The sequence below is a fragment of the Spiroplasma endosymbiont of Anurida maritima genome, from assembly GCF_042465095.1.
Lineage (GTDB): Bacteria > Bacillota_I > Bacilli_A > Mycoplasmatales > Mycoplasmataceae.
Map to the genome: position 1 here is coordinate 408,700 of NZ_CP102059.1, position 57,671 is coordinate 466,370.

Genomic DNA, 57,671 nt, shown 5'->3' on the forward strand with positions numbered 1-57,671 from the left:
AGACAAAAGAAAGACTCCTTTAGAAGAAAAGATTAGTCGTTTTACAAAACAACTTTCAGTTATTGCCTTAGCAATTGCTGCATTTGTTTTTGCTTATTTTTTAATTGTGGATTTAACTGGTTGAACTGAGTATATTTTAACTTCAGCAACAATCGCAATTGCATTTATTCCAGAATGTTTAATGGTTATAATTTCAGTAATTTTGTCTGTTTCTTCAAAACGTATGGCAAAACAAAATGCTATTGTTAAAAATTTAGATGCTATCGAAACTCTTGGAGCTGTAAATGTTATTTGTTCTGATAAAACAGGAACATTGACACAAAACAAAATGACAGTAGTAGATGCTATTGTTAATGGACAAAAAGTTGATCCAAGTAAAATAAATTTTGAGGATAATAAACATTTTATTAATGCGAATGTATTGTGCAATGATTCAGTAAACTTTAATGATGAAAAAATTGGGGACCCAACAGAAATTGCTTTAATAAATTTCACAAAACAATATATTGGAAGTGAACTTGAGTATCGTAATACTTTTAAAAGAATATCTGAAAAACCTTTTGATTCAGATCGTAAGTTAATGTCAACTTTGAATAATGTGGGTGATAAAAAAGTTGTTTATGCTAAAGGTGCTTTTGATAATTTAATCAAGTTATCTAACAAAATTTTAATTAATGGTAAAGTAGAAGATTTAACACAAAAACACATTGATTTATATCATAAACATAGTGAAAGTTTTTCTAATAATGCATTAAGAGTAATTGGGTTTGGATATAAAGTAGTTGAAGAAAATGAATATACAGAAGATAACTTCATCTTTCTTGGAATTATTGGTATGATTGATCCTCCACGTGAAGATATTGAAGAAACTGTAAAAATAGCTAAAGATGCAGGAATTAATATTATCATGATCACAGGGGACCACTTATTAACAGCAAAAGCTATTGCAAAAAACATCGGTATTTATAACGATGATAATTTAGCTTTTTCAGGAACCGACTTAGATAACATGAGTGATGAAGAATTATTAGATAAATTAGATAATATAAAAGTTTTAGCAAGAGTAAATCCAAATCACAAAACAAGAATTGTTAAGTTGTTACAATCACAAAATAAAGTTGTTTCGATGACAGGGGATGGAGTTAATGATGCTCCAAGTCTAGCTCAAGCTGATTTAGGAATTGCTATGGGTATTACCGGGACTGATGTATCAAAAGATGCAGCAAACATGGTGCTTCAAGATGATAATTTTGCCACAATTGTTAAAGGAATTGATGAAGGAAGAAATGTTTTTCAAACAATAAAAAGATGTTTAATGTTTGTGCTAGCTGCAAACATACCATCTGTATTAATATTTGCTATGGTCACATTTATAACTGGCACAAGTCCATTTGAGGCTGTTAATATTTTATGATTTAACTTAATTATCGAAACGATTTTAGCGGTAGCGTTAGCTTTTGCTAATAAAGATAAAACTTTAATGAAAAATAAACCGCGAGATAGAAAAGAATCTTTGTTTAAAGGTACTTATTTAGAATTAATATTTTTGGTTATTATTGTATCTATATCTGGTCTTTCTGTATACTTTATTGGAAGTGAAGTTTTTGGAAATGTTGTTTTAGCAAGAAACTCAACCATTTTAATTACAGCATCATCGCCAGCATTTTATGTATTATTAATTAGATTACCTAATTATCAAGATAAAAAATCATCAATTAAAATTAACAAAGTTTTAATTGGGGGTTCTGTTTTAGCTTTAATATTAAACTGTTTTGTAATATTTACACCATTCGTTAATAAAATATTTTTAGCGTCAGCAACTTATGAAAGTATTAGCGGATATACAAGTCCTGTAACATGACAAATGGCATTAATTGTAATGGGATTCATTATTTTAACTTCTTTATCATATTTTGTTTTACAACAAATAAGATGAAAAATAAAAAGATAACACCTCAAAGGTGTTTTTTTATTGCAAACAATGGAAAATTAATAGTTTATTTATTATTTTTATAAAAAATTATTCCATATATAAACGAATGATAGTATAATATGTATGATAATTGCATAGGGAAAGAGCAGATATTTATAAGTATCTGTGGGGGGCTTATAAATGGATTCAACAACAATAATTAGTATTGCTACTCTTTCTTTTAGTATTGTTATGATATGTATATTATCTTCTTTACATTTTTTTTGATGAAAAAAAAGAAATGACTCAGTTGAGAAACGCACTTTTAAAGTAGAAAGAGAAACTTCCATTATTACTGAAATTAAGAAAAATATATTTTTGATTATTTGTTCTATTTTTGTTATTTCAGCTGGTGTTTCATTATTTGCTTTATTTTAAAACATGAAATTACATTATAAACAATTTTTTTTATTTTAAAAAAATTAGAAAGGAAACATAAAATGTTACAGTTTTTACAAAAATTGGGAAAATCTTTACAATTCCCAATCGTAGTATTACCTATTGCAGCCATTCTTCTTAGAATTGGTAGTCTTATGGCAGATCCAACTATTAACGCGGAACTGGCTCAAGGTGGAAATTTAGAAGCTTTTTGATATATAGGTAATATTTTAGCGTCTGTTGGTAAAGCTGCTCTAGATAACCTTGCACCTTTATTTGCTGTTGGTTTAGGGTTTGGTCTTGCAAAAGACCACCGTGGAGAAGCTGCGTTAGTAGCACTTTTTGGATGATTCGCATTAACAAACTTAATGAACGTCGTACCAAAATGATTCTATGAAAAAGCTTTACTAAGTGATAGACCAATCGGAGGATGACCTGAAGAATACTTCTTTGGAAATGCCGATGGAACACAAAAATATTCATTACTTTTATATATTTTTGACTTCGGACAAAAAGCAGAAGTAGGAGATACAACATATTTTGGAGCAAGTTATTCAATTAATATGGGTGTATTTGGAGGGATACTTGCGGGGGTAAGTGTTGCTTGAATTTACAACAAATATCAAAACGTTCAATTACCAGCTGCGTTAGGATTTTTCTCAGGACGTAGATTTGTACCAATGGTAACAGCATTATACTTTTTATTAGGTTCATTTGTTGTTGCAGCTATTTGACCATGATTCCAAATAGCATTACTTTACTTAGGAATGGGATTGGGAGCAATTCCACCACTTGGAGCTTTCTTCTACGGAATTTTTAACCGTTTATTAATTCCAACAGGATTACACCAAGTATTAAATACTTACTTATGATTCCAACAACCAGTTATTGGCCACATTATGAATGACCCAGTAACAGGTGAAGCTTTATGACAAATTATTGATGGAGCTGTTGTTTGATCAAATGAAGAAACAATTATTCAAGGAGATATCAATGCTTTCTTAGACAAAATGTATGCTAATGCAGAATTTGGTTTAGCTGGAGGAAGTGGTATTTTCCAAGCTGGATTCTTTACATCAATGATGTTTGGATTACCAGGGGCTGCTTTAGCCATGATATTATGTGTTAAAGATAAACAAAAAAGAGCAGAAGTTTCAGGGATTCTTGGATCAGCTGCCGGAGTATCATTCTTAACAGGTGTTACAGAACCATTAGAATTTGCATTTATGTTCTTAGCACCAGTATTGTTAGCGTTACACGCCGTTCTGACAGGGGTATTTGCCGCTATTATCGTTGGAATGGGAATTAGATTAGGATTCGGATTTAGTGCTGGATTTATCGATTACGCTCTTTCAATTAAAACTGGATGAGATATGTCATTAATTAGTGCTGCTCAAAATGGTAGTGCATATAAATTCTTTGCTAACCCATTAATGTTATTACCGGTTGGAGTAGTGCAGTTTGCTATTTACTTCTTCTTATTCAAAATCGTTATTATGAAATTGAACTTACCTACACCAGGTAGAGAAGAAGAAGCTGCAGAAATTGCTAAAAAATTAGGTAAAACATTAGTTGGTTCTAAAAAATCTGTTAAAAAAGAAGATAAAAAATTAGCAACAATGGGAGCAGCGGTTGGTTCAACAGAAACAACAACTAGTGCACCCGCTGGTATTACTGGGGGAAGAGTTAATTTAGACAAACACCCAGAAGATGCTTTACCACTATCTAAAATTATTTTAGAAGCTGTAGGTATTGATAATTTAATTGAAACTGATAACTGTATTACTCGTTTGAGATTAGCAGTTAAAGATAATTCAAAAGTTGATATTGATGCTATTAAAGCAACAGGGGTTCCTGGGGTTTTACAAACAGGTAAAGGAAAACAATTACATGTTATTATCGGGCCAAAAGTTGAAATGGTCGCAAAAATCTTTAAAGAACTTGCAGGAAAATAACTAATATTTTAAAAAACAAACTTATTAAAGTTTGTTTTTTTTATGAAAAAAATATAATAAGTATAATAATTACAAAGAACGTGAGAAATATATGACAGAAATAATTAATTTAAAAAATATAGATAAAAACTATGGTGATAAAACAATTTTTGAAAACTTAAACTTATCGATTCAAAAAGGAGAACGTATTGGGATTGTTGGACCAAATGGAGCTGGTAAAACAACTTTATGTGAAATAATTGCCGGTGTTAGGGATATCAACAAAGGGAAAGTAACTGTTCAAGAAAGTGAAAAAATAGGATTTCAATTTCAAGAAACATTTACACCAGCTGGAATTAAACCTTGAGATTTTATAAACTATTATTTAACTGCATTTAACATAAATATTTCTCCAGAAAAATTACAAAAAATGTTTGAAAGCTTTGGTGTTTCTAATTTTATTAATAAATCTTTTCATAAATTATCTGGGGGACAAAAACAAAGAGTAAACATCGTTTTATCAATGATTTACGATCCAGACTTATTAATTTTAGACGAGCTAGGATCAGGGTTAGACCTTGAATCAGTTCAAAAAATATATGATGAAATTAAGGTGTTTTTACAACCTTCTGACAAAACATTATTAATGATAAGTCACGACATGGATGAATTAGAAATGTTTTGTAATAAAATATTGTTTATAAACGACGGAAAAATTGTATCAGAAAAAAATGTAAAAAATATCACTAATGAATTTGGATCTGTTAAAAAATATGTTCAAGAACAATTTAAAGAGTATAAAATTGGAGCTTATGAAGCCGAAAATTTAAGTGATAAAGATTTAGCAAAAAATACTAAATGAATGAAAAACCTTAATAAATTAAACAAGAAAAGAGTAAAAGATGACAAATAATGTAAATTTTAAAAAATCAGCAAATAAAGCTCTTTGAAGTATGTCTTTAAGAATTTCAAGATTTAACTGATGGTGATTTATAATTATGTTTTTATATTCAGCACCTTTATTGCCATGAGATTTATATTTTTATAATTTAAGCGAATCACCATACAATGCTCAAGCAGTTATGCAAGGTTACACAATTGGGGCCCACTTTTTAATTGGTGTTATGGTTGGGGGAAGATTTATTTCTGACCCAATCGTTAAACTAAGTGGCTCACAGCTATTTAAAAGAATGGGACTTGTAAATGCTTCGGCAAAAAAATTTACATTGCAACTAGGAATTATAGCCACTTTTTATGCAGGTTTTTACATCATTGTAAATTTATTATTTGGAACAGTCTTAATGTTAATTATTAATCCAGATGGAATGAAATATTTTTTAAATCCTTGATGAGGGTTAACGATACCTTTTGCACTATTAAGTGCATTTGTTGTTGCTGTTTTTTCTACAATTTTAATTAAAAATATTAAAACAATAAAAGGTAGATCATTCTTTTCTTCTTTAACAACATTTATATTTATTGCTCCCGCAGTTCTTATATTGGTGCTAAATATGTTTGCTGGAAGCTCGAATAACTTTCTTGCAACACCTCTTGGGGGTAGTTTATTTGCGTTAATGGCAGTTTTAATAATAGTTGCATTAATATGGTCGATAATTAAAATTTCAAAAAAATATACTTGAGACTTCTAGTCTCTCTTTTTTTTGTGAGCTATATAATAAGTGATAATTTATGATATTATATTAGAAGTAATATAAACGTAGTATTTTATATTTAAGGAAGTTATTTTAAATGAGACACATTATTAAAAGTTATTTAAAAAGTTATTTTAAAAACTGAGTTGAAGCAATAGGGTTAATAATTTTTATTACCATTGCAGTTACAATTCTTGTAGGTTCTATTTCATCTTCAGTTCAATATTTAGGGATTTATTCAAGTACACAGAAAAACTCTGGTGTTTTTGATGGATATTTAAATTTTGAATATGATTCAAGAAATGAGAAAACAAACATTAAAGAAGGGGTATTTGAAGATTATTATGTAAACAATATTGATTGAAATAATGAAGTTGTTTTAGATGAAGAATATTCAATTATAGATAAAACTTGATTTGATAATAATATTAAGAACGTTGGTAGTTCTGATGATGAATCAACAGATGCTGCTAGAATTACATCTGATATAGCGGAAAAAAGTTTATATCCTTTATTTGTTTTACAACCAACTACATGATCAGAGGCTGCAATTCAAAGTAAATATGGAATTACAGAACAAGGATTTGCATTATTACAAGCTAATAAGTTTGATTTTAAGTTTGAATTAGCAAGTCGTTTATTTAAAGATAAAAATGTTGATGTTGGTTATAATCAAGCATTTTATTCTCAAGTTATTAGTGAAGAGGGAGACGAACAAGGTTTAAAACAGTTTTATGTTACAACTGTTGATAACATTAATGTTAACGAACCAACAGAAAGTGTTAATTATAATAAACTTGTTACATATGATGGAGAACACCAAAAAGATGACCAAACAGTTGTTTTAGGTTCAAAAGGTAGCGAATACTTTGGATTAGATATTGGTAGTCAATTTAAATTTAATAATAATAAAGATTATCCAGAATACAAAGTAACTGGAATTGGTTCAACAGTTAATACAATAGTTAAAAGAAGTAAACGTGAAACACCACCTTCACAAGAATCTGGGAGCTTTTTTCAAAGCCAATCATCAAACAAAGAAAATTATTTACAAGTATATGTAAATGGTACACAGTTTGAAACAATTAAAAGTGAATTAAAAAATGTTGGTGGTTATGCTATTGCTGATCTTAACGAAATCATATTGAAAACAAGCATAAGCGATCAAGAGTTATTTGATATATTAGGAAATTTGTTTGTTCAAGATGGAACAACAGGAGTTAAATTTTGAGAAAACTCACAAGTTTATTCATTAACAAATACAACAAACATTACTTTATATATTAATATTGGGATTGGGGCAATCTTATTAATTTTAGGGTTTGTATTCATTAACTTTTCAATGAAAAAAGAAATTAATAAAACAAAAAAACAAATTGGGATTTTTAAATCTTTTGGTTATACAACAAGAGAATTATCATGAATATTTGCTACAAAATTCTTATTAACAATGTTAGTGGGAATTATCGCAGGTTTCATTTTAAGTATTCCTTTACAGTTTATTTCGGCAGATACTTTTGTTAACAGCTTAGAAATTCCGTTCCAAGTTATTTATAGTGGAGCTGGATACTTGTTAATATTATTTGTAGTAGTTCCGGGAGTATTTACATTAATCTCATATGCGTTAACATTACAAAACATTAAAATGCCTGTTCTTGAATTATTAGCAGGTTCAATTAAATCAAAAGTTACTTGATTATCAAGAACAGCTACATGAGCATTCCAAAAAACACACTTTATTTTAAGAGTGCAAGTAGCGTTTACATTTAAAGCTTTTGGTAAATGAGTGGCTGTTATGGTTATCTTCTTTATCTCATCATTATTGTTATTAATGACATTAGATATTTCAACAGTTTTAAATTCAACAACAGATAACATGTTTAAGTCATATTCTGAAAATGTTACTTATTACACAGATCCAGCACAGGCTTTAGAAACAAAACCTGATTTAACAAGTAACAATCAGTTAATGTTTAAAAATGATTTAGAAACAGATTATGAAGAATTTTCAGTTAACCCAGAAGAATTTGGGGAAATTGATTTTATTAAAGCAGAAACTTCAATCTTTGCAGCAATTGCTTTAGAAGTGAAAACTGAATATGAAGCACAAAAAAAAGCTAACAGTTATAATGTTCAAACATTATTAGATATTTTAGATCAAGAAGATGCAGCAATTTATGGTAAAACAGCAAACGCTGAAGATGTAAGACAAGTTTTAGATAGTATATTTAGAGCCAATCTATTATCTGGTGAAAACAGTGTTCAATTACCGATGTGAGCAATTATGAATATCTCAGCTTTAAAAGCTTTAGGTGATTTGGATACAGCACATGTATCATTTAATAAATATTATTATAATAATGAGTACACAATTCCAACTTTAAGTGTTAAATTATCAGTTCCAACTGGTCCACTTTCAAGAGTATCAGATTTAAAACTATCATCAATTGACAAAGAAACTTATAAAGATTTCTATAATTTAACAACAAGCGATGAAGGAATGGATGAGGTGTTTACAACTGTTGATTATAAAACAGATGCAGTTCCTGTAATAATTCCGCAAGTTGTAGCAGTAGCTGAAAACTTAGCGATTGGGGATGAATATAAGTTCCAAATTGATGGAATAAACCAAACATACAAACCAACATTCAAAGTTTCTGGAATTATTAAAGATGATGTTGGTGGAAGTTCTATTTTCATTAACTATGATAATTTAAAACAATTTTATGTTGATAAAAACGGTGATGATATTTTAGAAAACCTTTACACAGGAATTATTTCAAAAGAAAGTATTATTGACGGACAATTAAACCTACAAAACATTATGGATATAAAATTCTTAATGCCAAGAAGTACAATTGCTTTCTCAAACTTAGACACATTAGGTAACATAAGTGATAAAACTAGTTTAACAATGAGTCAATTATTAGGTCAAAGACCTATTAATGTAGATGGCGAAGATAAAGTATACGATTCTAATAAATATTCACATTCAATTTATGCGCCAAATACAGCAACGCCACTTGAGATTATTCGTCAAGCAGCAGCGCAAGGTACAGAATTATCAAACACTATCTTTACAGTGATGCAAGTATTAATAGCCTTTATAATTTTCATTATATTGGTTGTTATTGTTTCAACAATTATTGATGAAGCTTTACAAGTATTATTAACTATGAGAGCTTTAGGATATAAACCGGGACAAATAAACTTTATTGTAATTGGAAACTATATTTTAGGAATAATATTATTCTTTATTGTAGCTTACATTGTATCAATATTTGCTTGAAGTGTGATAATAGATCTAATCTTTAACACCTTTGGATTCTTATTAGCAGCACCATCAAATGCGGTAACACCATTAACTGCAGCAGCAATCGTTGTTGTAGTATTATCAGCTGCTTGATGAATATCAATGCAATTTGTAAAAAGAAGACGATTAACTGAATTAATGGAAGGTTAATATATAAAACAAAACACATATTTATATATGTGTTTTTTATTTTGCTTTATTTTAAAAATTTGCTTTATTAATATATAAAAACAATTAAACTATAATTGTAAGGATTATTTATGAAAAAAAATTGCAAAAAGTTACTTAAAAAGCTATTTTAAAAATTGAGTAGAAGCTTATNNTGGTTTAATTTTATATACAATCATTGTGGTTGCAGTTATTGTAGGTGTTATTTCTCCGTCGGTTCAATTTTTAACAAAAAGCAACCGCTTAGAAAATAACTCCGGAACTTTTGACGGAATTTTTAACATTGAATCTTCAGCTAGTAATAATAATACAAATTTCCAAGACAATGTAGTTAAAAAATATTATGTTGATAATGTTGATTGAGATAATAAAAAAATATTAAAAGATAATACTATAGTTGATAAAACATGATTTTACGAAAATATTATTGGGGATAAAATTCGTTCTGATACTTATATTACAACCAACATTATTGCAAAATCTCTATACCCATTATTTTTGTTACAACCTAAAGAATACAATAATGTTGTAAAAGGATTGGGGATTACAGAAGAAGGATTTAATTATTTTAAAGATAATAATTTTAATTTTGATTACCGTATAGAAATGTTACATAGAATTTTTAAGGATGTTAAAGGAATAGAAATAGTACAAAACAAAGCCTTCTTTTTAGAACCTCTAAGAGGAGTTAGTGATTTATATTACTACATTAATTCCACAGAAAATATAAATATAAATAATCTATCGTATAAAAACTCTTTTAATAAAATGCATTTATTTTCAGGGCAAAAAAGCAATCAAAATGAAATAATTATAAATGGTAAATGAGCTATCAATAACAACATAAAAGTTAACGAAGCATTAGATATAAATAACTACAAATATAAAGTTTCTGGATTGGGGTCAACATTAGATGCTATGATAAAAACCACAAAAAAAAGCTTCAAGTGAAAATGGAGGAAGATATTTTTCTAACAATCAAATATTTATAGAGAANNTTACCTACAAGTATTTGCGCAAGATGATTTATTTAATAAAATACTAAAAAGTTTCAGTGGTGATTATTTTTTAAATGATTTTTCAGAATTTTTTATTAAATTTGATAAGCCATCACGCATACAGGACTTTAATGAGTTATTAGAACCAATATTTACACAAAATGGAACATCTGCTTTTATAAATTACAATGATTCTGATGTTGCTAAAAGTACTTATAATTTTTTCATAAACTTTATTATTGTGTTATCAATAAGTTTAATTGTTTTGTTTTTAACTTTTATATTTATTAACTTTGCAATGAAAAAAGAAATTAATAACACANNAAAAAAACAAATAGGTATATTTAAAGCCTTTGGTTATGATAAAAAAGAATTATCATGAGTGTTTGCTTTAAAGTTTTTTGTAACCATAACACTTGGGATCATTATTGGTTATGTTGCTAGTTTGCCATTACAAGCTTATTCTTCAAGGCTATATCTACTTGTTCTAGAAATTCCATTTGAAAAAGTTTATACAGGTCCTTTATTTTTAAGTTTAGTTTTTTTAGCCTTACCAGCAATTTTTACAATTACAGCATATTTTTTAACTTTATTTTATATTAAAACAAATGTTACAACTTTATTAAAAGGCGCTACAAAAGGGAAGGCCACTATTTTATCTAGTTTTTTTGGTAAAATTTTTAGAAAAACTAATTTTGTTTTTCGTGTTCAAGTATCATTTACATTTCAAAATATTGGTAAATGATTGGCTGTAACCTCAATATTTTTTATTGCTTCTTTATTAATGGTTTTAACATATGGAGTTAATGAAACAATTGGGTCACAATCAAAAAATATTTTTAATGCTTATGATAAAGATGTTAAATACTATTTAAATAATTCAAAAGAAATAAGTGTAAGAAATTCTTTGTATGAAGATAAATTACAATTAGGTAACAAAACAAATACAATTTATGAAGAATTTAATGGTGATTTAAAAGATAACCCTCAAGTTTTAAGAGAAAAAGAAAGTTGAAATAACTTAGGGTTAGCGATGTTTTTAACAATATCTAACCATTACGATATTGATTTAGAAAAGTTAAAAATTTCTGTAAAAAAAGAATATGAAGGTAATCAAGAAGAATTAACAAAAGTTGCTACAAATTTAATTGAAGTATTAAATGGCAACGGGACAATAAATCCAAATGATGCAAATATAATTTATAAAACAGTTAGTGCAGAAAATTTAGTTTTATTTTCTTATGTAATAAACATTGTTTTACAAAATGGTTTATATGATGTACCAACATGGATTAATCAACTTTTAGCTATATCACTTTTAGAAGATTTAGAAAATACACATGTTTCATTTAATAAGTTGTACTATGACACAAATATAACAAGTCCAACTTTAAGAATTAAAACAAAGTTTATTCCCAATACAACAAAATTTTCATTTAATCATTCTTTAGTTTCTTTTGAACAACAACAAGTAGATTCGTTTTATAACTTTAAAGGAATAACTCAAACTAAACTAAATGAAATTTTTACAAAAGCAGAAAAAGATGAACCAATTCCAGCTGTTATTTCTTATAGAATAGCTAGAATGTTAAATTTAAAAGAGGGCGATATTTTTTCTATACAAGAAAGAACTGTGGAAGATATTTATAAACTTAACATAAAAGCTGTTCACATTAATAATCACGATACAACTGGTAACAGAATGTTTGCTATGTACGAAAATATATCAAGCAAGTATGTAGATAGAAGTGGAAATAATATTAAAGATAAAGAATTATATAGCGGATTAATTTCCAAGGAAAAAATTCTACAAAGTAAAGTTAATATTGAAAATTTTCAAAACATAAAATTTAAAATGAATCGTTTAATGTTTAGTTTTAGCAATCTATTTCCAAAAGATGTAGAACAAAATCTGTCGAGTGTTACATTATCCCAAGTATTAGGTTTAAAACCTCTTTATAATAAAGATGGAAAAGAATTTTACTATAACTCTAATCGAAATAGCGAGTTTGTAATAAATCCATTAAACTCAGATCCAATTGAATTGTATAAAGCAGCCATCGAACAAGGGTTAAATATAACGCTAGGGATAATGTTTGCAATGCAAATCTTAATTTCAATTGTGATTTTAATTATTTTGGTTGTAATTACAACATCGATAATTGATGAAGCAATTCAAGTTTTATTAACTATGAGAGCGATAGGATACAAGTCGGGTCAGATAAACTTTATCGTAATTGGGAATTATATTATTGGAATACTTTTATCATTTATTTTTGCTTACTTCATTTCTTTTGGGGTTTGAACAATAATTAATTCGATAATATTTAATTTATCAGGGATAGTTTTACCCTTGCCAATAAGTTGGTTAATTCCAGTTATAACTGGTGGAACAATCGCTGGAATTGTTGCAATAAGTTGAGCGATAACATTAAACATGGTTTCCCACAAAAAGCTAAGCAATTTAACGGATTTATAAACTATTAACTTTATTTTTATATATTTTTAGAGTAAAATAAGTATGTTGTAAAAGGAGATAAACAAATGAAAAAAATTGCTATTAATGGATTCGGTCGTATTGGTCGTTTAACATTTAGAACATTATTTGCTAACAAAAAATTAGATATCGTTGCTATTAACGATTTAGCTGATGCAAAAACATTAGCTACATTATTAGAATATGATAGTGCACAAGGTAAATGAATGCATGGTAAAATTTCTGTTTCAGCTGATAAAAAATCAATCACAGTAGATGGAAAAGTTATTAAAATCTTTAGTGAAAGAGAAATTAAAGATTTACCTTGAGGTAAATTAGGAATTGATGTTGTTGTTGAATCAACAGGATTATTTACTCAAAAAGAAAAAGCAGAAGAGCATGTTAAATCTGGAGCTAAAAAAGTTGTAATTTCAGCACCAGGAAAAGGTGATTTAAAAACTGTTGTTTTCAACGTAAACCACAAAGATATTACAAAAAATGATACAGTTATTTCAGCTGCTTCATGTACTACAAACTGTTTAGCACCAATGGTTAAAGTATTAGATGAAAAATTCGGGATTGTTAAAGGAAACATGACAACAATTCACGCTGTTACAAATGATCAAAGATTATTAGATTTATCACATAACGATTTACGCCGTTCACGTTCAGCGTTTCAAAATATTATTCCAACAACTACTGGAGCTGCAACAGCTGTTTCATTAGTGTTGCCACAATTAAAAAACAAATTAGATGGAATTTCATTAAGAGTTCCTACAATTACAGGTTCAATTGTTGACTTAGCAGTTGAATTGNNAAAAAAAAATACAAGTGTTGACGAAATTAACAAAGTTATGAAAGCTGCAAGTTCAGAAACATTAGCTTATAATACTGATCCAATCGTTTCAACAGATGTTATTGGTTCAACATATGGTTCAATTTTCGATGCTACTTTAACAAAAGTAATGGAAGTTGAAGGAAAACAATTAGTTAAAGTGTTTTCTTGATATGATAATGAAGCATCATATGTTAACCAATTATGTAGAGTTATTGACTACGTTGCTGGTTTATAATATAAAACTTAATTTTAAATAAAAAAAACGCATTCCACGAGCGTTTTTTTTCTTTTATCTAATAAACATGATTGGTTTTGTTATAATAAAATTAATTAGAAAAGTTACAGGTAAAAATGAAAAACATAATTAAAAGTTATTTAAAACTTTATATAAAAAACTTTATTGAGGCAATTGGTTCAATATTTTTTATTATAATTATTGTTACAACTTTTGCTGGGTCTTTAAGTGGTCCAATTCAATTTACCTATCAAAAAGAAGTTTTAAAAGCCACTTCAAAACAATGAAATAATTATTTACGTCCTGAAAATAGTGAGAAAAATTTTTTAACAAGTTTTAAAGATGGAATTTTAACGGATTATCTATTTGAGAATATAACAGCTGATGGAACACAATTTGTAGATGAACCAATTTTAACAAAAGCTTTTATGGATAAAATGAATGAGGAAATTGAATCTGAAAATGATGAAGAAAAAGCTATTCTTACTAACATTTATTTGGAAAACCATTTAGAAAATATAATTGAAGATAGAAGTTACATATTTTTGCCAGAAAATATTGAAGAATATGGGCTAACTGATTATGGGATGGATTATGTTAAAAATGTAAATTACGATGTTATGACTGAAATTTATGAAACTGTTTTTTTATCTGAAAAAAATACTATAATAGCCAACCAAAGTATTAAATTATCAAATAAAAATAGTATGACTTATGTTTCTCATTTTGAAAATACAGACTTTTTAGGAAGAAATACTGATTATAATAAAATAAAATTGTATGAAGGTGCCTTACCCGTTGAAAATAATGAAGTATTAATAACGCCAGCTCATCAATCATCTAAAAATATTAAAATTGGTGATTATATTGAATATGAGTTTGAGTCCACAGAAGATGTGCCAGCAAAATATAAAGTAACAGGAGTTGGTTTAACATTAGATAACTTAATTTATAAAGAAACCCGTGAGTGAAAAAGAGAAGACACAAATTTAAATGTATTTTTTAGTGAAGACTTTACAAGATACAGCGGTGTATATATGTCTAAAAAAGCCTTAAATAATTTTATGAATTATGTAATTTCAAAAGACAGCAAAAGTATTTATAGAACAGATGTAATATCAGATCATATATTACAAATAAACAGTCAAGAAGATTTTAAGGCAAATGCTAACAAATTATTTATAAATGATTATGACATGCTTATACCATATGAATATTCATTGGCTCCAAATGTTACAAGAACAATTTCAATGTTAATAACAATTTTTATGGGAATCACTATTGTTTTAGTATTGGTGGGATTTATATTTTTAAATTTTGTTACTAAAAAAGAAATTAACAACTCTAGAAATGAACTAGGAATTTTTAAGGCTTTTGGATATTCAAACAAACAACTTTCTTGAATATTTACAATTAAATTATTATTAACAACAATTGTGGGAAGTTTACTTGGATATTTGTTATCTTTTCCAATTCAAATGTATACAAATGTCTTGTATATTAATTCTGTTCAATTGCCAATAAGCATGTTATATACAGGACCTATATTTTTAACAATATTATTTGTAGTTCTGCCTCTTTTATTTGCTTTACTATCTTATATTTTAACAATTACACTTTTAAGAAAGAAAACAACAGAAATGTTGGCCCCTAAACATGCATTTAAAATAAATTATATGTCACGCTTTATTAGTTGAACATTTCAAAAAACACCATTCTATATAAGAATGCAAGTGGCTTTTACTTTAAAAGCCTTTTGAAAATGACTGTCTGTTATGGCTATTTTATTTATATCTACTTCTTTATTAATTTTTAGCTTTGGTATTCAAGAAGTATATAAAGGAGAATCTGAAGGAGCTGTAGCAGAATATAATTCAAATGTTAAGTATTATAGTGATTTTTCTAATGAAACGTACGAAACTGCTAAAGTAAATAATCGCGACACGAATAAGAGGGTTAATTTAAAAAATGAAAATTCCACACAATACATTGAATACACTGGTAGTTTATTAGATTATCCAGATATTTTAAAATATAATAAACAATTTGAAAAAGAAATATTACAACCATTAAAAGTTGTATCATCCAAATATACGTTTGGTTTAATAACAGTAGAACAAGCAAAAAATCAACAGGTAGAAATTTTATCTGATTCAGAAATAATGGCAAACTTTTTTGCTAACAAATCATTTACATTAGAAAACATGGCTGTACTAATATTAGTGTTGGATACGGTTTGAGAAAATAAAGATGATGAATTTTTATCATTATCATGAGCGCCTGGTTGAGCGGACAAAATTGTAAAAATGTATTTTGCAAATCTTCAAGGCAATAATGAAACTAAAATAGTTTCATTTAATAAAGAATATTATAAAAAAGATGTCAATGAATTATTCATTTCAGATTCATTTGAAGATATTTTAGAAGAACAAAATTCTAAATCAACGAGAACCTATGTAAATTTTATTAAAAAAGAACAAGCTGGTACATTTTTTAATTTAGGAGCAAGCACTAAACAGTTAGAAAAAATGTTTGCTGATATACCGAGTGATTGAGATGAATCAGAGGGAATACCTGCAGTTATTTCTCGAAAAATGTCTATGTATAAAGGTTTAGGAATAGGAGATACTTTTTCTCTTCAAAATAGAGATCGTAATAATAAGGACTATTTATTTAAAACTGTTGGAATATCAAAAAAAGCTACATTATTTCAAAAAATGTATATTAACTATGAGTATATTCCAAAGATATATAATGATTACCAAGGTAAAGAAATTAAAGTTGAGGATATTAAGTTTAATAACATAATTTCAAAAGAAGAATTAGAAGAAAAAGAAAATATTTTAATTGATTTATATAATTATGGACACATAGATAATGTGTCTAAAAAGAAATCAATAACAGACTATACATTTTCAGATATTTTAAAACTTGAAAACAAAGAAACTTCGGCTCAATTATATGAAAATGTTGCTCCAAATATATATGATATATATTATGTAGCTTCATTAAAAGGTCTTATTGAAAACGAAATGGAATTATTAAATGGAATTATCTCAATAACACAGGCATTAGTTGCAACATTAATTGTAATTGTCTTTGTTGTAATTGTTTCTGGAATTGTAGATGAAAACTCTAAAACAATTCTAGCTTTAAGAGCTCTTGGTTATCGTAAACGTGACATTAATTTCTTAGTAATTGGTAATTATATCATCGGGATTGTAATTGTCTTTGTGCTAGCGCTTTTAGCAAGCTATGCTATTTGAGGGATAATGGTAAACATTTTATTCACAAACTTAGGAATAATTATTAACATCCCAACCAACTGAACGGTTCCAGTAATTTCATTTATAACAATAATGATAACTGTGATTTTATCATGAATAGCTGCTATATCTATTATTAACAGAAAACACATTTCTGAAATTATGGAATAATATTTTGTTATTTTTAATTAACATGAATTAGTTATATAATATGTTTATTAAAAAGGTAGTAACATATAATGAAAAAAGTTTTAAAAAATCAAATTAAAAATTCATTTAAAAACTTATTTGAATTTACATTCGTTATATTATTTATAATGTTATCTTCGATAACATTTTTTGGTGTTTTAGGTAGTGCAATACAATATGAAACTAAAAAAAAATGAAATACAAAATAAATCAGGAGAATGAGATTATTATTTCAACAATGAAGTTGATGCAGTTTTTAAAGAAACTTTTTTAGAACCAGAACCATTTATGAATTACTATATTAATAATAATTATATTGTTGATGATTTCTTGTTAAAGAGTGATGATGTAAATATAAATAGTGAAAGATACTTAGACGACCAAGTGGTGGAAGTTTTATCTTTGCTAGAAAAACTAAGGTTAGACCAGCCAGAAGATTACACAGAAGACGTTAGAAATGATTATAAGATATCAGAAGTTTTTTTCAATATATTGAAAAATGAAAATTTTGAATATTGAGAAAATTATTTAAAAACATATAACAATACCAATAAGTTTAAACTATCTTTTAGTACAGCTCTTAATTATTGAAATAAGAATAAAAACACAAATTACTTTATGACTTACGAAAATGATCAAAATTATTCAAACAAAATTCTTTTGCAACATGGTTCTTTACCAACCACAAATAATGAAGTTGTCATAAATTATAAATATGCCACAAGTAATAATTTAAATATAGGGGATATGATTTTTATTGATCATATTAATGAATACTTTAAAATTTCTGGTATTGGTAACCCCTTGAACAATATAGCTCCCAAGTTATCTTTACAAACTAATTTTTCTTTGAATCTTGCAAATGTAGCAGATTATTTTTTTGCTAACAATTTATACATGTCTTTTTCTCATGATAAGTATAATGAACTTTATTTACAACATTTTAATAATGATTCATTATTACAAAATACTAAAAACATGGATGAAATTTTTATTACAAATTTAACAAACGTTGATAGTTATGAATTTGCTAAAGAAGAAGAATATTGGTCAATAATTCCTTATTCAAAATCATTTTTTGTTAACACTTTGAATACCTTTAATCTTTTAACTGTAATATATGCTGCCTTATTTTTTATATTAATCTTTCTTATAATATTTTTTATGCACTTTATTATCAAAAAAGAGCTAAATAATACTAAAAAACAAATTGCTGTGTTCAAAGCATTTGGTTACAATGAAATACTTCTTGCTTTAGCTTTTTCTATAAAGTATTTCATAATTGTCACAATAGGAACCCTTTTGGGTATGGGTTTAGGTTTGCCATTTCAAATTTTTGCAAACAATTTATATTTTAAGTTTTTAGAATTACCTATTATCCCCTTATATTTTGATTTAAGGATGATTTTAATAATATTTGTTGTTGTCCCAACCCTAGTTTTTACAGCTGGATTTTTGTATAATATTTTTTATTTTAAAAAGTCACATCATTCATTAATTATGAGCACTCAAGAAAATTTCAAACCAAAAAAGAACAATTTATACAAAAATTATAAGAAAAAAAAATTAAAACATTTTCTGTTTAAACTTAATTTTAAAAACTTTACCTTAAATAAAGGAAAATTTTTTGGCGTTTTTGCTGTGTTTTTCTTTGCTTCATTCATTTTATTGTTTACTCTATCAGCAACAAATGTAATTGATTCTATGAGTAAAACCATTAATTCTGATTACAAAAGTGATGTTAATTGATTGCAACACCACGGAGAAAAATCAGATGAAATTTTAAATGAAAAAAATGAAAACAAATTAGTGTTAAAAAATTTACAAAATACAGTTTTTTTAGAAAAAAATGCTGATTATTTAAAAGACCAAGAAAATGAAATTCAGGAATTTAAAAATATTGTAATGGAAATAAATGCAGAGTATTTAAAATGAAAAAAGGTGAAATAACAGACAATGATGTTAAATCATTTATAAATAAAAAAATTGCCGATAAAAATATTGAAAGTCAAATTATTTATAAATCTTTTAGTTTAGAAGATATAATTCTTTTATCAAACATATTATTAGAAGTTAAAACAGATTATAAAATTCCGGAATGAATTAAGCAAGCGGTTTTTTATTATAATAGTGAAATTTTATTTAATGATAATCATATTGATTATTTAGTTGATTTTAATAAACTATCTTACAACCCAAATAATGAGATATTAACTTCTGGATATAAAGCAGCATTTTCTGCAGAGTCTTTAATTAATCACAAAGTCATTGGGTTGCCCTTAAATATGCAAGTTTTTGAAAAATTTTATAACTTTAAAGGTGTTAGTAATAATGTTGTTTCTAATGTAATGGAAAGTGTAAATGAAAATAAAGTTGAAGCAATAATTACAGAAAAAATGCATGAAACTAAAAAATTAAATATTGGTTCTACATTTAAATTGCAAGATAAAATAAATTTTGCTTTTGAAAAAGAATTTATCGTTAAAGGAATAATTAAAAATGAATTGGGACATGAAAACATCTATATTTCACAACAAAATATAAATAGTTTCTTTATAGATTATAAAAAAGACCCATTAAAAGGCAATTTTTACAATGAAACACTAAGTAAAAATAATGATTTAATAACAAAACTTCCAAAAACAACAAATAAAAATTATAAAAGTTTGTCGTTAAACTTTTATAATTTAAATCGCTACGATACATCTCCAGATATTGAAAATTATACAATTGGCAATATGTTTGGATGATATAGACAAGATGTAACATTTGATATAAATGATTATGAATTTTTAAATAAAATAGAAAATAATCAATATCTCAGAGCTAACCAAAAAAGAATAGAGGACATTAATTCTTATTTAATTAGTGTTTTATTGATTTTAGAAGTAATAGTAATCTTACTAATTATCTTTGTTTTACTGATTGTTGTTGTGATTATTATAGATGATAAAAAACATATGCTATCGATCATGAAAATAAATGGGTATAAAAACAGCGAAATTGTTTTAGCAATTTCCTTTAATTATATTATTTCTATTTTTGCGGCATTTATTTTATCGTTAATATTAAATATATTTTTATGACTTTTTATAAAAAAAGTAGCTTTAAATCTTTTTTCACTATTTTTAATAAATCCAGTCACCCCAATAAATATTTTTATAGTTTTAGCTATTATTTTTGTTGTATTGTTAATAGCTTATATTGCAAATTTCAGTTTTGTAAAACAACAAAGTTATAATAAAATTTTCCAAGATTAAATATTTAAATGTTAATTTTTTCTATTGTTATCTTCTTATGATATACTATAAATGTAGAAATAGTACGTAAGGAGAAACAACTATGGGAGATACAAAGTGATTAATTAAAGATGAATTAATTAAAGAACATTATTTGAGAATTCAAAAACAACTTGCTTTAATAATTCATCAAGAAAAAATAATTTTAACGACAGATCCAATTTTAATTTTGTATAATCAATTAATTAATTTAAAACATAATAATAGAATTATTGATGTTAATGAGTTTTTAAAGGAATTAAATCTAATAATAGGGGATCTTTATAAAACTATTAACTTAAAAATAGACAGTTTGTTATATGAGATTCGTTTAGATAACCACAGATTTAGAAAAATTAATACAGTTATTCAAGATTTAAAAGCTGAACTTCATGAACAAGCGATTGCAATAGCGCGCGAAAGGTATGGCGACCAAATTGCTGACATAGACTTCTTTTATGAAGTTTACTTGTTGGGGATACTAACACAAAATTACTTAGCAGATATTCGCAAGAACGCTGTTTATTTTGCATAAAACCGAAAGGTTTTTTTTATTTTTCTAAGTTTTTAAATTATATTATATAATAAAATTAATTGAAATAAATAACTGAGGTATTAAATGAGTAATAAAAAATTTTTGGTGACAACGCCAATTTATTATCCTAGTGATAACTTGCATATTGGGCATGCATACACAACAACTTTAGCTGACATTTTTAATCGTTATAAAAAGTTTTTAGGTTACGAAACTCTTTTTGTGACCGGAAGTGATGAGCATGGAGAAAAAATTCAAAAAAAAGCTAAAGAAAAAAATATGGCACCAATTGATTTTACGAATGAAATTGTAAATAATTTTAAGTCACTGTGAAAAGAATTAGATATAAAATATGATATTTTTATTAGAACAACAGATGAAAAACATAAAGCAATGGTGAAAAAAGTGTTTAGTAAATTATTATCACAAGGTGATATATATAAAGGTCAATACCAAGGCCAATATTGTGTTAGCTGTGAAGAATTTTTAACATCTTCACAAATTGATAAAGAGGGAATTTGTTTGGTATGTTTAAATAAACCAAAAACTTTACAAGAAGAAACATATTTTTTCAAAGTTTCTAAATATACAGATTTTTTAAAAAAATACTTATCAAACCATCAAGACTTTTTGTTGCCAGTAAGTCGTCAAAATGAAATGTTAAATAATTTTATAAATCCCGGCTTAGAAGATTTATCTGTTACAAGAACATCATTTGATTGAGGTATAAAAATAAATGAAGATCCTAAACATGTTGTTTACGTTTGAATTGATGCTTTATCAAACTACATTAGTTCTTTAGGTTATCTTTCAAATGATGATGCCTTATTTCAAAAATTTTGAAATGATGATGATGTGGAAATTGTGCAATTATTAGGAAAAGAAATAACAAGGTTTCATGCAATTTATTGACCTTCTTATTTAAAGGCCTTAAATTTAAGGATGCCAAATAAATTATTATCACATGGTTGAATTTTATTTAAAGATAGCAAAATGAGTAAGTCATTAGGTAACGTTGTGAATCCTTTAAATTTAATTCAAAAATATGGTAGTGATGCTTTAAGGTTTTATTTAGCATATGAAGTTCCGTTAAACAGTGATGGAAAATTTTCGTATGAATTATTTTTAGAGTCTTACAACATTAATCTTGCAAACAACATTGGAAATTTATTTTCAAGAACAACAAATATGATTGTTAAGTATTTTGATGGTAAATTAAATAGTGGCTTTAAAAGTAAACAAGAATTTAAAACAATTATCAATGAAACTATTACAAAATATCAACAACACATGGATAGCTATAATATTAATGAGGCTTTAAAAGAGGTTATTAAACTTTCTACATTTGCGAATAAAACAATTGAGGATGCCAAACCTTGAGAGTTATTTAAAGCTAATAACATTGAAGAATTAAATAGTTTATTAGCTAATTTAAACCATGCGCTTGTGGTTATTGCCTTTTTACTATCGCCAATTTTAACTAAAAGTATTGTTCAAATAAGTGAAGCCTTGTCTATTGATATTTTAAAAATAAATATTAAAGAATTAGAAAACATANNAAAATTATTGAAAACAAAAGTGTTAACAAACCTAAAAATATTTTTGAAAGAAAAAATATTGCAGAAGAATTAAAATAAAACCAATGGAGGTCATATGGAATATGATGTAATTGTAATTGGTGCTGGTCACTCTGGAGTGGAAGCAACATTAGTGGCATCTCGTATGTCTCAAAAAACTTTATTAATAACTTTAGACAAAAATAAAATAGCTTTAATGCCTTGCAACCCATCAATTGGAGGACCTGCAAAAGGAATAGTTGTAAGAGAACTTGATGCTTTAGGTGGTGAAATGGCAAAAGCGGCTGATAAAACAGCTTTACAAATGAAACTTTTGAACAGTTCAAAAGGTCCAGCGGTGTGAGCATTACGTGCTCAGTCTGACAAAATTGAATATTCAAAGTATATGCAAGAAGTTATAAAGCAGCAAAACAATTTAGATATTAAAGAAGCTATTGTTGAAGACCTTATAATTGAAAATAAAATCTGTAAAGGTGTTATTTTGAATACTGGCGAGAAAATTTATGCTNNAAAAAAAACAATTTTGACAACCGGTACATATATGCAATCATTGGTGTTAAGAGGGAAAGACAAATTATCTGAAGGTCCTGACGGAGAAAAAACTACAAAAGGAATATCTGATCAATTATCAAAATATGGGATTGATTTATTTAGGTTAAAAACCGGAACTCCAGCTAGATTATTAAATAGTTCAATTGATTATTCTTCATATATAGTAGAGCCAGGTTCAAAAGGTAATTTTGCATTTTCTTATTCTACAAAGGATTTTACACCAGTAGAAGAACAAGATGTTTGTTGATTGCTTCATTCGACACCAGAAACACATAAAATTGTTCAACAGAATTTAAAAAAATCTCCAATGTATCAGGAAATGAAAATGGGGGCAGGTCCTAGATATTGTCCAAGTTTTGAAGATAAAATTGTTAAGTTTGCTGACAAACCACGTCATCAAATATTTTTAGAACCAGAATCAAAACATATGGACACAATTTATGTTCAAGGTTTTTCAACATCAATGCCAATTGATGTTCAAGAAAAAATGTTAAAAAGTTTACCGGGAATGGAAAATGTTAAAGTTTTAAAATGAGCTTATGCAATTGAATATGATGCTATTGTGCCAACACAACTTAAACATACATTAGAATTAAAAACAATTAAAAATTTATATACTGCAGGTCAAATAAATGGAACTAGTGGTTATGAAGAAGCTGCTTGTCAGGGATATATGGCTGGTATAAATGCAGCTTTGGCAAATAATAATAAACCAGAGTTTATTTTAAGGCGAGATGAAGCTTACATTGGTGTTTTAATTGATGACCTTGTTACAAAAGGTACTGTTGAACCATATCGTCTATTAACATCAAGAGCTGAATTTCGTTTACATTTAAGAAATGACAATGCAGAAGTTCGTTTAAAACATTACAGTAAAAAATATGGATTAATTTCAGAACAAGAATGAAATGAATTTGATGCAGATTATAAACAAGCTCTTAAAGTTGGTGAAGATTTAAAAAAAACCTTCTTTACAATGGATGCAGAAATAATTACATTACTGCAAAAACAAGGGTTTACTTTCTCTCATAATAGAATATCAGCTTATGATTTATTTAAAAGACCAGATATTGATGTAGAGTTTTTATATAAACATTTTTCAGATTATGAAAGCATGAAAATGTTTTGAAAGCAATTTTTATTAATAAACATTAGATTTGAAGGTTATATAAATCAAGAAATTAAAAAAATAGAAAAAGCCAAAAAAATGGAAGAAAAAATTATTCCCCTTAACATTAACTATGGTGAAGTTGATAATATTGCGATCGAAGCAAAAGAAAAATTTATTAAAATTAAACCAATTACCATTGGCCAAGCTTCAAGAATTTCAGGAATAAATCCTAGTGATATTCAAATGTTATTATTTCATATTAAAAAAATGGAAATGAGTAGTTAAATAATGAAAATAATCAATTCTTTAACAAAATCAAAAGAATTAATTTCAAAAAAAGAAATTAATATATATGCATGTGGGCCAACAGTTTATGACTATATCCACATTGGGAACGCAAGAGCAATATTGTTTGCAGATTTTTTAGTTCGCTATTTAGAGTTTAAAGGAGCAAAAGTAAATTTTTTACAAAATTTTACAGATATTGATGACAAAATAATTAACCGAGCAATAAAAGAAAACACTTCAGAAAAAGAAATTGCTGATAAATACATAAAAGCTTACTTTCATGACACAAAACAATTGAATTTACGCACTCCAAATGCTATCATTAGAATAAGTGAACATATAGAAGACATTATGCTTTTTATAAAAAAGCTAGTTGATAAAAACTATGCTTATATTTCTAATGGTAATGTATATTTTGCATTAAATAAATGACAACAACAATATGGTAAATTAGCTAACAAGAAGATAGATGAGCTAATTAGTGGTCAAAGAGTTGAAGTTGATTTTAATAAACAAAACTCTTTGGATTTTTCTTTATGAAAGAAAACCGATAAAGGTATTACATTTAATTCTCCTTGAGGATTAGGTAGGCCTTCATGACACACAGAGTGTGCTGTTTTAATTGATTTATATTTTAAAAGTAAGACGATAGATATTCACTTAGGAGGAATGGATTTAAAATTTCCTCACCATGAGAACGAAAGAATTCAATTTTTAGCTAAAAATAATTTAGAAATAGCTAATATTTGGGCTCACAACGGTCATTTATTAATGGATGAAATTAAAATGAGCAAGTCGCTAGGGAATATTATTTCTTTAAAAGACTTTGTAGAAAAATATGGTGTAAACACACTTAAATTTATTTTTTATAATACATCATATTCTCAACCATTAAACATAACATTAGAAACAATTAACTATGCTAATAAATATATTGCAAAAATAAATAATTTACTTAAAAAGGTAAATCTTTATTATGCTGAGAATGAAATTGTTTTTAACAAACAAAAGTCATATGGACAACATGTAAAGCAAGTTATTGAGTATTTAGACAACAATTTAAATTCTGCTAACACAATAACTGTTTTAACAACTATTTTAAAAGAAATTAATCAAGGAATCGCGAACAATAATCTATCAACAGATTTAGTTGATGATTTATTTGTAATTATTTTTGATATTTTAAATTTTAATTTTAGTTTACCGACTATTGATAAAAAAATATTACAAGATATACATTTTTGAAAAAAATGTTTAGAAGAAAAAAATTATGCAAAAGCTGATCAAGTTAGAAAGCAGCTGGAAGAAAAAGGAATACTGTAATGAGTAACGATAGAGATTACAATAACAACAAAGATAGAAATCATAGTAAAGATACATTTGAATCAAGACCTTACAAGGAAAGAGACAATAAAAGATCATCTGATAGAGGAAACGACAGACGTTCTGATAGAAAAGACGGCGACAGAAGAGATTCAAACCGTGGTGGTGGCTTCGGAAGAGGAAACGACAGAAGAGACTCAAACCGTGGTGGCTTTGGTGGCGACAGAAGAGATTCAAACCGGTGGTGGCTTTGGAAGAGACAACAACCGTTCATTCGATAGAAAAGACGGCGACAGAAGAGATTCAAACCGTGGTGGCTTTGGTGGCGACAGAAGAGACTCAAACCGTGGTGGCTTTGGAAGAGACAACAACCGTTCATTCGATAGAAAAGACGGCGACAGAAGAGATTCAAACCGTGGTGGCTTTGGTGGCGACAGAAGAGATTCAAACCGTGGTGGTGGATTCGGAAGAGGAAACGACAGAAGAGATTCAAACCGTGGTGGCTTCGGTGGCGACAGAAGAGATTCAAACCGTGGTGGCTTTGGTGGCGACAGAAGAGATTCAAACCGTGGTGGCTTTGGTGGCGACAGAAGAGATTCAAACCGTGGTGGTGGATTCGGAAGAGGAAACGACAGAAGAGATTCAAACCGTGGTGGTGGATTTAGAAGAGATAAAAATGATAAATCAAATAGAACATCAACAGATAACTTAATATTATATGGTGTTAACACAGTAAATGAAATATTAACTGTTAGACCAGAAATAGTAAAAGAATTATTTTTACAAAAAGAAAGTAAAATTTCAGAAGAAATATTTAAAGATCATGAATATACTGGGGAAATTTCTTATTGAACTAAATTTGATTTAGATAGATTTTTAAGAACTGAATCACATCAAGGAATCGCTGTTAAAATTTCACATGAAATTTTCTCAGACCTAGATACTGTAATTAAAAAATCATTAGAAAAACCACAACCATTATTATTAATAATTGACCAGATGCATGATCCACATAATTTTGGAGCTATCATCAGAAGTTGTGATAATTTTAATGTAGACGGAATTATTGTTTTAAAAGACCGTCAAGTCGATTTAAATGCAACTGTTGCAAAAACATCGGCGGGGGGATTCTTGCACGTGCCTGTTTGTGAAGTTACAAACTTAACACAAGCAATTGACGCCCTTAAGGATAATGGCTTTTGAATATATGCATCAAACTTAAACAAAGATGCTCAAGATATCTCAACATTAACTTTTGATAAACCAACTTGCTTGATAGTTGGAAACGAAAGTAAAGGTGTTAGTGAAAAAGTGACGAATAATTCAGATTTTAACGTAAGTATTCCAACAACTGGAAATATCTCTTCTTTAAATGTTTCTGTTGCTAGTGCACTTATGATTTATCAAATTCGTCAAAATGCAAAAAAAATAGTTGAATAATCAATATGAATTAATTTACCTTGCTAAAAACTTATCTAAACCTTCATTTAACAATGTTATTAAGGTTTTCATGAACAAGTATTTATTAAAAGCAAATTATATTAAAATATTTATTTTTAAAAAATATCGGATTTTACCAATAGAATTAAATGATTTAACATCTGTTTTTTACTGGTCCTTATTTTATTCCATTATATTTTATAAATATAACTCAAGAAAAAACTTTGAAAACTTTATGTGACAAAGATTTGTTTGAGATTTACATGGATATATAAGAAAATTTTTCAAAGTAGGGAACTATATCCTTAATGGGTATGCTAGATTTGAAGATTTTGAGTATGAAAAATGCGAAAAAAATTATGAAATAGATTTTAATTTATTCTATAAACAAGATTTATTGAAACAAGCTGTTCATAAACAGTGACATAATTTTACAGATATTGAAAGAATAGTTTTTAAATTATGAATAAAAGAGCATAGTATTAAACAAATTATGCTGCTTACTGATTTAAACTATAAACAAATTGATAACGCTATTCAAAGGTTCCTTAAAAAAGTTAAAAATTATGAATAAAAATTCATATTATCTCAAAATTAAATAACTTAAATTTAACCATATTAAAATATAAAAATAACTTAAAATATTTAATAACTAAAATACTTGATAAATAAAAAAGGCTTTGCAAAAAGCCTTTTTTTATTATTTAATCTACGTAGATCGAATATAAATTTTTGATTTAGACAAATAAAAATTTAGTAGTTATTTTTCTATATACTTTACATTACGTTTATAAAGTATATAATATTAAAGATGTGTGTATATGATACACCCGGATATGTGAAAGGAGAGAATATGCCAACAATTAATCAATTAGTGCGTAAACCTCGTAAAAATAAAGAGTGAAAAACTAAAGCGCCTGCTTTAAACCGTGGTTGAAACTCATTGCAAAAAGCTGCAACACTTACAACTGCACCTCAAAAAAGAGGGGTTTGTACTCGTGTTGCTACAATGACACCTAAGAAACCCAACTCAGCTTTACGTAAATACGCTCGTGTACGTTTAACTAACGGAATGGAAGTTACAGCGTATATTCCAGGAGAAGGACACAACTTACAAGAACATAGTGTTGTTTTAATCCGTGGAGGACGTGTAAAAGACTTACCAGGGGTAAGATATCACGTTATTCGTGGAACATTAGATACAGCTGGAGTTAACAAGCGTGCTCAAAGTCGTTCATTATATGGAACTAAAAAACCTAAAGCAAAAGCTAACTAATATTAAAAATATTAAATAAATTAACATTTAAAAAAGAAAGGAGTCTTAAATATGCGTAAAAGACGTGCAGAAAAACGTGATGTTTTACCAGATCCAGTCTATAATTCAAAATTAGTAACTAAAGTTGTTAATCAAATTATGGTTGATGGAAAAAAAGGATTAGCACAAACAATCCTTTATGGAGCATTCGACATTATTAAAGAAAAGACTAAAAAAGAACCGTTAGAAGTTTTTAATCAAGCATTAGAAAACATAACACCATTATTAGAATTAAAAGTTCGCCGTATTGGTGGAGCTAACTATCAAGTACCAATAGAGGTAAGTGAAACTCGTAAAGTAACATTATCATTAAGATGATTAATTAATTACTCTCGCTTACGTAATGAAAAAAATATGGTTGACAGATTGGCAAACGAAATTATCGATGCTTCTAAGTTAACTGGTGGGGCTTACAAGAAAAAAGAAGACACACACAAAATGGCAGAAGCTAATAAAGCGTTTGCTCATTATCGTTGATAATACAGAAGGGGACAAAGAGAAAATATGGCTAGAAAATTTTCTTTAGAAAAAATTAGAAATATTGGTATCATGGCTCACATCGATGCTGGTAAAACTACAACTACAGAACGTGTTTTGTTCCACACTGGTAAAATTCATAAAATTGGAGAAACTCATGATGGAGATTCTCAAATGGATTGAATGGCACAAGAGCAAGAACGTGGAATTACAATTACTTCAGCTGCTACAACAGCATTCTGAAAAGATATTTGTGTTAACATCATCGATACTCCAGGTCACGTTGACTTTACAGTAGAAGTTGAACGTTCACTTAGAGTTCTTGATGGAGCTGTTGCAGTTCTTGATGCTCAATCAGGTGTAGAACCTCAAACTGAAACAGTTTGAAGACAAGCAACAACATATAACGTACCAAGAATCGTGTTTGTAAATAAAATGGATAAAATTGGAGCAGACTTTTTATACTCTGTAAAAACTATTCATGATCGTTTACAAGCTAACGCTTATCCAATCCAATTACCAATTGGAGCAGAAGACCAATTTTCAGGAATTATTGATTTAATTGAAAGAAAAGCATACCACTTTGATGGAAAAGCTGATGAAGTAGCAAAAGAAATTGATATTCCAGCTGATATGGTTGATTTAGTTGAAGAACAACGTGGAAACTTAGTTGAAGCTGTTGTTAACTTTGATGAAGAATTAATGATGAAGTATCTTGATGGAAACGAATTATCAATTGAAGAAATTAAAAGTGTAATTAGAAAAGCAACAATTTCAGGAGATTTCTTCCCTGTAATTTGTGGTTCAGCTTTCAAAAACAAAGGTGTTAAATTAATGTTAGACGCTGTTGTTGAATACTTACCATCACCATTAGATATTCCTGCTATTAAAGGAGTATTAACAACTGGTGAGGAAGCTGAACGCCACCCTGATGATTCAGAGCCATTTTCAGCTCTATCATTTAAAATTATGACTGACCCATTTGTTGGGAAATTAACATTCTTCCGTGTATATTCAGGAGTTCTTAAAAAAGGAACAACTGTTATGAACGCTACTAAGGGTAAAACTGAGAGAATTGGACGTATTCTAAAAATGCATGCCAACACTCGTGAAGAAGTAGATGAAGTATATGCTGGAGATATTGCAGCAGCTGTTGGGTTAAAATTAACTACAACTGGTGATACAATTTGTGATACTAAAAACGAAATTGTTTTAGAATCAATGGTATTCCCAGAGCCAGTTATTAACTTAGCTCTAGAACCAAAAACAAAAGCAGATCAAGAAAAAATGAGTATTGCTTTACAAAAATTAGCAGAAGAAGATCCAACTTTCAGAACATTTACAGATGATGAAACAGGACAAACAATTATTGCTGGTATGGGTGAACTACACTTAGAAATTATTGTTGACCGTATGCGTCGTGAATTTAAAGTTGATACTAGTGTAGGAGCACCTCAAGTTTCATACCGTGAAACATTCCGTGGAACAGTTGAAAAAATTGAAGGTAAATACATTAAACAATCTGGGGGACGTGGACAATATGGACACGTTGTTATGAAATTCGAACCAAATCCAAATGAAGGATTTGAGTTTGTTGATAAAATTACTCAAGGGAGAATTCCAAAAGAATATATCGGTTCAGTAAAAGCTGGATTAGAAGATTCATTAAAAAATGGAAAACTTGCTGGGTACCCAATGATCGATATTAAAGCAACATTGTTAGATGGGTCATACCATGATGTTGACTCAAACCAAAATGCATACGAAATTGCAGCTTCATTAGCATTGAGAGATGCAGCTAAAACTGCAGCTTCAAAATGTGCAATCTTAGAACCAATTATGTCAGTTGAAGTAATTGTGCCAGAAGAATATTACGGAGATGTAATGGGTAACCTTTCATCTCGTCGTGGACAAATTGAAGGAAATGAACAACGTGGAAACGCACAAGTTGTTAAATCAAAAGTACCATTATCTGAAATGTTTGGATATGCTACAGATTTACGAAGCTTTACACAAGGTCGTGGAACTTATTCAATGACATTCTCACATTACCAAGATGCACCAAAATCAGTAACTGATGAAATTATCAAAAAATCAGGTAAAGCACCTGCATAATATTAAATAATAAAAAATAATTTATACAAAAATATTAATATTGAAAATATTAAAAAAATGATTTAAAATAATCTAGAAGTTTATCTATTAGGAGGAAAATTTAAAATGGCAAAAGCAAAATTTGACCGTAGTAAAACGCATATGAACATTGGAACAATTGGTCACGTTGACCATGGTAAAACAACTTTAACAGCGGCTATTACTACTGTATTATCAAAATCTGGAGGAGCAGAAGCAAAAGGATATGATTCTATTGATGCAGCACCAGAAGAAAAAGAGCGTGGGATTACAATTAATACAGCTCACGTAGAATATGAAACAGGAAAAAGACACTACGCACACGTTGACTGTCCAGGTCATGCCGATTATGTTAAAAACATGATTACAGGAGCTGCACAAATGGATGGAGCTATCTTAGTTGTTGCTGCAACTGATGGACCAATGCCACAAACTCGTGAGCATATCTTACTTGCTCGTCAGGTTGGAGTACCTAGAATGGTTGTTTTCTTAAACAAGTGTGATATGGTTGATGACGAAGAATTAATCGAATTAGTAGAAATGGAAGTTAGAGACTTACTATCTACTTATGAATTTGAAGGAGATGACACACCAATCGTTCGTGGATCAGCTCTTAAAGCTTTACAAGGTGAAGCAAAATGAGAAGAAAAAATTAAAGAATTAATGGAAGCTGTTGATAACTGATTTGTTGACCCAGCTCGTGAAACTGACAAACCATTTATGATGCCAGTTGAAGACGTATTCACAATTACAGGACGTGGAACTGTTGCTACAGGACGTGTTGAACGTGGAATCGTTAAAGTTAACGAAGAAGTTGAAATTTTAGGAATCAAAACAGAATCTAAAAAAGTTGTTGTTACTGGATTAGAAATGTTCCGTAAATTATTAGACCAAGCAGAAGCTGGAGATAACGTTGGAGCATTACTACGTGGTGTTGCACGTGAAGACATTGAAAGAGGACAAGTTCTTGCAAAACCTGGAACAATTAAACCTCATACTGAGTTTAAAGCTCAAACATATGTTTTATCAAAAGAAGAAGGTGGACGTCATACTCCATTCTTCCAAAACTACCGTCCACAATTCTACTTTAGAACTACAGACGTTACTGGATCAGTTAAATTACCAGAAGGTGTTGAAATGATGATGCCTGGAGATAACCAAGAGTTAACTGTGGAATTAATTGCACCAGTTGCTATCGAAGAAGGAACAAAATTCTCAATTCGTGAAGGTGGAAGAACTGTTGGAGCTGGAACTGTTGTTTCAATCGTAAAATAGTTTTTACAAATAATTAAATTATCAAACCAAAAAATAATCAGACGTGGTTATTTTTTTTATTGTAATTTTAATAAAAAATATATATTTTTACCTAAAAAAATAGTAATTTATTTCTAAAACCTATAATATCTATATGAGATAAAATCTCTAGAAAGGTTCAATGAAAAATGAACAGTGTACTAGATAACTCGCAAATAATATTTGATTCACAAGCAAAAACAAAAGATGATGCTTTGAATGAAATTGCGAAAATTGGTAGCAAGCTATTCAAAGAAGTTGATGAAAAAAGCATTTTTAAAGCTTTAAAAGAAAGAGAAAATGTATCATCGACTGGATTTGAAGATGGTTTTGCAATACCACATGCTCGTTTGTCTGGAATATCAGAACCAAAAATTATTTTTGTAAGATATAAAGATGAAGTTGAGTGAAAATCAATTGATAAAAAAGGAACTAAAATTGCAATCGCAATATTAGTGCCATTTGAAGAAAACAATTTACATTTACAAATTTTAAGTAAAATTGCCGTTTCTTTAAACAACAAAGATTTTAGAGATAAATTAAAATCTATTAATGATAAAAAAGAAGTTGTAGATTTCTTGATGTCAATTAGTAATAATGAACAAAAAGTAGAAAATGTAAAAAAAGAAGGTAAAAAATTAATTTTAGGAATGACAGCTTGTCCAACAGGAGTAGCTCACACATTTTTAGCAGCTGATAAATTAACTCAAACAGCAAAAGAGTTAGATTATAATGTTAAAGTGGAAACTCATGGTCAAGAAGGAGTTCGTAATACTTTCACAGATGAAGAATTAGAACAAGCTGAAGTTGTTATTGTAGCTTCAGATATTGGTCTGGATTTATCAAAACTAAATGGTAAAAAAGTTTATCAAACAAGAGTTGCAACTGCAATTAAAGAACCAAAAGAATTGATTGCAAGAGCAATTAAAGATGGTAAGATCTTGAACATGAAATCAGAAAAAGGTGAATTTGCTACTAAAACTGATAAAAATTCAGGACAAAAAACTGGAATTATGAAACACTTAATGTCTGGAGTTTCATACATGGTACCATTGGTTATTTTTGGTGGGATATTTATTGCCCTATCATTAGGACTTTCAAAAGCTGTTTATGGATATGATTACAATCCAGGTGATCACCCAGAAAACTTTTTCTATTATTTATTAAAATTAGGGGAAGCAGCATTCACATTGATGATTCCTATACTAGGAGCCTTTATTGCTCATTCAATCGCTGGTAGAGCTGCATTAGCACCAGCAATTATCGTATCGTTAATTGGTAATACGCCTGCAATGTTTTACCCATTACCAGGTATTGAAGCTGTTAACACACCAACAGGATTTATTGGAGCTATTTTAGTCGGAGTAGCTGTTGGGTTTACTGTTAAATGAATTAACACATGAAATGTACCAAAAAACTTACGTCCAATTATGCCTATATTCGTAATTCCTCTATTAGTAGGATTCGTATATGGAATGATTATGATGTTTGTAATCGGATCTGTTGTAGGATTCGTAATGGAAAAATTTGGAGGATGAATTCAATCAACATGAGGAGCTTCAAATAGCTTAACAAATGTTGGTATCGGATTAGGATTCGGATTATTAATCGGAGCTATGGCTGGTTTTGATATGGGTGGACCTATAAATAAAATCGCTTTCTTAGCTTCAACTGGTTTAATTGCTAGTGAAATCTACACACCAATGGGAGCTATGGCTGTTGCTATTCCTGTTGCACCATTAGGAATGGGGATTGCTACAATGTTATTTAGACCATTATTTGATAAAGACGATAGAACATTAGGAATTACTGCTTTATTAATGGGAGTAATCGGTATTTCTGAAGGAGCAATTCCATTCGCTGTTAAAGATCCTAAGCGTGTTATCCCTGCAAACCTTATAGGTTCAACAATTGCTGGTGGATTAGCTGGAGCTGTTGGAATCGCAAACTTAGCTGGACATGGTGGGCCAATTGTTGGGTTACTATCAGCTTTAGGAAGAGGTAATGGAGCAACTGGTTCATATGGTTGAGGACAAGCAGCTGGATGAACAATGTTAGCATTTGCCTTTATGTTAATCGGAGCAATAATTACTGCTTTAATTTACGGAACATTAAAAATTATAGAAAAAAGAAAAACTAACAAAGATGTTTCATTTAAAAACATTGTTTTTGCTAAAAAAGAAGCTAAAGCTACAAAGAAAGCAAAATAAAATATGAATAAAAATATAAAAACACTTTATGTGGGAGCGGGTTGCTTTTGAGGCGTTGAAAAATATTTGGGTTTATTTAAAGGCGTTATTAATACAGAAGTTGGCTATGCCAATGGAAATACTAAAAATACAAATTATGATACAGTTTGTTCTGGTGAAGATAATTTTGTGGAAGTTGTTAAAGTAACTTTTGACAACACAATAACTTCACTTTCAAATATATTAGAATATGTATTTAAAGTAATTGATCCGACATCTCTCAATAAACAAGGAAATGACACTGGTGTTCAATACAGGACAGGGTTCTATTATTCAAAAGAAGATGAAAAAGATTTTTATGAAGAAATAAATCTGTTTTTAAAAGAACAACAAACACACTTCTCAAAAAGAATAGTTGTGGAAAATTTAACTGTAAGTAATTATGTTAAAGCAGAAGAATTCCATCAAAAATATTTAAACAAAAACCCTGGTGGTTATTGTCACATAAAATTTGATTAAAATAGCAAAGCAATTTGCTATTTTTTTGTTATATAATTTGTTTAGATTTAAAAAAGGAGAATATATGAAAATATTTAAAGTAGAACCATTTTTTTCAGAAAGACTTTGAGGGGGCTCAAAATTACAAGAATGAAATTTTAATGTACCAAAAGATAAAAAAATTGGAGAAGCATGATTAATTAGTGCTTTGGAAAATGGTATGTCACACATAACACAAAATAATAAAAAAATTACCTTTAAAGAATTTTATGAAAATAATAAATCACTTTTTGGGATAAAAAATGATGTTTTTCCTCTGCTTTCTAAAATAATTACAGCAGAAGATAATTTATCAATTCAAGTACATCCAGATGATGAATACTCTCTAAAACATGAAAATATGTTAGGGAAACCGGAATGTTGATACATTCTAGATTGTCCAGAAAATGCAGAATTAATTTTAGGTCACAGCGCTAAAAACAAACAAGAATTAGAACAAATGGTACATGATGCTCAATGAGATAAATTATTTACAAAAGTTAAAATNAAAAAAGGTGATTTTGTATATGTACCACCAGGTAAAATTCATGCGATTACAAAAGGGGTAAGTGTTTTTGAACTTCAAAGATCATCTGATATTACTTATCGTTTTTATGACTATGATAGAAAAGATAAAGATGGAAATTTAAGAGAATTACATATTAAAAAATCTATCGATACAACATTAGTCCCAGATACAGACCTTAATGTTATTAATAAAGATAATGGAGAGTTAATAAGTAATGACTTTTTTAAATTATTTGTTTTTTCTCAAAATACAAAATTAGATTTAAAAGACAACAAATTCTGTCAAATAACAGTAGTTGAAGGAACTTTAGAAATAGATAATCAAACATTCAACAGTGGAGAGTCATTACTTATATGTGATATAAATAAGAAACTAATGTTAAATGTTAATGGTAAAATATTATTAAGTCACTATTAAATTACAATATTTATTAGTGAAACAAGGAAAACAAAGAAAAAGGAACAAAAAAACACAATGAAGGTTATGGTCCCAAAATATATCAATTTAAAAATTAATACAAAAAGTAAAAATAGGTTCTATAAAAAAATTACTAAATTAGCAAAAAGAAATGCCGTTATTAAAAGTAAAATTGAAATGCTAAATAACCTATGAAGCAAAGATGAAGATTCAGACTTAAAATTTATTGGGGATATGTGTATTATTGATTATGTAAATAATAATGTTAAGGATTTAGCAATTTTATATTTTAGAAATAAAAAAACAATTAATTGGGCACAAAATTCTGATTGTGAACTAAATGTTAAACATGTATTAGTTGTAATGTCTCCTCTTAAAAAGAAAATGCCAGAAATGGTTGAAAAAATAAAAAGTACATATATTGAAAAATTTAGCAATAATGAGCTATTGGAAGAAGTGTGCACTTGTGTTGATAAAAATGAGCTTGTTAAACTTTTCAAGTCTGCTGGGCATGGGAATGAATAAATAAAAAATCAGCTTTAAGTAAGCTGATTTTTTTTATTCTTTAAATACGATTGATTGGAAGGGTTGCAGGTGAGACGTAATAGTTTGATAATTATTATAAATTATTTTTTCTTTTTTAATATTATTAAAATTTTCTGATAATGAAATATTCTTATCAGAAAGATTAATTAATACAAATGTTTTAATATCTTTGTGTGCTCGATAAAAACTTAACACACAAGGGTCAAACTGAATAAAGTCAATTTTTCCCTCAATGAATTCCAAATTATTTTTTCTAATACTAATTAAATTTTGATAATTTTTAAAGATTGATCCATATTTTTTTGTAGCATCTTGTTTAAAATTAATATTTTGATAATTTTTATTTACTTTTATTCAAGGTTCAGTAGTAGAAAAGCCAGCATATTTTTTATTGCTTCATTGCATTGGTGTTCTTGCGTTATCTCTTGATCGTTGATTTAAAATCTTCAGTATTTCTTTTTTGTTTAAACCCTTTTTTATAGCTTCATGATAATAATTAATACTTTCCACATCTCTAAAATCTTTAATTGAGTTTAAAGAATTGTTTTCCATGCCAAATTCTTCTCCTTGGTAGATAAAAGGAGTTGATCTTAAAAGCAATGTTATTGAAGCTAATGCTGTGGCTGACTCGAAACGATAATTTTTTACATCACCAAACCTTGATAAAGCTCGTGGTTGGTCGTGATTATTTAAAAAATTTGCAATTCAACCACCTTTATTTTGTATTTCTGCTTGTCATTTTATTATAATGTTAACCAAATTTTTAGGATCATATTTTTCTATTTCTCATTTATTATTATTTTTATAATCAATTTTCAAGTGTAAAAAACTAAAAGCCATATCTAGTTCATTTGAATCTTTATGTGTATATTTCACCAAATTTGCTATATTTGTTGAAGATAATTCTCCAACAGTTATTAAATCATTTTTTTTACTAAAAACATTTTTATTTAAACTTTTAATTATGTTATGAACATCATTAGCATCTGTGTAAAACTTTCTGCCGTCTCCATTTAAATCATCAATAAAAATTTTGGGTTTCGATATTAAATTTATAACATCCATTCTAAAACCTTTAACCCCAAGTTTTATTCAAAAATTAAGAATTTTATGCATATCTTTTTGAAGATGCTTATCACTTCAATTTAAATCAGCTTGAGTTTTATCAAATAAATGTAAATAAAATCTATTTAATTCTGGACTGAATTCTCAAGCGCTACCCCCAAACTTACTTTTTCAGTTAGTTGGCGGTTGTTTGTTTTTGCTATTTAAAAAGAAAAATCTATTTATATATTTTTTATTTCCTTTTAAAGCTTTTTTAAATCATATATGTTCAGTTGAACAATGATTGAAAATCATATCCATCATTATTTTAATATTGTAATTTTTAGCTATTTTAATTAATTTTTTTAAATCATTTAAAGTCCCAAATCTAGGATCAATTTTTTTATAATCTTTCACATCATAACCATTATCTTTTAAAGGGCTTAAGTATATGGGATTTAATCAAATATAATTTATTCCCAGTTTTGATAAATAAGGTATTTTTTCAATAATTCCTGAGATATCACCAATACCATCATTATTCGTATCTTTAAATGATTGGGGATGAATTTCATATATAATAGCTTTCTTAAAATTTGTTTGTTTCATTTATTTTTCCACAACTTTTATTTTTTTGGGTTTTTTTACAACAGTTTTTAAAATTTCTGGTGCTTTTATTTTGAGAATTTCTTCTCTCATTTTTGTAAATTTTGGTATTTTACCAAAAATTCAAGTTAGACTCATTGAGGTACCTAAGGTAATTAAACACGCAATTATAAATCATGTATAACCAGTACCTATAAATGTATTAACACCACTAACTCCACTATATGGTTGTATTGATAAAACTCCTAATCAAGCTCCATTACCAATTCCGTTTGATGTAACTCCCGCTACAGTAATTAGTAAAGAACCAGCGGCTGATCCAATAATAGCCGCTAAAAATGGGTATAAAAATCTAATGTTTATCCCATACATAGCCGGTTCAGTAACACCCAATCAAGCTGATGTTGTTGCTGAATAACCAACTTCACGAATTTTGGAATCTTTTCGATTGTCGATTGTAAACATCAAGGAAGCGCTTCCTTGTGCAATATTTGACATACATAATAACGGGAATATAAATGAACCCCCGATTTGAGCAGTGTTTTGAATCATAACTGCATTAAACATTGTATGAACACCAGTTATTACAATTGGAGCATAAAGTAGACCTAATATTGGACCAAAGAAGTATTTGGCTACCGGATTTATTAGAGCTCAACTTAAACCAACCGATATAGCAGAACCAATTAAATAACCAATTGGTCCAATAATAGCTAAACCAACAGTAAAGGCCCCAATAATTGTCACTAATGGTACAAATATCTGTTGTAAAACAGGTGTAGTAATTCTATTCATTCATCTTTCTAAATACACTCCGAAGAAAGCAACCCCAATAGCTGGTATTACTTGTCCTGTATATTGTATTTTTCAAGGAAATTTTCATGATCCAAAGTCAAAGGCAGGAGCATCATTAAATATTCATAATGAATCAACTTTTCCTGCAATTTCATAAATATTTACCAATGGCGGTAAAAGTAAAGTAAGCCCAATGATAATTCCTAATACTTGTGATCCATCCATTTTTTTAAAAATAGATCATGATATTGTTACTGGAATATATCAAAAAACAGCTTGAGCTGGAATTCATAAAAATTCATTTAAACCAGCCGCAAATTGTGAATTTGCTACAAAAGAACTGTCGGCTCCCGATCAATTTGCTTCTAAGATATTTCTAAATCCTAAAATTAACCCCCCAGCCACTAAAGCTGGAATGATGGGAACAAATATTTCAGCAAAATGCTGCAACAATTTTTGTCACCACTTTGTTGGTGGTTTGTGTGCATTTGCTTTATTATCGTTTTTATTAAAGTTCATTTTTAAAGAAAGTGCTTTATAAAAGTTGGTGACATCCGCACCGATTACTATATGAAATTGTCCAAGAGGTTGAACAGTTCCCTTCACAGATGGCAAAGTTTCAATTTCTTCAATTTTCACGTTTTTCATATCATGCATCGTTAATCTTATTCTCGAAACACAATGAGTGACGCTTGCAATATTATCCACTCCACCAAGAAGGTCTATTAATTGTGCAACCTCTTTAGTGTAATTTTTTTTCATATTTTGCACTCCTATATATGGTATGACCATATATAATCATTATATTCCTGGTCTATAAAAATAAAAAAAAATATTTATAATATTTTAATAAATGTTTTTTTTCTTTATAAATCAACGTTTTTTAATTAATGGAGAGACTATCAAGAATGTTACACAATAGATAATAATAATCCCAATAATAAATATTAAATAAAAAGGACTTGTTCATTTTTGTATATAAAATATTTGAAATAATAGCGATACTATCACTCCAAAAACTAAAAATGATAAATGATAAAACCATGGAATTGGTTTAAATATCTTATTAATAAATGTTTCTTCTTTTTTAATTTCAAATCCGCTCATAATTTACCTTTATATTTGTATTTTACATCAAGTTTTAAAACTATTTAATTTTTATTTTGATATAATTAGTGTTGAGAGGTAATAATGAAACAACAAGAAGTATTTAAAATCGATGAGCATAAGTCCGGTTTAAAAGTCGGGTTGTTTTTGTATTCTTTTATATAACTACTCGACTTCATCAAATAACATTGAAGGAGGTATTTTTATATGAAAACTGTTAAAAATAATAAGAAAAATAAAGAAAGAAGAAATATTGGATTTCTACATTCGGACGAAATAAAAAAAGTATCAAAAATGGAACAACCAGAATTATTGAACCATTTTAAGATAAATAAATTTGGTTTAGATTATGCTCAAGCTGAAGAAAAGATCAAAAAGCATGGAGATAATATTAGCAAAAGAAAAACATTTAATCCATTCTTAAAAATATTAAGAATATTATTCAATCCTTTTAATTTAGTCTTAATTGGGATTGCCATTTATAATGTTATTAGTTATTTTTTCATTAACGTTGATGATAATTTTTCATTAATTGGAGCAGGTATTATTGCTGTAATGATTATAATAAGTGGAAGCATTTCATTTATACAAGATTTTAGAAGTTATCTTGTTTTAAAAAAGTTAACAGAAACAGTAAGTAACAGAGTTACTATTTTAAGGTTGACTGAAAATGAAAAAGTAAATTCAGTTACTGATGAAAATTATATTAAAATTTTAAAAGAAGCTAAAGATATTGAATCTCATCAATTGGTAAAAGGAGATTTAATTCATATTTCAAGTGGGGATATGTTACCAGCTGATGTTAGAATTTTATGAAGCAATGAATTATTTATTAACCAATCAAGTTTAACCGGAGAATCAATGCCTGTTGAAAAACATGCCAAATATAACCCAGAAAAAGAAAATTTATTAGAATTAGAAAATGTTTGTTTTACAGGAACAAATGTTATTTCTGGTAGTGCTATTGCTATATGTGTCGGTGTAGGTTCAAGAACTTATAACTCTGCAATACAAGCAAGTATTAGTAACAATAAATCATTAAATAATTTTGATCAAGGAATNAAAAAAATAACACGTTTAATTATAATGTTTATGCTTGTTATGGCGCCGCTTGTTTTTATAATTAATGGAATTACTAATAATGATTGAGTGTCAGCCTTATTATTTGCAATTGCTGTAGCTGTTGGATTAACACCTGAAATGTTTCCGCTTATAATCAACACTAATTTAATGCGTGGAGCAAAAGTCATGAGCAAGGAAAAGGTTGTTGTGAAAAAACTAAATGCAATTCAAAGTTTAGGAGCGATTGATATTTTATGTACTGATAAAACAGGAACTTTAACAAATGATAACATTGAACTTGTTAATTATTTCACTTTAGATAATTCACAAGATGCTAAATTAATGCAGTACTTTTACTTAAATAGTTTATATCAAACAGGTTTAAAAAACCCGATAGATAAAGCAATCATAAATTATGTCGATAAAAACCGTCATGGGATAACAACTGATAATTTTATAAAAGTTGATGAAATACCGTTTGATTTTAATCGTAGAAGATTAACTGTTGTATTTAATTATAAGGATCGTGATAACGATCAAGACCTATTAATTTCAAAAGGTGCTGTTGAAGAAGTAATTTCTGCTTGTAAATACATTTACTATCAAGGTAAAGTAGTAGAAATTAATGATTCTCATATTAGAATGTTGATGGCGCAAAATGAAAAGTTAAATAAAGAAGGTTTAAGATTAATAGCATTAGCTTATAAAAAAGTGGACAATGAAAACGACTATTATAGTGTAAAAGATGAAAAAGATTTAATCTTTTATGGGTTCTCATCATTTTTAGATAAACCAAAATCATCCGCAAAAAGAATTATTAAAGCTTTAGATAAATATGGAGTTAGTTTAAAAATCTTAACAGGGGATAATGCAGAAATTACAAAGGCAATTTGTTCTCGTGTAGATTTAAAAATAACTGGAATCATTTCTGGCCCAGAACTTGAAAGATTAAGTGAATTTGAGTTAAGTAAGGTTGTTGAAAAAAATAATGTATTTGTAAAATTAAATCCTTTACAAAAAACAATGATTATTGAAGCTTTACAACAAAATCAACACGTTGTTGGTTTTATGGGAGATGGAATCAATGATGCTCCTGTATTAAAACAAAGTGATGTTGCAATATCAGTTGATAATGCAACTGATATTGCTAAAGAAGCTAGTGATATTATTCTATTACAAAAATCACTTTTAGTTTTAGAAAGAGGAGTTGTTGAGGGTCGAAGAATATTTAGTAATATTTTAAAATATATTAACATTACAATTTCTTCAGCCTTTGGTAATGTTTTATCTATTCTAATTGCCTCAGCGTGACTACCGTTTGAACCGGTTTCACCAATACAAATTTTAACGTTAATACTGTTATATGACTTTATGCAATTATTTATTGCTTTTGATCCGGTCGATGAACAATATTTGAAAAAACCTAAAAAATGAAATGTTTCACATATTTTACCTTTTACATTAATATTAGGTCCTATTTCTACAATTTTTGATATCTTATCATTTGTTATATTTATTTATGTGTTTGATACTTTAGGCGATAACAATAACCCGCAATTATTTCAAACAGGATGATTTATCCTATCACTATTTGCACAAACCTTAGTTGTTTTAGCATTCCGTTCAGCTAGCTTGAATCCATTTAAAAAAGGAATGAAAATTCCATATCAGTGATTACTTACAATAATAGTGGGATTAGCTATCGGTTTATCCTTACCGTTTACACCTATTGGTGGAGGATTAAATTTAGTAAAACCACCACTAGCAATGCTCGGATATATAGCTTTATTGATTGTTGGTTACGTTATATTTTCTCAAATTGGTAAATATCTGTATATAAAAATATTTAAAAGATGATATTAAAACAAAACAAAAAGTTTTGTTTTTTTTATATTTTTTTTGCCTTTTTTGGTAGAAAAGTGTATAATATATATCTTTTTAAAAAATATATGGATTTATGGTATAATAGTTATATAGATACTTATGTAAAAAGGGTTATACAATGAAAAAGATAAAAGCACTAAATTTAAAAGAAAAAGGTTTTTTGGAACAAATTCTTTATACAGATGACTTTGTTAAAACAGGTGATCCTCTATTTTCTATAAGTACAAAAAGTAAAAAGTATTTAATTAAAAGCCCTTACGAAGGTATTGTTATGGAAACAATTCCAGTAGATACTAAGGTTAAAAATGGTTCAACTTTAGCTAAAATTGATACATCAAATGCAGCTATTGAAGAACACTTAAATAATAATAAAAATAAAAGCAACATTGGTCACTTAGATTTAGTTAATGGATTTGATGATGATACTTCTTTTTCTTCAATAAAAGAATATAAAGGGAATGATCATATTGAAATGTCTGATAAAGCAAAACAAATTGCTGAGAAAAATCAAAAATTTCAAAATAACTTATTGAAAAAAATGAATTCATTAAAGACTAATAATTCAAATTTTGATGGAACAATAGACGATACACCAATCAATAATTTACCAAAAAAACAAGTTATCCAACAACAAAGACCAGTTAGTCAACAATCACAGGTTAATGTAAACCCAAACTACAGACCAACTTACAATGAACAACAAAAAATGAAACCAGAAAAACCATTAGCTAGTTCAACTTATAATTTGGAAAATAACATAATTAAAAATAACTATAAAAAAATTGAATCCGTAATTAACAATGAACAACCAGAAATTAAGGCTTTTAATAAGAGTTCAAAATTAGAAAAAAGACGTATATTANNTAGTGAAAAAAACTTAAAGTTTCCTGGTTTTGGAAAAAGTTTAAGTAACGAAAATATTTCAAACGAAAAATTTGATAATTCATTTGAAGAAGCTCAAAAAGATCTTCAAAAAAATATTGAAATTAAAGAATATTTAAGAGACAAAGATACGTATGAAAAAAGTCAAATTGATAAACCTAAATACAGTAAATATTATCGTGGTAATTTAGAAGAAGATGTACTAAATAATAGCGATGAAAAAGAAATTGATTTTAATAATAATTTTAATGAAATTAATATAGAAAATGATAATGAGTATAATTTCCTAAATGAAGAGGATGATACAAACTACAATAATGATTATTCTAATGAAGAATCAGAACAAACAGAAGACTTAGATGTTGACAGTGTTTCTTTAGATGATATTGATTTCAAAGAAAAAATTTTACAAAGAAAACAAAATCTACAAAAAAAANNTAATAATTTTAAAAAAGTTGATATTAAACAAGAAGATCCTTCAGCTATGGACTTTTTAGGAGAAGATGGTAAACCTAAAATATTGCGAAATATTATAAATGGTCGTATGAATGATTTAATAAATAATAATAACGATTATGAAGATTATGATGAACCTTTATATGGAAGTAACAATACAGAAGAAATTAATGGGGTAGAAGAAGTGAATAAGCGAAACGAAGTTCAAGAGTATATAACAGCTGATGGAAAAGTTAAGAAATTAAATCAAGAAGATTTATCTCCAAAACCATCAAGAAGATTAACTATTGAAGAAAAAATTAAAGCAAAAATTAATAACACAGCTTCAAGAGTTAATATGTTGCGTGCGACAAACCCAATTGAACTTATTAGAGAACGTCAAAACCTAATTGAATCTGGAGAAGTTATGGCAGATGATGTAACTGGTGGAGTTAGAGTTGGTCTGGGATTTTCAGAAGATGAAGAAAGAAAAATTCGACAACGTGTAAAAAATCGTTATTTAAATAATGATGACACAGAATCTAATAACCATCAAGAGTTTGAATCTGCCAATAATTCAATGAATAACAATCAAGAAGTTAATCATAGTGAGTTAAATGATTCAAAACCACAAAGTAATAATATGTCACATTATAATCAAACTCCAACAAACACAGTTGAAAATAAATACCAAAACCAACAACCAAACAATATAAATCATGCACAAAATGTTCAACCACAACAAAGTGTTGTGCAACCACAAATAACTCCAATTTATAACCAACAACCATCAGTTTCACAAGATTATACTTATCAAAATGCACCAGTAAATAATAATATGCAAACAGAACTTGCAATTATTAAGGAAAAATTATCAATGCAAGAAAGCAACTCTAAACATAATGAAGTATTAAAAGAAATTAGAGATGCTCGCATAAACACTTTAGAAAATGGTTCTAAAAATAACAACGGTAGTGATAGTATGCAACAAATGATGCAAACAATGATGATGCAACAAATGATGCAAACAATGCAAAACAATAATTTAGCTAATAATCAAATGGCTACACCAATAAACCAACAACAATTACCAACTTCTAGCTCAGATGTTAAACCAACACCTTCAACAGAAAGCATANNGAAAACATTATTAAAAATGTTTTAAAAAGTGAATTAGAAGAAAAAAAGCAAGAAAAAAAGTAGCACAAGCAACNNAAATGATAATTTAGTTGTTAAAAAAACTGATTTAAACAACATATATAATAATGATTCAATCAATTATCCAAACAGTGATTTAGTTAATGGGAGCGGATTTATAACTCCTAAAGGAGATGAATATCGTGAGAATTTTAAAGAATCAAGACACAGCGCTGTAAAATCAATGATTCTTTCACAAAAATTTATTCCACCTTTAACTTTAAATGTTGATATTGATATGTCAGAAATTTTAAAAACTCAAAGAAAATTAAAAACACTAGAAAAAGGGTCAGAAAATTCATTTTCATCAACAAGTTTTATAATTAAAGCTATTTCGTTAGCTTTAAAAGATTATCCAAAATTAAATTCATACTATGATCCAAAATCACATCAATTAGTTGTAAAAGCAGCTCATCACATGGGTGTTGCTCGTGAAACTAGTGAAGGGGTTGTTGTTCCTGTTATGTATAATGTTAATAAAATGTCTCTAAAAGGTATTTCTAACAGTATGCAAGAAATGATTGATAGATTAAGAAATGGACTTGTAAAAGAACAAGATTTACAAGGAAGTACAATTACTGTTTCAAACTTTGGTACAATTGGAGCAACAAATTCAACACCAATAATTATGTATCCAAATACAGCAGCAATTGGTTTTAACAAAATAATTAGAAAACCAATAGCGATTAAAGGTGATAACATTCGTGTTAGATCAATTATGAACTTTGCAATTACAGTTGATCAAAGAGTTATTGATGCAGCAGATGCTGGTATGTTCTTAACACGTATAAAAGATTTATTAGAAAAACCAGAATTAATTACACTTAGCTAAGTGTAATTTTTTTTTAAATTAACTTTTATTTTTCTAAATATTTAGTATAATTAAAAAGGTTCAAAAATACCAAATATTGGCGATTGTGGCGAAGTGGTTAACGCACTCGGTTGTGGTCCGAGCATTCGTGGGTTCAATTCCCATCAGTCGCCCCATTTATTTAATACTATTTTAAGATTTAATTTTTTAAAAAATTTAATGTTAAAATAGTATTTTTTTATAAAATTATAATTTTAATAATAAGCAAATTTAGACTAACATTTGATAAAAATATTGCTATAATTATATAGATAAGATATTATAATAATTAAAATTTTATAAAGAATGTAGGTATGAATATGCAAGAGTATAAGATTGGACAGCAAGTCTTAATCCACGCCTATAAACATGATGGAACGTTATATCGTAGCTGAGAATATGCAGAAGTTTATGATATAACAGACACACATTTAATTTTAGTAAATAAAAATGTAACAATTACTGAAATTAATGGAAGAAAATGACAAGCAGTAGAACCAGCACTATGAATATTTAGCCGCGGAGGATGACATAACATCATTTGCATGTTAAAAGGTAACGGCGTGCAATATTACTGCAACATTGCGTCACCATATGTTATAGAGCAAAATACATTAAAATATATTGATTATGATTTAGATATTAAAGTTTTTAGTAATGGCAGTTATAAAATATTAGATTTAAAAGAATTTAATCGCAACCGTTTAAAAATGAAATATACACAAGAAATTACAGAAATTGTGTGAAATGAGATCGATAGTCTAAAAAACCGTATTAAAAATAAATCTGATTTTTTTGATACAAAATATATTGAAAAGTTATATAAAAAATACAATGACAAACTATTACAATTTAAGAAAAACAAAAAATGAGTAGAGAAGAATAAATAATTCAAAAACTATCATTTTTATTTTTTTTTGTATAAAATATATTTACAAATTAATAAATAATTTTTTGATAAATTTGTAACAAGTATTTAGTATCAAAATTAAGTTAATTTGAAAATTTATATAAATTTGGCATTATATTAAATTAATTAATAAAATGGTATAATTAAACCATAATTTTTATAAATAATAAGAGGAGATTTTATGAAAAAATTATTAAGTATTTTAGGTTCTCTAGGTATCGTTGGAATGGCTGCAGCAACTGTTGTAGCTTGTTCAACAATCGCTGATGAAGCAGTATCAGAACCACCAAGAGATGAACAAGTAGTAAGAGTTTCTGACTTAGCGAAAGAAATTCAACAAGAAACAGCAGTATTAATGCAACAAAAAGCAGAAAAATATGAACCATCTACAGCTATATTAAATATGTTAGCAGATGAGTATAATAAAGGGGAAAATTCAGGATTTCCACATAAAATTGATGCATCATTATTAGAAGCTTTTGAAAGAGACATTAACACTTCTTTAAGAAATGATTTTACAGAAATGGGAGCTAAATTCCAAGCAATGGGAAAATATGCTAACATTTTAAATGGTTTTGCGTCAAGTGATATCATTAAAGGGTTATCATTAGCAGTTGTTGATTTAAATGAATTAGATTTAGAAGCTCTTGTTTTGGCAAAAGACTTTTCCTGATCAAGATAAATATCTTGAAAAAGCAAAAGAATTGGGGCAACCATTTTATTTAAACCTAGATTTTAAAGTTAATTTCCAATTTAAATCACCAGAAGGTTTAATTCAAGATTATTCAAGTCAAAACACAGTTGTTAACTCATACTTTGTAAAAGATATTGTTTTATTTGAAGATATAATTGATTGAATTCAACAAGACTTACCAAATTATCAAGATAAATTAGCTAACTTTGCAATAACTGAAGATGATTTTACAGGTGTTTCAGCATTTTCAGACACAAGTAGATTACATGATTCTGCAAGTGATTTAGTTAATAGATTAAAAGAAGCTTTTGGAGAAAATGTAGATAAATTAGAATTTACAAACATGACTTATAATTCAAATATTTTTGATAATAAAGATATGTTTTCACCAACAAACGGTATGATTTATAGAACTCACAGTTACTTATTAAGTTATAATGATCCATTAGAAAATGCTATGTCAACACCAATATTTACAAATGAAACAACAATGGCAAATGTAGCAGCATATAACGATATGAATGCAACAGATAACTATGACTGATTCTGAACTGGTGAAAATGATTATGGGGATAAAGATGAATTTGTTAAAAACTTCTTATATGGAACAGCTCAAGACGTTCAAACTATAGTTGATCAAGAAGATAACAATGGTGTTCTAGGGATGGCACAACCAGGTGTTTTATCATATGATAGAAACTATAATACAGGTTATACATTCAAATATGAAGGTAAAGCAATGGAAACAGGTGCTGGATTAGATGTAAAATACCATGAACCTTTAAAAGAATTTTATTCAAAAAACATTGATAAAAATTTCTTAAACGAAGAAACTAAAAATCAAATTAAAGTACAAGATGATTATGTTATTACTAGTGGTGCAAATCCAGGAATCTTTACTGATACAACAGTAGTTGATGCAGGAACATCTGGAATTCTTTCTTGAACTTATGAAGGATTACCATTACCAAAAATTGATAATATTTCAACATTTATATTAACAAACGAAGCAAAAACTTTAAATGATAACTATAAAGAAGTCGGAGCATTAGCTTATGATTTATTTATTCAAGGAGTTGAAGGTGGTAAAGCAACAAGTATACTTTCAAATATGTTTGATAACTCATTTGCGCAAGTAAATGTAGATCAATCATACGCTGGAACATCACACAGAGGTGCTTCATACTTGAAACTTTCAGAAGAAGATTTTGATATAATTGCTGGAGACACAAGTAAAAATGGTAATATCAACAAAGTTATACCTGCATTTGTTGAAAAACAATTAGAAAATGTTGATAATCCATTAAAGGGTGAATTAAATGTTTCTTATGATTACAACACTTTACAAGAAGTTAATCTAACAGATATTCAATCAGCAGATTCTAATTCAAGCATTATTGCAGCAAATCTAGAGAATTTAGAAAATAACGATTCAAACTACATTCAAAGAATGGGATCATTCTTCCACAACCCAGTTGTTTACATTGGTCAATTTGGATTTGCTTTAAATAGTTTCAATTATTTCTTAGAAGATGAACAAGCTGCTAAAGACTCAATGAGATTTAACTTAGGAACAAATGAAATTATATTAGCTAAAAATACAAAAACATCTGCATATCACGGATATACAGGATCATTATTTAGCTAATAATAATTTAAATAATTAATAAAAAATACTCTTAAGAGTATTTTTTTTATTTTATAGACTATTTGATAGTTAAATATAGCTTAATTATTATATTTATATATAGTCAATTTTGCTTAGTAATGCTACCATGTTATAATAAAGCGAAAATTAAATATCTTTATAAAAGTATTATGTCTATTAACGCATGAGGTTTTTATGAAAAAGTTACTAAGCATACTAAGTTCAATTACTATAATAATTTCCACAGCGGCAACTGTAATCGCTTGTGCTCCTTCAAACAATGAAATTTTAGAAAAAACAGAAAGCCATAAAAATTTTTTACTCTTAAGAGATATTTCAAAAATTATAAATAAAAAAATTATACAATGAATGAAGCAAAACGCAGAATATATTAAAGGTGATAATTTAGAGTTAGATTTTCTTAAAAATATTTTTGATAAAACTGAAAAAGAAGATTTTCCAATAGAAATTAAGCCAGTTGATTTTAAAAAAAACAATTGAGAGTATAAATTTAAAAGCTAAAGATGTTTTATTTGAAATTTCTAAAGAAATTTCAAAATATGATCAATTTAGTCACTTGTTTATAAATTTAGATCCAGAACAAATTATTAAAAAAATTAACTTTAAAAATTTTTATATGCAAAACTTTAATTTAGCTCAAAGTGTTTTAGAAAGAAAACACATAGAAGGCTGAGAAGATATGTTAATAAAGGCAGAAACTATTGATAAAAGTTTTAATTTATTTGTTAATTTTAATATCACTTTTTCATATATGGAAAACAATACTTTATATGAATATTCAACACAAGATTCAATGGCTAATTTATATTTAACTGAAGATGTAGAACTTTTTGAGGAAGTTATGATATGACTGCAACAAGATTTGCCAGATGTTTGAGAAATAATTAAAAATTATGGATTAACATTTGAAGGACATAAAGGGATAGAATCTTTTTCATCTGTTGAAAAATTGTATGATGAAAATGGAGATATTATCAAAATAGCTAAAATTTCTTCTATGGAAGATGGTTCAAACCCTGACATTGAAAAGTTTAATATAATTAATGTTGATTATAGTTCAACTATATTTAGTTATAGTGATCCTGTTAAATCTCAAACAAATTCATTTTTATATGATGAAAGTTTTATCAAGGCTAATCTCCCATATGATTCTCCTGATGATGATCTTAGATATAAACCAATCCTAAACAACAGTTCCCTAATGTCTAATCTAGTTAATTATAATAATTTTAAAGGAGAAAACGCTTATTGATTAGAAGGAAGTGATGGAGATATTTCGTTTGATTTTGGAACAAAAGAAAGTTTTATTGAAGTTGGACTATATGGAAACATTTTAAATGCTCAAGACTTAGTTGATTCAAGAAACGGAGACGGAGTTCTGTGAGGAAAAATTCCAGGAATATTGTCGTATGATAGAGAATATAATATAAATTATCAATATAAGTGAGAGGACAAAACCTATTCTACTGGTAATGGTTTGCAAGAAAAATACCATCAACCTCTATTAGAATTTTATGAAAATAAAAATGATTTTAAATTTATAAATGAAAATGTAAAAGATCGTTTAAATGTTCAGAAAAATTATAAAATTGAATCTGGAAGTGATGAGGGTGTGTTTACTCAAACAAATCTTGTAGATGGGGGACAAACTTCAATTAATTTTTGAACGTATGACAACCTTCCATTACCAAATGTTGATAACATAGCAACATTTATAATGACAGAAAAAAACAAAACTTTAAATGACAGTTATCGTGATGTTTTAAGTTATGCTTATGACATTATTATTGAAAAACAAAATGAAAATGGATTTGCTACAAGTATTATGTCTAATGTCTTTAGAAATTCAACAATTTATTATTCATTATTTTATAGAATGGGTTTATATTTAGATAAAAATTTTAGACAAGGTACAAATTCAATTATTCTTAAAGATAAAGACTTTCAAGTAGCCTCTGAAAATCCTAAAAAACCATCAAAAGTTATTGATGCTATTTTTACACAACAAAAAAATAAAATTGATAAAATGCATTCTTGAATCCCAAAAACTTACATGGTTTCCTTCGGTAGTGACAGTTATTTAGATATAAAAGGAATTACTAAGTTTCAATCCGAATATAATAATGTATTATATATGAAAAACAATAGCTTAGATCGGGTAAACCCTAATTGATATGAAAAGGCTTCAAATCCTTTAGAAAATATTATTATTTATATTGGTGGAATAGGCTTTCCAATTCACAATTACAATACATATAAGAACAACAAACAAGAACTTGCACGTTGAAATTATGGAACAACAAACTTTACGTTTGTAAATGAAACAAAAAATGCAAAAGCTAAGTATTCCGGATATATTTTTTAAAACACCACAAACACACAAAAGTAATGCGTCTTTTATAAGGAAATATTTTCTATGTTATAATTAAATTATAGTAAATATTATCATAATTAATATCTTTCTTCAAGATAAATAAAGAGGTTTTAATGAAAAAATTATTAAGCATATTAGGTTCGATCACCATTGTTTCCAGTGCTGCAGCAACTGTTATTGCCTGTGCACCAATAAATCAAGATTCTAGAGAAGAATTGGAAGATAGTGATACACCACTTCTTTTAAGAGATATTTCAAAAATAATAAATAGTAATATTAATAAGTGGATGAAGAACAACGTGGAATTTTTTGAAGGTCAAGATTTAGAGTTGTTTTTACTTAAGAATATATTCAATAAAGCTAATAAAGATGATTTTCCCATAAATATAAAACCAGAAACTTTACACAATACAATTGATGACATAAATTTTACAGCGGTAGATGTATTGTTAGATATTTCTAAGGAAATTTCAAGCTATGATCGTTTTAGTCATTTATTCCTAAACTTAGAACCAGAACAAATAATTCAAAATATTAATTTTAAAAATTTTTATATGCAAAATTTTGATTTAGTTGAAATTGTTTTAGAAAGAAAGCACATTGATGGATGGGAAGAGGCTTTAGCAAAAGCAGAATCTATTTCTAATACATTCAACCTTTTTACAAATTTTAATGTCGTTTTTTCATATGTAGAAAATCGTGAATTAAAACAATACAGCACTAAAGATTCAATGTCGAGTTTATACTTAACTGAAAATAAAGAAATTCTTAAAGAAGTTATTTTTTGACTACAAAAAGACATACCTAATGTTTGAGAAATAATTAAAAATTATGGACTAACATATGAAGGACACAAAGGTGTTGAAGCTTTTTCTTCTGTTGAAAAGCTATATGAAGATGATGGTGATATTGTTGATATAGCTAGACTTTCTACAATGGAAGATGGGTCTGCTCCAGATATTAGTAAATTTAATGTACTTAATGCAAATTATGAAACAACAGTTTTTAATTATAGTGACGTTATAAAATCTCAAACAAATTCAATGTTGTATGATGATAGATTTACTAAAAATGGTTTGCCTTGAGATGATCCTGATAGTGATTTTAGAAAAAAGCCAGTTGTTAGCAATCATTCTTTAATTTCAAATATGGTGAACTATAATACTTTTAAAAAAGATGAAGAGTACTGATTAGAAGGAAGTGATGGAGATATTTCGTTTGATTTTGGAACCAAAGAAAACTTTATTGAAGTTGGGCTATATGGAAACATTATGAATGTTCAGGATTTAGTTGATTCAAGAAATGGAGATGGAGTTTTATGAGGAAAAATTCCAGGAATTTTGTCTTATGATAGATCATACAATACTTATTATGAATATATATGAGATAAAAAAACTTATACAACTGATTATGGTTTACAAGATAAATATTATTATCCTTTATCAGAATTTTATAAAAAGAAAGAAGATTTAAAATTTGTAGATGAAGAAACAAAAAATCGTTTAACAGTTCAAGATAATTACAGAATAGAGTCGGGAAGCAATGAGGGAGTATTTACTCAAACGAACCTTGTAGATGGTGGTGACACATCTATTATATTTTGAACATATGACAATATTCCTTTACCCATGGTTGAAAATATAACAACATTTATAATGACAGAAAAAAACAAAACTTTAAATGACAGTTATCGCGATGTTTTAAGTTACGCTTACGATATTTTAATTGAAAAACAAGATGGTTCTGGATTAGCTACAAGTCCTATGTCAAATATTTTTAGAAATTCAGTGACACATAGATTAATGGCTTATAGAGCAGGTTTAATTTTAGACGGTAATTATAGGTTGGGGACTAATTCAATTATTCTTAAAAGTGAAGATTTTGATAAAGCATATGAAACACCTAGAAAACCATCAGAAGTTATTGAAACTATTTTTAATCAACAAAAAACTAAAATAGATGAAAAATATTCTTGAATTCCTGAAAGTTATATTTATTCTTATAAAAGTGATAATTACTTAAACAAAAAAGGAATAACAGATTTTGTAAATAAACCTATGGATGTGTTATACATGGATGATGATTATTTAGATTTTTCTAATCCAAATTGAAAACAAAAATCATCTAATCCCTTAGAAAATGTTGTAATTTATATTGGTGGAATTGGCTTTCCTATTCATAATTACAATACATATAAAGGAAGCAAAAAAGCGATAGCGCGTTGAAATTTAGGTACTACAAACTTTACTTTTGTAAAAGAAACAAATGAATTTAAAGCAAAATATCTAGGATATATTTTCAATTAAAATAATCATTATTTAGCGAAGAATATCACCATTTATTAAATTTATCTATATATGTTAAAATTAGTAAAATTAAATATTATTTTAACAATTTTTGAAGAGGTGCTTTATGAAAAAACTATTAAGTGTATTAGGATCTTTAGCAATTTCCGCTATGACTGTTGCCACAGTAATAGCTTGTTCCACGTTATCGTATGATACAGAAGAACCTGAAAACCTTCAACAATTGTTAGATGAAATATCTATTAAGATAAATAATGACATGCAATATTGATTTAAGCAAAACGGTGAAGTTTTTTTTGCTAATCAAAAGGACCTAGACTTTTTGCGTACAAAATATAATAATGCAGAAGGGGAATTTCCGGTTTATATTTTAAGTACCGATTTACCAGAAACATTTAATAAGTTTATGCAAGCGGCAAAAAATAAATTTTATGACCTTGGTAAAGAGCTATTATATTCAGCTAAATTTGGGCACTTGTTTACTGGATTAGAACCAAGTCAAATAATTGATGTTTTAGAGTGAAAAGAGTTAAAACTAAATGATTTTGATATTGTTAAAAAAGTAAATGAGCATTCATCTCAAGAGGGATATTCAGAAATGGCTTTAAAAGCTGATAGCATAGCTGACAGTTTCCAAATTTCTGGTAAATTTAAAGTTATTTTCAATTTTGTAATCGGTGATCAAAAGAATACTCATGTAACACCATCAAATTTTTTTAATACTTATTTGACAAATGATGTAATAACATTTCATGAAGTTTCAAATTGAATAAAAAAAAGACTTCCCTAATCTTGAATACATATTAAAAGAGCATGTTTTAACTTATAAAGGACATGACAAAGTTGATGATTTTGATAAAGTGGAAGAACTTTATCAAGAAAACGGAGATATTTTAAATGTCTTAAGTACAAATCCAAAATTTGATAAAAGTAAACTTAAAGTAGAAACATTGAAGTATATATCATCTTCAAAGGGTATAGGTACTGCCACAACTTATTTGGACAGAATAGGAGTTAAGGGTGATACACCCTTAAGTGATGAAAGAGAAAACCCCGTACCCAATATTGGAGACGGGAGTATTGTTCCATATTTAGCTGGATTTAATTCTATGCTTAATGAAAAAGCAACAGGTATTGATAATCCTGTTTCATTCATTGAAGATTTAGGCAAAAAAGAGTCATTTGTTAATACTGTATTGTATGGTTCATCTGCAAAAATCAATGATTCTGACAAACGAGACCCAATTTTTTGAGACGAAATGCCAGGAATTTTGGCTTTTGATAAAGAATATAAACAATCTTTTATAGGAAAGAATTTAGAAAAAGAAGATTCAGAAGGTATTCGATATAATACAAATTTAAAAGAAAATTATCTTACTCCAATTAAAAATTTTGTAGAAGATGTTCAAACATATAAATTTTCAGGCAATATACCTAAAGAAGAAATTATTGTGCAAGATGAAGTTGTTATTTTAGCTGGAGAACCAAATGAAGGTGTTTTAACCGAAACAAATGTATCTGATGTTGGGCACATTAATTTAGTGCAATGATTTTATGATGGATTACCCTTAGACTTAGTAGAAAATGTGCCTTTTATTGCCACACCTACAAACAACAAACCTATTGAAAAACTATATAGAGATATTTTAACTTACGCCTATGATTTATTTATTGAAGAATGAAATGGTGGTTCAGAAGACAGAGCAACAAGTTTATTAAACAATATGTGAGCTGACTCAAATAACACTTGAAATAATAATCCTAATACATTTACCTTAAGTTCAGGCGCAGGGGAAAGAGTGCGATATGATGGTTTAAACTTCTTTATACTTAACAATGATGATTATGATAAGTATAACCGTTTTGGAAATGCTGGCCCCCCAATTATTGATGCAGTTGATTATGTTGTTAAACAACAACATAATTCAATAAAAGATAGCCATACATTAAAACCAGAATTGTTAGTTTCTCAAAATAGAAATATGGAAGCTCATAATCCAAGTATTGAAAGCAATGTTGTTTATTTAAAAGATCCAGAAATTAAATATACAGGTTTATACGCTTTAGAAAGTAAAATTAATTCTAAAACACCTAATTGAAGAAATTATTTAAGTAATATTGCTAACAACATTACTTTGAATATTAATGGTATAGACTTTGCATTGAATAATTATAATTTATGACAAAATAATTCAGAATCTACATTAGAAATAGCCCGTTGAAACCTAGGGATGTCAGCATTAGGTGGTATAAAAGCTAGTGCAACTGTAACTCCAAAATATACAGGAAATATCTGATAATTTTTAATATTATAACAATTTAGCTTTTGTGTATTAAAATCCTCATCAAAATATATTTATTTATTATATGTTATAATAAATAAATATACATTAAATTTTTATTTAATAATATGAGGTTTTATGAAAAAATTATTAAGTTTATTAGGTTCAATGGCAATAACTGGTGTGACTGTAGGGACAGTTATTGCTTGTTCAAACTTAATTGCCCCAACTGAAGCTCCTGAAAATTTAGATAAACTGTTAGAAGAAATATCAATAAAAGTTAACAATGAAATGCAATATTGGTTTAAAGAAAATACGGAACTTTTTTTATCTAATGAAAAAGATTTAGAACTTTTACGTAAAAAATATGATGAAGCTGAAAAAGGGGGAGGATTCCCGGCGCCTATTGAATATACAGATGTACCAGATACATTTAACCAATTTATAAATTCAGCAAAAGAAAAATTTACAGAAGTTGGAAAAGAATTAATATTATCTGCTCAATTTTCTCATTTATTTACAGGTCTTGAAGACCATGAAGTGATTGAAAATTTAGATTGAGAAGATTTAGTTTTAAATGATTTTGATATTGTGGAAAAAGTTAATGAAAATTCT

42 protein-coding genes and 1 tRNA gene (2 of these 43 only partly in view) are annotated in these 57,671 nt (G+C 27.6%); 40 read left to right on the forward strand and 3 right to left on the reverse strand.

The annotated features are described in order from the left end of the window. The 28 genes from NPX79_RS02080 to NPX79_RS02215 form a co-directional block, all read left to right on the forward strand. Positions 1-1,951: the 3' portion of a cation-translocating P-type ATPase gene (locus NPX79_RS02080; RefSeq protein WP_381414786.1), read on the forward strand. It extends 695 nt beyond the left edge of the window; the window shows 1,951 of its 2,646 coding nt (coding positions 696-2,646); its start codon lies beyond the left edge, outside the window; its stop codon occupies positions 1,949-1,951. A 162-nt stretch (positions 1,952-2,113) separates the two neighbouring features. Beyond that, positions 2,114-2,350 (forward strand): hypothetical protein, encoded by a 237-nt coding sequence (locus NPX79_RS02085; RefSeq protein WP_381414787.1) that lies wholly within the window; start codon positions 2,114-2,116, stop codon positions 2,348-2,350. 62 nt (positions 2,351-2,412) lie between these two features. Continuing rightward, on the forward strand, positions 2,413-4,305 hold the full coding sequence (locus NPX79_RS02090; RefSeq protein ID WP_381414788.1) for a PTS transporter subunit EIIC: 1,893 nt from the start codon (positions 2,413-2,415) through the stop codon (positions 4,303-4,305). A 91-nt stretch (positions 4,306-4,396) separates the two neighbouring features. Then, positions 4,397-5,197 carry an ABC transporter ATP-binding protein gene (locus NPX79_RS02095; RefSeq protein WP_381414789.1) on the forward strand — a complete coding sequence of 267 codons (801 nt, stop codon included), beginning with the start codon at positions 4,397-4,399 and terminating at the stop codon, positions 5,195-5,197. Continuing rightward, complete coding sequence (locus NPX79_RS02100; RefSeq protein WP_381414790.1) at positions 5,187-5,933, forward strand: hypothetical protein; 747 nt, start codon at positions 5,187-5,189, stop codon at positions 5,931-5,933. Before NPX79_RS02095 ends, NPX79_RS02100 begins: the two co-directional genes overlap by 11 nt. 100 nt (positions 5,934-6,033) lie before the next feature. After that, positions 6,034-9,399: an ABC transporter permease gene (locus tag NPX79_RS02105; protein ID WP_381414791.1), complete on the forward strand. Its 3,366-nt coding sequence runs from the start codon at positions 6,034-6,036 to the stop codon at positions 9,397-9,399. Positions 9,400-9,597: 198 nt separating this feature from the next. Then, positions 9,598-10,392, forward strand: coding sequence for a hypothetical protein (locus tag NPX79_RS02110; protein ID WP_381414792.1), 795 nt, complete (start codon positions 9,598-9,600; stop codon positions 10,390-10,392). 264 nt (positions 10,393-10,656) lie between these two features. Then, positions 10,657-12,894 carry an ABC transporter permease gene (locus NPX79_RS02115; RefSeq protein WP_381414793.1) on the forward strand — a complete coding sequence of 746 codons (2,238 nt, stop codon included), beginning with the start codon at positions 10,657-10,659 and terminating at the stop codon, positions 12,892-12,894. A 65-nt stretch (positions 12,895-12,959) separates the two neighbouring features. Next, on the forward strand, positions 12,960-13,964 hold the full coding sequence (gene gap / locus NPX79_RS02120; RefSeq protein ID WP_381414794.1) for a type I glyceraldehyde-3-phosphate dehydrogenase: 1,005 nt from the start codon (positions 12,960-12,962) through the stop codon (positions 13,962-13,964). Between the two features lie 116 nt (positions 13,965-14,080). Continuing rightward, entirely contained in the window at positions 14,081-17,401 is a 3,321-nt protein-coding gene (locus tag NPX79_RS02125; RefSeq protein WP_381414795.1) for an FtsX-like permease family protein, read from the forward strand. A gap of 68 nt (positions 17,402-17,469) precedes the next feature. Further along, a complete protein-coding gene (locus tag NPX79_RS02130) occupies positions 17,470-17,628 on the forward strand; it encodes a hypothetical protein (RefSeq protein WP_381414796.1) in 159 nt (52 codons plus the stop codon). Beyond that, positions 17,597-19,369: an FtsX-like permease family protein gene (locus tag NPX79_RS02135; protein ID WP_381414797.1), complete on the forward strand. Its 1,773-nt coding sequence runs from the start codon at positions 17,597-17,599 to the stop codon at positions 19,367-19,369. The genes NPX79_RS02130 and NPX79_RS02135 overlap by 32 nt, the downstream gene beginning before the upstream one ends. Then, positions 19,351-20,679 (forward strand): FtsX-like permease family protein, encoded by a 1,329-nt coding sequence (locus tag NPX79_RS02140; protein WP_381414798.1) that lies wholly within the window; start codon positions 19,351-19,353, stop codon positions 20,677-20,679. Before NPX79_RS02135 ends, NPX79_RS02140 begins: the two co-directional genes overlap by 19 nt. A gap of 82 nt (positions 20,680-20,761) precedes the next feature. Next, positions 20,762-21,232: a hypothetical protein gene (locus NPX79_RS02145; RefSeq protein ID WP_381414799.1), complete on the forward strand. Its 471-nt coding sequence runs from the start codon at positions 20,762-20,764 to the stop codon at positions 21,230-21,232. 84 nt (positions 21,233-21,316) lie between these two features. Beyond that, a complete protein-coding gene (gene metG, locus NPX79_RS02150; RefSeq protein ID WP_381414800.1) occupies positions 21,317-22,864 on the forward strand; it encodes a methionine--tRNA ligase in 1,548 nt (515 codons plus the stop codon). A gap of 21 nt (positions 22,865-22,885) precedes the next feature. Continuing rightward, positions 22,886-24,757: a tRNA uridine-5-carboxymethylaminomethyl(34) synthesis enzyme MnmG gene (gene mnmG, locus NPX79_RS02155; protein WP_381414801.1), complete on the forward strand. Its 1,872-nt coding sequence runs from the start codon at positions 22,886-22,888 to the stop codon at positions 24,755-24,757. 3 nt (positions 24,758-24,760) lie between these two features. Beyond that, entirely contained in the window at positions 24,761-26,083 is a 1,323-nt protein-coding gene (gene cysS, locus NPX79_RS02160) for a cysteine--tRNA ligase (protein WP_381414802.1), read from the forward strand. After that, on the forward strand, positions 26,083-26,364 hold the full coding sequence (locus tag NPX79_RS02165) for a hypothetical protein (protein ID WP_381414803.1): 282 nt from the start codon (positions 26,083-26,085) through the stop codon (positions 26,362-26,364). Before cysS ends, NPX79_RS02165 begins: the two co-directional genes overlap by 1 nt. Further along, positions 26,300-27,523, forward strand: coding sequence for a 23S rRNA (guanosine(2251)-2'-O)-methyltransferase RlmB (gene rlmB / locus NPX79_RS02170; protein WP_381414804.1), 1,224 nt, complete (start codon positions 26,300-26,302; stop codon positions 27,521-27,523). Before NPX79_RS02165 ends, rlmB begins: the two co-directional genes overlap by 65 nt. Before the next feature lie 70 nt (positions 27,524-27,593). After that, positions 27,594-28,097 carry a hypothetical protein gene (locus NPX79_RS02175; protein WP_381414805.1) on the forward strand — a complete coding sequence of 168 codons (504 nt, stop codon included), beginning with the start codon at positions 27,594-27,596 and terminating at the stop codon, positions 28,095-28,097. 279 nt (positions 28,098-28,376) lie between these two features. Further along, positions 28,377-28,799 carry a 30S ribosomal protein S12 gene (gene rpsL, locus NPX79_RS02180; RefSeq protein WP_381414806.1) on the forward strand — a complete coding sequence of 141 codons (423 nt, stop codon included), beginning with the start codon at positions 28,377-28,379 and terminating at the stop codon, positions 28,797-28,799. 51 nt (positions 28,800-28,850) lie between these two features. Beyond that, positions 28,851-29,318, forward strand: coding sequence for a 30S ribosomal protein S7 (gene rpsG, locus NPX79_RS02185; RefSeq protein WP_381414807.1), 468 nt, complete (start codon positions 28,851-28,853; stop codon positions 29,316-29,318). A gap of 24 nt (positions 29,319-29,342) precedes the next feature. Further along, positions 29,343-31,430 carry an elongation factor G gene (gene fusA / locus NPX79_RS02190; RefSeq protein WP_381414808.1) on the forward strand — a complete coding sequence of 696 codons (2,088 nt, stop codon included), beginning with the start codon at positions 29,343-29,345 and terminating at the stop codon, positions 31,428-31,430. A gap of 105 nt (positions 31,431-31,535) precedes the next feature. Further along, positions 31,536-32,723: an elongation factor Tu gene (gene tuf / locus NPX79_RS02195; protein ID WP_381414809.1), complete on the forward strand. Its 1,188-nt coding sequence runs from the start codon at positions 31,536-31,538 to the stop codon at positions 32,721-32,723. 167 nt (positions 32,724-32,890) lie between these two features. Then, positions 32,891-34,951, forward strand: coding sequence for a fructose-specific PTS transporter subunit EIIC (locus NPX79_RS02200; RefSeq protein ID WP_381414810.1), 2,061 nt, complete (start codon positions 32,891-32,893; stop codon positions 34,949-34,951). Positions 34,952-34,966: 15 nt separating this feature from the next. Then, positions 34,967-35,449, forward strand: a complete 483-nt coding sequence (gene msrA, locus NPX79_RS02205; protein ID WP_381415481.1) for a peptide-methionine (S)-S-oxide reductase MsrA — start codon at positions 34,967-34,969, stop codon at positions 35,447-35,449. A gap of 64 nt (positions 35,450-35,513) precedes the next feature. Then, on the forward strand, positions 35,514-36,413 hold the full coding sequence (locus NPX79_RS02210) for a type I phosphomannose isomerase catalytic subunit (protein WP_381414811.1): 900 nt from the start codon (positions 35,514-35,516) through the stop codon (positions 36,411-36,413). Positions 36,414-36,479: 66 nt separating this feature from the next. Then, the gene (locus NPX79_RS02215; RefSeq protein WP_381414812.1) at positions 36,480-36,938 is read left to right on the forward strand and encodes a PTS sugar transporter subunit IIA; all 459 of its coding nucleotides are present in this window, start codon (positions 36,480-36,482) and stop codon (positions 36,936-36,938) included. 33 nt (positions 36,939-36,971) lie between these two features. Here NPX79_RS02215 and NPX79_RS02220 read toward each other — a convergent pair whose 3' ends face one another. The 3 genes from NPX79_RS02220 to NPX79_RS02230 form a co-directional block, all read right to left on the reverse strand. Further along, a complete protein-coding gene (locus NPX79_RS02220) occupies positions 36,972-38,612 on the reverse strand; it encodes an alpha,alpha-phosphotrehalase (protein ID WP_381414813.1) in 1,641 nt (546 codons plus the stop codon). Next, a complete protein-coding gene (locus tag NPX79_RS02225; protein ID WP_381414814.1) occupies positions 38,613-40,166 on the reverse strand; it encodes a PTS transporter subunit EIIC in 1,554 nt (517 codons plus the stop codon). It lies immediately after the preceding gene. Positions 40,167-40,250: 84 nt separating this feature from the next. Continuing rightward, the gene (locus NPX79_RS02230; RefSeq protein WP_381414815.1) at positions 40,251-40,511 is read right to left on the reverse strand and encodes a TIGR04570 family membrane protein; all 261 of its coding nucleotides are present in this window, start codon (positions 40,509-40,511) and stop codon (positions 40,251-40,253) included. 207 nt (positions 40,512-40,718) lie between these two features. On the opposite strand from NPX79_RS02230, the gene mgtA reads away from it, so the two are divergent. The 12 genes from mgtA to NPX79_RS02290 form a co-directional block, all read left to right on the forward strand. After that, positions 40,719-43,436: a magnesium-translocating P-type ATPase gene (gene mgtA, locus NPX79_RS02235; RefSeq protein ID WP_381414816.1), complete on the forward strand. Its 2,718-nt coding sequence runs from the start codon at positions 40,719-40,721 to the stop codon at positions 43,434-43,436. Between the two features lie 2,653 nt (positions 43,437-46,089). Further along, positions 46,090-46,803, forward strand: coding sequence for a 2-oxo acid dehydrogenase subunit E2 (locus tag NPX79_RS02240; RefSeq protein ID WP_381415482.1), 714 nt, complete (start codon positions 46,090-46,092; stop codon positions 46,801-46,803). A 79-nt stretch (positions 46,804-46,882) separates the two neighbouring features. Continuing rightward, positions 46,883-46,958: transfer RNA gene (locus NPX79_RS02245), tRNA-His, on the forward strand. A 183-nt stretch (positions 46,959-47,141) separates the two neighbouring features. Then, positions 47,142-47,711 carry a DUF402 domain-containing protein gene (locus NPX79_RS02250; RefSeq protein ID WP_381414817.1) on the forward strand — a complete coding sequence of 190 codons (570 nt, stop codon included), beginning with the start codon at positions 47,142-47,144 and terminating at the stop codon, positions 47,709-47,711. Between the two features lie 201 nt (positions 47,712-47,912). Further along, positions 47,913-48,413 carry a lipoprotein gene (locus NPX79_RS02255; RefSeq protein WP_381414818.1) on the forward strand — a complete coding sequence of 167 codons (501 nt, stop codon included), beginning with the start codon at positions 47,913-47,915 and terminating at the stop codon, positions 48,411-48,413. Then, positions 48,379-50,073: a hypothetical protein gene (locus NPX79_RS02260; protein ID WP_381414819.1), complete on the forward strand. Its 1,695-nt coding sequence runs from the start codon at positions 48,379-48,381 to the stop codon at positions 50,071-50,073. Before NPX79_RS02255 ends, NPX79_RS02260 begins: the two co-directional genes overlap by 35 nt. A gap of 195 nt (positions 50,074-50,268) precedes the next feature. Next, on the forward strand, positions 50,269-50,595 hold the full coding sequence (locus tag NPX79_RS02265) for a lipoprotein (RefSeq protein WP_381414820.1): 327 nt from the start codon (positions 50,269-50,271) through the stop codon (positions 50,593-50,595). Further along, positions 50,552-52,459, forward strand: coding sequence for a hypothetical protein (locus tag NPX79_RS02270; protein WP_381414821.1), 1,908 nt, complete (start codon positions 50,552-50,554; stop codon positions 52,457-52,459). Before NPX79_RS02265 ends, NPX79_RS02270 begins: the two co-directional genes overlap by 44 nt. Before the next feature lie 122 nt (positions 52,460-52,581). Beyond that, positions 52,582-54,774, forward strand: a complete 2,193-nt coding sequence (locus NPX79_RS02275; RefSeq protein WP_381414822.1) for a lipoprotein — start codon at positions 52,582-52,584, stop codon at positions 54,772-54,774. 106 nt (positions 54,775-54,880) lie between these two features. After that, positions 54,881-55,564 carry a lipoprotein gene (locus NPX79_RS02280; protein WP_381414823.1) on the forward strand — a complete coding sequence of 228 codons (684 nt, stop codon included), beginning with the start codon at positions 54,881-54,883 and terminating at the stop codon, positions 55,562-55,564. Positions 55,565-55,634: 70 nt separating this feature from the next. Further along, positions 55,635-57,074: a hypothetical protein gene (locus tag NPX79_RS02285; protein ID WP_381414824.1), complete on the forward strand. Its 1,440-nt coding sequence runs from the start codon at positions 55,635-55,637 to the stop codon at positions 57,072-57,074. 120 nt (positions 57,075-57,194) lie between these two features. After that, positions 57,195-57,671, forward strand: the 5' portion of a protein-coding gene (locus NPX79_RS02290) for a lipoprotein (RefSeq protein ID WP_381414825.1). 1,689 nt of this gene lie beyond the right edge of the window; 477 of the gene's 2,166 nt are visible here — the first part of the coding sequence; it begins with the start codon at positions 57,195-57,197; its stop codon lies beyond the right edge, outside the window.